Origin of the sequence: Paraburkholderia sediminicola (genome assembly GCF_046026675.1) — a bacterium.
GTDB classification, from domain to species: Bacteria; Pseudomonadota; Gammaproteobacteria; order Burkholderiales; family Burkholderiaceae; genus Paraburkholderia; species Paraburkholderia sediminicola_F.
This window is the reverse complement of sequence record NZ_JAQQEY010000001.1, coordinates 571,233-627,106: the sequence shown is the minus strand read 5'-3', so window position 1 is coordinate 627,106 and position 55,874 is coordinate 571,233. Positions and strand designations below refer to the sequence as shown.

The window sequence follows — 55,874 nt, the reverse complement described above, 5'->3', positions numbered from 1 at the left end:
CTATCAGCGCTACGGCTTCAAGGTGGCGGGGAATCTTTCGAACGCGGGGCAGATTCTGTCGGTGTCGGAAACGGCGCGGCTCGACTTCATCAAGATGGATGCGGCGGTCGCGTTGCGCGACGCAATGGTGAAGCCGCTAGTCGGCTATGCAAGCCGGCTGCGGGTTCCGCTGATCTTCAATCGGGTGATGGATGAGCCGCAATTCCTCGCGCTGCAGCAGTACGACGTGCGCTTCGTGCAAGGGCCGTTATTCACCGCGCATTATCACGATCGGGCGGTGTGAGTATTGCGCTGACGCCGAGCGGCGCAGGCCCGCACTTCAACCGGTATCGCCCAGCCGCCGCGCCAGCGCCTTCAGCCGCGGCGCGACGCTTTCCCGGAACACATCCTCTCCCATCGACGACGCCGGCCCGCTGCAACTGAGCACCAGCCAGCGGCCTTCGCGCGGCTCGCGAAACGGCACTGCAACCGCGTTCACGTCGTCATGCCATGCGCGGAACGAATAGCAGCAGCGTTCCTGGGCGAAGGCTTCGATTTCCTTTCCGGCATCGGCCAGCAACGCAGCGCCCTCTTTGCCCGCTAACTTCTTAAGCTCGGCCAGCAAGGCGGCGCGCACGTCCAATGGCTGCACCGCCAGATACGCACGCCCCATCGAACTGGTCAGCATCGACAGTTTCGAACCGGAGGCGAGTCCGAGCGTCAGCGCGGTTTCACTGCGGATCGTCTCAAGATAAATCATGTCGAGGCCATCACGGCATCCAAGCGACACAGCCGCGCCCACTTCGCGCGCGAAGGTGCGCATGTGCGGACGCGCGAGTTCGAGCGTGTCGGTGCCCGAGAGCAGCGCGAAACCAAGCGACAGCACGCCGGCGTCCAGCGCATATTTACCCAGCGTTTCGTCGAGCCGCAGATAGCCAAGCACGGTCAGCGTGTAGGCCAGACGGTTGACGGTCGCCTTCGGCAACCCCGTGCGTTCGACGAAATCGCGGTTGCCGAGCATCGTTTCGCCCGGCTTGAACGCGCGCAGCAAATCCAGCCCGCGTGCGAGGGCGACGACAAATTTGCGCTCGTCGAGCGGCTCGGAGAGAGTAGATATAGGCGTCATGTGGTGATACACTCGGGCGTGGTTTGCAAAACATTGTTTCGCATAGCGGAACTTAAGTCAAGCTCGAACACGTTTAAGTCAAGCAGCAAATCAGGAGATACGTCATGGCAGAGGCCGCGCAGTTTCACTGGGAAGACCCGTTGCTGCTGGATCAGCAGCTCACCGAAGACGAACGCATGGTGCGCGACGCCGCCGCCGCGTACTCGCAGGACAAGCTGCAGCCGCGGGTGCTTGAAGCGTTCCGTCACGAGAAGACCGACATCGAGATCTTCCGTGAGATGGGCGAGCTCGGCCTGCTCGGCCCGACGATTCCTGAGCAATATGGCGGCCCCGGTCTGAACTACGTGGCATACGGTCTGATCGCGCGTGAAGTGGAGCGCGTGGATTCCGGCTACCGGTCGATGATGTCGGTGCAGTCGTCGCTCGTCATGGTCCCGATCTACGAATTCGGCTCGGAAGCGCAAAAGCAGAAGTACCTGCCGAAGCTCGTCACCGGCGACTGGATCGGCTGCTTCGGCCTGACCGAGCCGAACCACGGCTCCGATCCGGGCAGCATGATTACGCGGGCGAAGAAGGTCGACGGCGGCTATTTGCTGTCGGGCGCGAAGATGTGGATCACCAATTCGCCGATCGCCGACGTGTTCGTCGTATGGGCCAAACTCGAAGAGGACGGCAAGGATTCGATCCGCGGCTTCATCCTCGAGAAGGGGTGGAAGGGGCTGTCCGCGCCGACCATCCACAGCAAAGTGGGTCTGCGTGCGTCGATCACCGGCGAGATTGTTCTCGACGACGTGTTCGTGCCGGAAGAAAACCGCTTCCCCGAAGTCAGTGGCTTGCGCGGTCCGTTCACATGCCTGAACTCGGCGCGCTACGGTATTGCCTGGGGCGCGCTTGGCGCGGCGGAAGCGTGCTGGCACACGGCACGTCAGTACGTGCTGGATCGCAAGCAGTTCGGCCGGCCGCTCGCCGCGAACCAGTTGATCCAGAAAAAGCTCGCCGACATGCAAACCGAAATCACGCTCGGCCTGCAAGGCGTGCTGCGTCTCGGCCGCATGAAAGATGAAGGCACGGCTGCCGTCGAAATTACGTCGATCATGAAACGCAATTCGTGCGGCAAGGCGCTGGACATCGCACGGCTCGCGCGCGACATGCTCGGCGGCAACGGTATCTCAGACGAGTTCGGCATCGCGCGTCATCTGGTCAATCTGGAAGTCGTGAACACATATGAAGGCACGCACGACATTCACGCGCTGATTCTCGGGCGCGCGCAGACGGGGATTCAGGCGTTTTTCTGATGCGCTGAGCGCCTCGATGGCGACGTTTCGTCCTGGCCGCTGAATGGAAAATCGAAAAGTAGAAAAGGAAAGGCCGGTTCTTTTGAACCGGCCTTTTTCGTTGCGGCACCGCGTTGCAGCTAACGGTGCGCTTCGTGGCACATCAGCCGCTTACTTGTTCGGCTGCGGTGTCAGGCGCAGATACGGGCGCAGGGCCTTGTAGCCCTTCGGGAATTTCTGCTTGATGACTTCTTCGTCTTTCAACGACGGCACGATCACCACGTCGTCGCCCTGCTTCCAGTTGCCAGGCGTTGCGACCGAGTGGCTGTCGGTAAGTTGCAACGAGTCGATCACACGCAGCACTTCATCGAAGTTGCGCCCGGTGCTGGCCGGGTATGTAATGGTCAAACGCACCTTCTTCTTCGGGTCGATCACGAACAGCGACCGGACCGTAAAGGTTTCATTGGCGTTCGGGTGAATCATGTCGTACAACTCGGAGACCTTGCGATCGCCGTCGGCGAGAATCGGGAAGCCGACATTGGCGGCTTGCGTCTCGTTGATATCCTTGATCCATTCCTTGTGCGACTCGGCGCTGTCGACCGACAACGCAATCGTCTTCACATTGCGCTTCTCGAATTCGCCGGCCAGCTTCGCCGTCAGACCCAGTTCGGTCGTGCAGACCGGCGTGAAGTCAGCGGGGTGCGAGAACAGCACGCCCCAACTATCGCCCAGCCAGTCGTGGAACTTGATGCGGCCGACACTCGACTCCTGTTCGAAATCCGGTGCGATATCGCCAAGACGTAGACTCATGTTGCAGCTCCTTGATTGTATTCGGACATTCCGCGCGAGCATTCGCCCGCGACGCGCAGCAAAAATACAGCATACGGGAGTGACAGTGAACAACTAACCAACATCGCGTCACTACTTTATGTGTTTTTGTAATTTTCACCGATTTAGTGGAAACTTTGCGGGACAGATCAACTCCATCTTAAGCAAACTTTGCGACCCTGTGCCGCAAGGGTGGAGTTTTTGAGGCTGTGCTTCAACCAGGAACGGTTCGTGCGATTGTTTTCGTGAATCGAGCGCTGCGCTCGCCAGCGGCCGTTTCTTTGGTTACGATTCACGCGTGACGTGAGACGAAGGGAGCTGTCAATGTCGGAAGTCAACAAGGAGAGATTGATGTCGGATATCAAAACCGTCCTCGCGGACGCTGAAGATTTGCTGAAACAGGCCGCGAGCGCTACTGGCGAGCGCGCTTCGGAACTGCGTGAAACGGCGCTTACGCGCCTGAAGCAGGCTAAGGAAAAGGCGGCTGACGTGCAGGTCGTGGTGGTCGAGAAAGGTAAGAAGGCCGCACGCGCCACCGACGATTACGTGCATGAGCATCCGTGGGCATCCATCGGCATCGCCGCGGGCGCCGGCGTACTGCTAGGGCTGTTGATCAACCGCAAGTAACACTGACGCTGCCGGGGCGGATTCGCGTCCGGCACATCAGCGAATCGAGTTGACCGGTGCACGTCTGGCCGGTCCGCTTCTTTTGGCGCGCTCGTTTTCACGCGCCGGTTAGATATTCACGCGCAACGCCCAGAGCCATGACGATCGAAACACAATCGCAGCACGGCGAACATAGTCCGTTGCGCCGTATCATTGGATCCGTGTTTGGCATTTTGCAAACACGGCTTGAACTGGTCGGCATCGAACTCGCCGAAGAAAAAGACCGTCTGCTCGGCGTGCTGTTCCTCGGCCTCGCGGCCATGATGCTCGCTACAATGGCCTTGATCGCCTTGACGGCACTGATCGCCATCGCGTTCTGGGACACCTACCGGTGGCAAGCGCTCGCCGGTATCACGGTGGTTTATGCCATCGCGGGAATAGCCTGTGCACTGAAAGCGCGCAGCGGTTTGCGCAATGCTCCCCTGGTGTTCGAAGCCACCCTTGCCGAGTTCGAAAAAGACCGCGACGTGTTCCGCAAACCGTGACGCAGCTGGCATAACTGGCTCATGGGCGGACCTCAAATGCCCTGCGCCTTCGAAGAGACTTCGCAAACACCTCGAGCGATTTGCAGCACAGTTTTACTGCCCCACCTCCACTGCCGCCGACACGCCATGAGCCAAAGCCATTCCGATACCGCATTCCGCAACAAACGCCACCAGGTCAGAGATCTGAGTGCGCCGCACCTGCGAGCGCTACGCAAGGAACTGCTGCTGGTGCGTGCGGATGTCGAGCGCATGGAACTCGCGCAGGCGACCATCGAATTGCGGCAGGCCGTCACGCACTTCAGCTGGCTCAAATTCATTCTGCCGGGCTTCGGTGGGATGCGCGTGGGCCGCGGATCGAAGGCCGGCTTCCTCAACGCAGGAAGCATCGGCGCGCTTCTCAAACAGTATCCACTCATCAGTTCGATCGCTTCGCTACTGTTGGCGAAGCCGCTGCGCGCGACTATTGCGGCAGGTGCAAAACCCGCACTCAAATGGGGCAGCATTGCGCTTGCCGGCTGGGAAGCGTATCGAATCTGGAAGCAGATAAAGAAAGATTCCACCGCCTCTGCCGACAGCAAGAAAGAGACTGTTGATAGTGGGTACTGAAGCGCGGGGATCGTAGACCGCTCTCTCCGCGTGCGCCTTGCAGCATCAGTTTGTCGCCTGATCCTGAGGCCCTCAGGCACTAGAGCGCCTCGACTCGCCAACTCGCGTTCTGCAGTAAGGGGCCCTAGCTCGTATTCCAGCACTCGCCGCTTGCCGGCGCTGCACCGTTTGCGCCGCTTCTGTTGCCTCGCAACCCCGTCGCATCCAGCGTGAAGGTGCCGCAGGCGTCGTCCCGCATAGGGCCGGTTTCGGTCGGCACGGCCTCTACCGCATAACCACCGTTTGCATCGTCTGCCGGTAGCACTTGCAACCGGTAGATAGGTGTGCCGAACTGCGGAGCCTGATCCAGACCCGGCGCCAATGTCGCGGGGCCATCGCTTGCCGATCCCTCGACGAATTGCGCTGCGCGATAGAGGGCGGACGCAGCGTCGACCCGATGTGTTCGCGCGACATGACTCCGATACGAGGGCACGGCAAACACGACCAGCGTGGCGGCTATTGCCAGCGCTATCATCAGTTCCAGCAGCGTGAATGCGGATGTGCGCGGTCTCGCCATAAACCTCCCGTCAAAATGGGTGTGCGGCAACGCGACGCCAATGGCGCTCGATCTGCTCGCCTGCGATCACGAGTTCCATCTGCAACCACACCTGCGACTCTCCGGTCCGGCCGAAGCCACGCGAAGTCAGTAAATACGCTCGGGCATCGGCGCGAGTGCCCAGACGCCACGCTTCGATAAAACATTGCGGCGCACGCAGCGATCCGGGCCATTGCGCAACGGGCGTGACTGCGCCGGCTTCAAAGGCGGCTTTGTGCGTCCATTGCGTCGGCTCGCCGGTTGGAAGCGACGCCGCTGGTTGCGGCTCGAAAGCAGCCGCTGCGATGACGCTCCGGGCGCATAAGGTCAGCGCCGAATCCGCGGCATGAAATGCCTGCAAATAGTCGCGCACGTTGCTGGCGCCGCGCGACGCTGCAAGCGATGTCTCGAACCAGGCTGCTGAGGTGGTCAACATCATTGCGGAAATCAGCAAAACGATCGGCAGGACGGTGCCGCTATTGCGAACGCGCGAGCGACGACCAGTGCGGATAAGGCGTGTCAAATGTTTCGACGACGTGCAGCGGTGCGCTGGATTGCGAAGCCCTTCTATCACAGGAGCTCCTCCGCGTGATTGCGTATCGCCACGCGCCGCCAGAAAGCCTGCCGCGCCCGCGTGTCGGAGCCTAGGGCGCTCGCGCCATCGCAATCGACGTAGCGCATACGCCTTCCTTGCGGCGCTCCCCGGACGAGCACACAGAGATCGATCGCGACGATCTTTGCCCATTGGCCGTCCGTCACCGCCGATGCATCTATTGCGGCCAGCCCGCCGGCCAGCCAGTACCTGAATCGCACGCGCTCTACGCCTTCGACCAACGGCTGCGCGGACCCTGCCTTGCCATTGCCTTCGCAGTAAAGCTCCGGCTCACCTGTCGACCCGCTGACCCTGGCGAAGTACCGGTTGACCACCGACACGCCCTGCCCGCCGAGTGCCGCGTTGTTGCTCGTTACAGCCTGGCCGAGGCAGTCGGTCGTCTGGCCAGTCGCTGACGGCCACGTCGAAACGGTGTCCCCGACATAACGAACCACGATGCCGTCCGAGCGGCCCGGTAACGCCTCGCAGGCAACGCTGTCGTCCGCGCCGGTCGGGCGGCCACCCGAACAACCGAACAACGGCGGCGGACTATTGAACCTCACGACGTCCGCGGGCACGAAGCCGGCCATTTGAATTTGCTGGCCCATCAGCGTGAGCGCGCTCAGGCCGGCTTCGCGGATCCGCATCGCATCGCCCGCGCGCTCGAACACGTTACGCTGCGTTGTATAAAGCACGACCGCGCCGGCGGTCACCACCAGCCCCAGTGCAATTGCGATCACAAACTCGACGAGCGTATGCCCACGCGCGATAACCATACGCTGAGTCATTTCGCGAACGCCAGTGCAACGCATGAGGATCCCGCGGGGACATCTGCACCGCCGCACGACTCGGGCTTGTCGATGATATCGTCGGCGCGCGGCATGGCACGCAGGGTCGTCCACGTGACACGTGCGGCGGACACACCGCCACTCTCCCCTACCGACGCCTCACCGTGAGGCAACAAGGCCGTTGCACGCGCGCTCCATTGCCTGATCGCAGAATCGCCTGCCGAAGGCTCGCGCATTGCTTCGGCAACAGAATCGGCTATCCATGCTGCGTGCTCGCGCATTGCCATCGCACGGGCTTCGCGCGCAGTCCACAATTGACCGGCGATCAACCCGAGCGCCGTCACTGCCATCAAGGCAACGGCCAGCATCACTTCGATCAGCGAACTACCTCTAAGCCCTATTGAGCGCGTTGCTGCGCAGTTGCGCACCCGTGAATTCGACGAATATCGACTCACGATGCCGCTCCACACGCGCCCTCGACAATCCGCGCGCGCCCGCCCGCCGCGATGCGGATGCAGCGCCGCCACTTGTCGCCTTGCGTCGCTTTCGACGGCGCGCGCGGCGCGATCTCAAAGCTGCGAAAGGTGCCGATCAGCTGCCCCGCCGGTGGCGTAAACGTGAGATTTGTCTGCGTCCCGGTGATGCTGATTGCTGCGAGCAAAGGATGCGCGCGCAGTAGTGAGAGCGTGCCTCCCCGTTCGGCCAATACAGCCCAGCCACACGACCAGTCCGTGACGCCACCGCCACAAGCTTGCCCTGCGGCAAGACAGCGCCGTGCCGCGTCAATCCGGCACACGGTGACGCGGGCACCGCGGCGCAATGCCTCGCTGCGCGCATAGGCGAGCGTTGAGGCAAGCGCTTTCGCACGTGCGTCAACCTGGTCACGCAAGTGCCACGCAACGAACGACGGCGTCGCCATCACCGCAATTATCGCCAGCAGCGCGACAACAGCCAGTGTTTCGATAAGCGTAAAGCCGCGGCGCGGCCGCAAACAGACTGCATCCCATTTCATCTGCATCCCTGATCGTTTCAAAGCATGCAGTCAATCTAGCGATTCACAGGTGGGCCAACAATCGGCCGAATGGCCAGGTGGCACTCAGACGCTATCCCGCGCAAAAATGCACGCGTAACGAACCATAACGGGAGCGGAGATGCAGATGCGCGAACCTACGCAGCGGAAAACAGAACCTGGCGCCCAACTTCAGGCGCGACAGCAATCAGCGCTTGCGGGACGGCTTGGGAGGAGAAGAGGCGCGGCGAAATTCTTCGATCACGTCCTCGAATTCGGAGACGTCTTCGAAGCGCCGGTAGACAGAGGCGAAACGAACATAGGCAATCGTATCGAGCGCACGCAACTCGTTCATCACGAGTTCGCCGAGGCGCTCGCTGCGCACCTCGCGCTCGCCGCTGCCGAGCAGTTGATACTCGATGCGGGCGACTGCCGCGTCGATCGCGTCCGCTGCCACCGGGCGCTTACGCAGCGCCAGTTGCATGCTCGCGACGATCTTGCGGCGATCGAATTCCGTGCGGCTGCCGTCCTTCTTGACGACCGACGGCAGCGCCAGCTCGACCCGCTCATACGTCGTGAAACGTTTGTCGCAGGCCGGGCAGCGGCGGCGCCGGCGAATCGTCGCGCCGTCTTCGGATACGCGGGAATCCACAACTTGCGTATCGGCGTGACGGCAGAAGGGGCAGTGCATGGCGGCTTAGCGGTAAACCGGGAAGCGCTGGGTCAGCTCGGCGACTTGCGCGCGCACACGTTCGATCGTGGCTGCGTCTTCCGGGTTGTCCAGCACGTCGGCGATCAGGTTACCTACCTGCTCCGCTTCCTTGACGCCAAAGCCGCGCGTGGTCATGGCCGGCGAGCCGAGACGCACACCGCTCGTGACGAACGGCTTTTCCGGGTCGTTCGGAATCGCGTTCTTGTTGACCGTGATGTGCGCCGCGCCGAGCGCCGCTTCCGCTGCCTTGCCGGTGATCTTCTTCGCACGCAGGTCGACCAGCATCACGTGGCTTTCGGTGCGACCAGACACGATGCGCAGTCCGCGCTTGACCAGCGTTTCAGCCAGCACGCGCGCGTTCTTGACGACCTGCTGCTGATACGCCTTGAACTCCGGCGACAGTGCTTCCTTGAACGCGACAGCCTTACCGGCGATCACGTGCATCAGCGGACCACCTTGAATGCCCGGGAAAATTGCCGAATTGATCTGCTTTTCGAACTCGGCTTTCATCAGGATCACGCCGCCGCGCGGGCCGCGCAGGCTCTTGTGCGTGGTAGTGGTGACGAAATCGGCGTGCGGCACCGGGTTCGGGTAGACACCTGCGGCGACGAGGCCGGCATAGTGCGCCATGTCGACCATGAAATACGCGCCGACCGACTTGGCGATCTTCGACATCCGTTCGAAGTCGATGCGCAGCGAAAACGCCGACGCGCCGGCCACGATCAGCTTCGGCTTGTGTTCCTGAGCCAGCTTCTCGGCAGCGTCGTAGTCGATGTCTTCGGCTTCGTTCAGGCCATAGCTCACCACGTTGAACCACTTGCCCGACATATTGACCGGCGAGCCGTGCGTGAGGTGACCGCCGTGCGCGAGGCTCATGCCCATGATCGTGTCGCCCGGCTTGAGCATGGCGAAGAACACGCCCTGGTTCGCCTGCGAGCCGGAGTTCGGCTGCACATTGGCGGCTTCGGCGCCGAACAGTTGCTTAACGCGGTCGATCGCCAGCTGCTCGGCGATGTCGACAAATTCGCAACCGCCGTAGTAGCGCTTGCCCGGATACCCTTCGGCGTACTTGTTGGTGAGTTGCGAGCCTTGCGCAGCCATCACGGCCGGGCTCGTGTAGTTTTCCGACGCGATCAGTTCGATGTGCTCTTCCTGACGGCGGTTTTCCTGCTCGATGACCTTCCAGAGTTCAGGATCGACGTTGGCGATGGTGCTTTGGGCTCTATCAAACATACGGATTCCGTTGAGTGTGTGCAGGTTGACCGGATCGTGCGCCGAATCTTGCGTAGAGGGTACGCAGCGCTGCTGGCGGCTGGGCCAGCCCTGACGTGGCGGATGGAGAGTCGCCGCACACGCGAGGCAGGACAGCCACCGTCAGCGCAGATCAATGCGCGCGGATCACGGCTGCCCAGGCGAACGGCAAAACGGCTCCCTGCGCTTCACGGTGGGTTGCTCCACCTTGAACCCGATTGCTCGAATCGGTTCTATCGCCAGTCACGCAGGGATGAGCGCGTTAGTTTATTGGAAGAGGATCGAATAGGCAACCGGCTTCCTGCCGGGCCAGCGGGCGCCCGCGAAGCCGGTCCTGGCGCCGCTGCGAGCGGCGCACAAACGTCTGACGAAAGCGCGCCTGGGACCCGCTCCGCGTCATTGCCCCAGCCGCTCGTACGGCTGGTTCATCCTTGCCGCAGCGCCGCATTGCAAGTAGGCTTGGGACCTTTCTCTCTTACCAACCAGGGAACTGCAATGATCGTGTTCGTCACCGGAGCGTCCGCAGGATTCGGCGCCGCTATCGCTCGTGCTTTCGTCAAAGGCGGCCATCGTGTCGTCGCCACCGCGCGCCGCAAGGACCGCCTGCAGGCACTCGCCGACGAACTCGGCGACGCCCTTCTGCCGTATGAGCTCGACGTGCGCGACCGCGCCGCCGTCGAGGCCGTGCCGGCCTCGCTGCCCGCCGATTTCGCCGCACTCGACGTGCTCGTCAATAACGCCGGCCTCGCGCTCGGCATCGAGCCGGCGCAAAGAGCGAGTCTGGACGAGTGGAACACCATGATCGAGACCAACTGCACGGGCCTTGTGCAGGTCACGCATGCACTCCTGCCCGGCATGGTGGAGCGCAACCGCGGGCACATTTTCAATCTGGGCTCGGCGGCCGGCAACTGGCCTTACGCGGGCGGCAACGTGTACGGCGCAACCAAGGCGTTCGTGCGCCAGTTCAGTCTGAATCTGCGGGCCGATCTGGCCGGCACGGCACTGCGCGTGACCGACATCGAGCCGGGCCTGTGCGGCGGCACCGAGTTCTCGAACGTGCGTTTCCGTGGCAACGACGAAAAAGCGGCAAAGATGTACGAGAACGTACAACCGCTGACACCCGAAGATATCGCCGACTCGATCTACTGGATCGCCACGCGCCCCGCTCACGTCAACATCAACACGATCGAACTGATGCCGGTGGCCCAATCCTTCTCCGCTTTGTCCGTGCATCGCGGCTGAAATCCCGGCTGAGGCCCGCCAGGCGGGGCGCACATCTTGAAACAGACCTCGGGGTGTGCGTTCCGGTAAAATGCGCCGCATGAATATGTCGACCAGCCAGCCCGGCACGGAAATCGGCTTCACGTGGCCAATCCGCGTGTACTACGAAGATACCGACGCCGGCGGCATCGTGTTTTACGCGAATTATCTGAAGTTTTTCGAACGTGCGCGCACCGAATGGCTACGCGCGTGCGGCGTCGACCAGAACCGTCTCGCCGGCGAAGCGGGTGCAATCTTCATCGTGCGCAGCACCGCAGTCGACTATCGGGCACCCGCCCGGCTCGACGATGTCGTCAAAGTGGTGAGCCGAATCGAACGTCTTGGCCGCGCGTCTGTCGATTTTGCGCAGGAAGCGTGGCGGGACGGCACGCTGCTTGCTACCGGTTCCATCCGGGTCGGCTGCGTCGAGCGCATTGCGCTACGGCCCGTCGCGATTCCTCCACCGGTTCTTGCGGCTTTACGACGAGGGCCGGGCGCGAACGACGGTGGCATGTCAACGGACAACGACTGAACCCCGTTGTTACGGGACCAGTGAACTCGTATCGATCAAGCAACACAAAGCATGGTTCGGCTTGCAATATCGCCGATGCTTCCGTTTTGCTCACGGCAAGCTTCGAGTGGCCTTGCAGCCGGACGCCCCCTTCCGGGACGTTAAAACGAACCTTTATGAACACTACACAAGATCTGTCGATCGTTTCTCTCGTACTCAATGCGAGCCTGCTGGCGCAGGCCGTCATGGCGCTGCTGCTTCTGCTGTCGCTGTTGTCGTGGACTTTCATCTTCCGCAAGTGGTTTGCGATCCGCCGGGCGCGCGCGCAAACTGAACGCTTCGAACGCGATTTCTGGTCGGGCGGCGACCTGCAGGCGCTCTATCAGAGCGCCGCGAACAACCGCCACACGATCGGCGCACTGGAACGGATTTTCGAGTCCGGCATGCGCGAATTCCTGAAGGGCAAGGAAAAGCGCCTGAACGATTCGGGCGCGATTCTCGACGGCGCACGCCGTGCCATGCGCGCCGCGTTCCAGCGTGAAATGGACGTGCTCGAGGCAAATCTGGCGTTTCTCGCATCGGTCGGCTCGGTCAGCCCGTATATCGGTCTGTTCGGCACGGTGTGGGGGATCATGAATGCGTTCCGCGGTCTCGCCAACGTGCAGCAGGCTACGCTTGCGAACGTCGCGCCGGGCATTGCCGAAGCGCTGACCGCCACCGCAATCGGCCTGTTCGCGGCGATTCCGGCCGTGGTCGCCTACAACCGCTACGCACACGACATCGACCGTCTGGCGATCCGCTTCGAGACCTTCATCGAAGAGTTCTCGAACATTTTGCAGCGTCAGGCACAGTAAGGAGTCCACGATGGCAGGCTCTTCCTCCAGCATGCGCGGCTCCCGTCAGCGCCGCGCGATGGCCGACATCAATGTCGTGCCGTACATCGACGTGATGCTCGTGCTACTCGTGATCTTCATGGTGACCGCGCCGCTCGTCGCCCCGTCGATCGTCAATCTGCCGACCGTCGGCGGCGCCGCGCCTCAGCAGCAAACCCCGCCGGTGATCGTCAATATTCGCGCAGACGGCAATATGAGCGTCAAATACAAGGACGACGCGGGCGCGCAGCAGCAGGAAGACATGACCAAGGCCGATCTGCACGGCTTTATCGCCGACCGCGCGCAGTCGCACCCTGACCAGCCTGTCGTGATCGCCGCCGACAAAACCGTGAAGTACGAAGTCGTGATGAACGTGATGTCCGAGTTGAAGGCTCAGGGTGTCAAGCGCGTTGGATTGCTCGTCAAATCACAATGATCCGCAAGAATTCCGAATACCCGCTTCAGCCACCGCGTGAACGCGGCACTTGGCGAGCCTTTGTGTTCGCCCTGGTGATGCACGCGCTGCTGGGGTTCTTCCTGTATCACGGCATTCAATGGCAGAACAGCACGCCCGAAGGTGCGGAAGCAGAACTGTGGACCGAGGTGCCGGATTCGGCGATTCCGCGCCCGCCCCCACCGCCGCCTGTGCCGGTTGCCCCTGCCCCGCCGCTGCCGGATGAACAGGCCGATATCGCGCTGCAGGAAAAGAAACGCCAGCAGCAGGAAGCGGCCCGTCAGGCGCAACTGGCCGAGCAACTGCGTCAGCAGAAGCTGCAAGCCCAGCAGGAAGCCGAGGCGAAGCGCCAGCAGCAACTGGCGGCCGATCAGGCTGCGCAAAAAGCAGCGGCGGCCAAGCAGAAACAGTTGCAACAACAGCAACAGCAGCAGGCCGACAAGCTGAAACAACAGCAATTGGCCGATCAGCAAAAGCAGCAGCAGGAACAGCAGAAACAGGCCGACGCTGAGGCGCAGAAGAAGGCTGATGCACAGAAAGCGGCGAAGGCCAAGGCTCAGGCCGATGCAGCGGCGCAAGCCAAGAAGCTGGATGCGGAACGTCGTGCGCGGCTTGCACAGATGCAAGGTTCGGCAGGCGCCCCGGGTTCGACTGGCAATGGGCTCGCGAAGAGCGGCACGGGTAGCGGCTCAGGTGGCACGGCAACATCGCCGGGTTACGCTGATAAGGTACGTCGTGTGGTGCGCCCGAACATCTCGTGGGGCGGCGAAACGGAAGGTCTGGAGACCGTCATCTCCGTGCGCTGCTCGCCGACAGGCACGCTGCTGGACGCGCAGATCGCGCGCAGCAGCGGCAACTCGGCGTGGGACGATGCGGCACTGCGTGCCGTCCAGCGTTCCAATCCGATGCCTCAGGACATCGACGGGAAGACGCCGACCAGCTTCAAGATTACGTTGCGCCCGGCAGGTTGATTGCAATAGTTTGACAGTCAGTTGACAGCAGGCGCCGCGCCCCGCCCAGCGCGGCGCGCCCGGGAACGAATTAGTTGTTTTCGGGTCTCTCTGCTGTCATGAAGTGTTAGTAAAACCGTTTTTGGGGAAACCATTCAGCATGAGTTTGATGACCAAGCTAGGCCTGCGGACACTTGTAGCATCGTGCCTGATCGCCGTCGGCGGCGCCGCCCACGCACAACTCAACGTCCTCGTGACAGGCGTCGGGTCCACGCAGTTTCCGATCGCAACGGCGAATTTCGCCAATGAAGCGAACTCGCCGCAGCAGGTCAGTACGATCGTGCGTCAGGATCTGCAACGCAGCGGTAAATTCACGAATATCGACGCGGGTAGCACGCCGGTCGCGGAAACCGATTCCGTCGACCTCGGCAGCTGGAAGGCCAAGGGCGCCAACGCGTTTGTGTCGGGCAGCGTGAATCGCTTGCCGAACGGCCAGTACGAAGTGCGCTTCAAGCTGTACGACACCGTCAAGGGCGAAAGCCTGGGTGGCCTCGTGCTGGTGAGCCCGGAAAGCGGCTTGCGCATGAGTGCGCACAAAGTCGCGGACTATATCTACGCGAAGCTGATGGGCGGCCGCGGCGTGTTCGCCACGCGCCTCTCGTACGTCATCAAGACCGGTGGCCGTTATCAGTTGCAGATCTCCGATTCGGACGGCCAGGACGCGCACATCGCGCTGTCGAGCCCCGAGCCGATCATCTCGCCGGCATGGTCGCCGGATGGCACCAAGGTCGCTTACGTATCGTTCGAAAAGAAGAAGCCGATCGTCTATATCCACGACCTGCCTACGGGCCGTCGCGTGGTCGTATCGGACCAGAAGGGTAACAATAGCGCGCCGGCGTGGTCGCCGGATGGCCGCACGCTGGCCGTCGCGCTCTCGCGCACCGGCAACACGCAGATTTTCGCCGTCAATGCGGACGGCAGCGGCCTCAGGCGCCTGACGCAAGGCAGCTCGATCGACACTGAACCGTGCTTCTCTCCTGACGGCCAGTCGATCTATTTCACCAGCGACCGTGGCGGTCAACCGCAGATCTACAAGATGTCGGCCCAGGGCGAGAACGCCGGCGCCGCGCAACGCGTGACCTTCACGGGCAGCTACAACACCAGCCCGCGTGTGAGCCCGGACGGCAAACAGCTCGCCTATATCTCGCGCGTCGGCGGCGGCTTCAAGCTGTATATCCAGGACCTGCAAGGCAATACGGCAACGGGCCTGACGGACACCACACATGACGAATCGCCGAGCTTCGCGGCGAACGGTCAGTACATTCTTTACGCCACACAGGTGAACGGCCGTGGCGTGTTGGCCGCAGTATCGACCGACGGTCGCACTCGGCAGGTCCTGTCCGTTCAGGGTGGCAGCGTACGCGAGCCATCCTGGGGCCCGTTTATGCAGTAACGTTGATGCAATAACACAAGGAGAGTAACAAAATGATGTCAAAACTTCGTTTCGCATTTGCCGTATTGATGGTCGGCGCGTTGGCCGCATGTCACTCGGGCGTCAAGCTCGACGAAAACGCTAACAAGGGTGGCGCAGTTTCGACCCAACCGAATCCGACCGATGTCGCTCAGGTCAACGTCGATCCGCTGAACGATCCGAACAGCCCGCTCGCCAAGCGCAGCATCTACTTCGACTTCGACAGCTACTCGGTCAAGGACGACTATCAATCGCTGCTGCAACAACACGCGCAATACCTGAAGAGCCATCCGCAACGTCACGTCCTGATCCAGGGCAACACCGACGAACGCGGCACCAGCGAGTACAACCTGGCACTCGGCCAGAAGCGCGCTGAAGCGGTGCGCCGTTCGCTGTCGCTGATGGGCGTGACGGACTCGCAAATGGAAGCCGTGAGCCTCGGCAAGGAAAAGCCGCAAGCGACCGGTCATGACGAATCGTCGTGGGCACAAAATCGCCGCGCCGACCTCGTGTACCAACAGTAAGTAACAGGTGATGAGCCGAATGACGCATCGTTTCTCCTGGCTGCGGTTTGCCGCAGCGGCCTGCGTCGCGGGCACGGTCTTCGCGGCCGTGCCCGCGCATGCGGGCATCTTCGACGACGATCAGGCCCGACAGGCCATTCTCGATCTGCGTTCGAAGACCGATAGCCTGTCGAGCCAGCTGTCGGCTGCACAACGCACGATCCTCGATCAGTCCAACCGCCTCGATCAGCTGAATCAGCAGGTCGCGACATTGCGTGGGCAGAACGAAGATATGGGCAACCAGCTCACCACACTGCAAAAACAGCAGAAGGACTACTACACCGATCTGGACACGCGGCTGAAGAAATTCGAGCCGCAGCAACAGACGGTGGACGGCGTCCAGGGTGAGGTGCAGCCGGGCGAAACCGATTCGTTCAATGCGGCTTCACAGCTGTTCCGCAACGGCGACTTCAAGAATGCGGCGGCATCGTTCCGCAGCTTCATCTCCAAGTTTCCGAACAGCCCTTACCAGCCGACCGCGCAGTACTGGCTCGGCAACGCGCTGTATGCGCTGCGTGACTACAAGGGCTCGACGGCGACCTGGCAAGGTGTGGTGGCCAAGTATCCGCAGCATCCGCGTGCGCCGGAAGCGCTGCTCGCGATTGCGAACAATCAGCTCGAGCAAGGTCAGAAGGCTGCGGCTAAAAAGACGCTGGAGCAGATCGTCGCGCAGTACAGCGGCTCGGACGTCGCGCAGTCGGCTCAGAGCAAGCTGTCGCAGATCAAGTAGTCGTACAAGGTTTGGCAGTTGACGTAACGCGCAGTGGCCACGCAGTCTTCAAATCAATAGTCACGCGCGCCTCTCGCTGAAAAGCCCGGAGTAGCGATACTTCGGGCTTTTCACTATCTGAAGTGCGGATAACTCGACCAACCGCCATGGGTTGACAGCCCATCGGTCCTATCGATATAATCTCGCTTCTCTTTTGGGTCGTTAGCTCAGCTGGTAGAGCAGCGGACTTTTAATCCGTTGGTCACAGGTTCGAATCCCGTACGGCCTACCAAAAGATTCAAGGGCTTGCACGCGTCAGCGTCGCAAGCCCTTTTCTTTTTGCGGCGCGAATCCGCGCGAGGTCTCGGCGAATCACGCCGTCACCGTTCGCCCGTATCGCCCCAACCGAATGGCGTCGCGAGAAACGCCGATTGAGTGACGAGCGAAATCAGTGAAATCGGAACGATGTCGCCACACTCTTTACACGCGTGTGAAGCATTCTCACAGCGCCAATCGCAAAACCCCACGCAATCACGAGCCCCCTCTTACATCACAACTCTTCGATACGAAACAGATACAACGGACTCCGAACATTAATATTTATTGAGACATAAAGACGTGCAATGATCGCCGCCGATCTGCGAATCACGCTGCAACGCTGCGTGAGCGGACGCTTTGGCAACGCCGCAGCCCCCTGCGCTTTCATTCCGTCAATATGACCAATTTTCTGTTCGGCCTCGTCTCAAACCTCGTTTTGCTCGCTATCGTGCTGAGCACCTGTCATCTATGCAACCGGCTCGTACCCGGCGCCGGGCTCAATGGTGCGCACATTTTCGTCGCGCTGGTTTCGGCTGCCTTACTGCTCGACACCGCGCTGACCTTTCTCGTGTTCGCCGATGCGCAGAGCCGCTATGGCAAATTCAGCACGCCGACCGCGTTCTTCGAACGCGCCAGCGCGTATGTGCTTGCAGCCATTGCCGCATTGGCGTCGCACTACATGGTACGTCGCGCGCGTGCCGCCAAAACTAACCACAACACGCTGGTCATTCGCACGTCCCCGTATTCCGAATCTCATCTGCCGATGTAACCCCACGCGGCCCATTTTCTTCCATTACGCAATCCGCATCATCAACAGGAACGGTCCTTGCGGTTGCACGCGCCGTCGCGTATAACTTTCGAAGATCGAGATTTACCGTTTGTGCCCGTCGCCGGGCATTTGCCGCTGTATTGCACTACCGCCGTTCAATCAGTCGAAGGCAACTCAACCAGCGAGGAACATCTTGGATCTCGAAACCGTACGCGTATTCATCATGACCCGAGGCATTGACCTCGGCACCAAGGTACTCGGCGCAATCGTCTTGTGGATCGTCGGCCGATGGGTCATTGGCCTCATCACCGGCTTGCTTCGCAAACTGCTGTCGAAAAACGGCCGCGTCGATCCAACACTCGCTCATTACCTCGGTTCGATTCTCGGCGCCCTGCTGAACCTGATGCTGATCCTCGCGATCCTGCAGGTGTTCGGCGTCCAGACTACCTCGTTCGCCGCGTTGCTCGCCGGCCTCGGTCTCGCAATCGGCACGGCCTGGGGCGGCTTGCTCGCTCACTTCGCGGCGGGCATCTTCATGCAGGTACTGCGGCCGTTCAAGGTGGGGGATTTCGTCATGGCGGGCGGCGTCACGGGCACGGTCTCGGAACTGGGCCTGTTCGGCACGACCATCGTGACGCCCGACAATGTGGTAACCATCGTCGGCAACAACAAGATCTTTTCGGACACGATCTCGAACTACAGCGCATTGCCGGTGCGGCGCGTCGAGCTGACCGCGAAGATTGCGAACGGCGTCGATCCTACGGATGCGATGGTCCGGTTGAAGGCGGCTGTTACGCAGATTCCCAACGTGGCCGAGAGTCCCGCACCGGATATCGAAGTACTGAGCTTCACGCCGGAGGGACCGTTGCTGTGCGTGCGGCCCTACACGCACACTGACCATTACTGGCAGGTCTACTTCGACACCAATCGCGCGATCATCCAGACCTTCAAGGATGCAGGCTATCCGACACCGGAAACACCGATTGCACCGCGTATCGTCAGTTGAGCACAATCGGGGCTTAGGTCTCGGGATCGAGGAGGCTGACGTCCGCTAAGGTGAAGCGCTTTTTGCTGCCTCAGCGCTTCAGCTGATCGGAAGCCAGACCGCAAAACGAAAACGGCGTCGCGAGATTCGCGACGCCGTTTGTTCGTTCAGCTTCGTACTACGTGAAGCGTTAGCGGCTACCCGACTTGCCCACAGCGTTCTTGCGCGTCACTTTCCACAACGCGCCAAGCACAACCGGCACCACGGCCGCGCCGATACCCACCAGCACGATCAGGTTCAAATACTGCCGGATGAACGGAATGTTGCCAAAGAAGTAACCGAGGAACACCAGCAGCAACACCCAGAGCAACGCACCCAGGACGTTGAAAAGCTGGAACCGGCTAACCGTCATCTCCGACGCGCCCGCCACGAATGGGGCGAAAGTCCGCACCACCGGAATGAAACGCGCCAGCACGATGGTCTTGCCGCCATGCTTCTCGTAGAAGTTATGAGTCTTCTGCAGCGCGCTGCGGTCGAGGAAGCGTTCAAGGAAAGGGATGTGCGAATTGAACACCCGGGGCCCGATGGACCGCCCGACCATGTAGTTAACCGTGTTGCCGACGACCGCAGCGACGAGCAGCAGCACGATCAGCAAACCGAGATTCATTTCGCCGGTCGCACAAAAAGCGCCACCGATGAACAGCAGCGAATCGCCAGGCAGAAACGGCAGGACGACCAGCCCGGTTTCGCAGAACACGATCAGAAACAGCACCGCGTAGACCCAGGCGCCGTACTCGTGAATAAAGACTCCCAGAAACTTGTCGATGTGCAAGACAAGGTTGGCGAACTGTAGCAGCGTGTCCAAAAAGCGTCCTTTATTAAGCGAATGTGTGCGTGGCGGGAGCGGCCGCGTCAGCAGCCTTGCGGGCGATGAGCAGCGAGCGCATGCTCGCCGCCGGAAATTGACCGCGTCATGATACCGAAAGTGCCCGGCTGCGATTAAAAATCTGCCGCGCGCGGGCAATTTCGACGCCGTGCGGCGATTCGGCAGTTCTGCGGTCACCGGCCGCAAGACCGCTGCGATCCAACCCTTCAGCCCGCATCCAGCCTGTTCGCGCCGAATCGCTATAATTTCGCCATGTCAGAATTCTCCGAAACGCCTGCCCGCACCGCCGACGCGGTCGCAGTTTCCGCCGCCGCGCCCGTCCCACGCCCGTTGCGGGCGATCCTGCCCCTGCCCGATCAGTTGATCAGCCAGATTGCCGCCGGCGAAGTGGTGGAGCGGCCGGCCTCGGTGGTCAAGGAATTGCTGGAAAATGCGCTCGACGCGGGTGCGCAGACGCTGCGCATCCTGCTCGACGAAGGCGGCGTCAAACGCATCTCGATCACCGACGACGGCTGCGGCATCCCCGAAAACGAACTCGCGCTTGCGCTGATGCGGCACGCGACCAGCAAGATCCGCTCGCTCGCCGAACTGGAAGCAGTCGCCACGCTGGGGTTTCGCGGTGAGGCGCTGGCGTCGATTGCATCCGTCGCGCAGATGGCCATCACGAGCCGCACTGCTGACGCGCCGCACGCCGTGCGTGTCGACGCGCAGACGGGAGTGCTGAGCCCCGCCGCGGGCACCCAGGGCACCACGATCGAAGTCCGCGAGTTGTACTTCAATACGCCCGCGCGCCGCAAATTCCTGAAAAGCGAGCAGACCGAACTCGGCCATTGTCTCGAACAGATTCGCCGCGCTGCGCTCGCGCGGCCGGATGTGGCGATTTCGGTTCTGCATAACGGTAAGGCGGTCGAACACTGGAACGCCAGCGAGCCGCCAGCGCGGGTCGCGAAGATTCTTGGCGAAACCTTTGCGACGGCTCATTTGCCGCTCGACGAATCCGCTGGACCACTCGCCGTCTACGGCTGCGCCGGCCTGCCGACCGCGAGCCGCGGACGCGCCGATCAACAGTATTTCTTCGTCAATGGCCGGTTCGTGCGCGACAAGCTGCTCACGCACGCCGTGCGCGCCGCCTACGAAGACGTGCTGCACGGCGACCGCTATCCGTCCTACGTACTGTTTCTCGATCTGCCGCCAGAAGCGGTCGATGTGAACGTGCATCCGTCGAAAATCGAGGTGCGGTTTCGCGATTCCCGTTCGATTCACCAGTTCGTATTCCACGCCGTGCAGCGTGCGTTGGCGCGGCACGCGGGCGCGTCGCCGGAAACAACCGCCGGTGGGCATGCAGCGCATCTGGAAGCGTCGCCGGGTGGGCCGGCTTCGTTCGGCGCTACGCCGCTCGGCGGCGCGGGCGCTGGAAGCAGCGGTGGCTTTGGCACCGGTGCAGGCGCAGGCGGTTTTGGTGGCGGATCCGGATCCTCGCAGCCGGGCAATACCTGGATGCGCCAGGCGCGCATGACACAAGGCACGCTGCCGGTTGCTCAACCGTTGGCCTTCTACGACGCCCTTTTCGGCCGTAGAGACACGAACACCGGCACAGCGGAAGGCGCGACGCTCTTCGAAGCGCGCGACTCGGCTACGGAAGCGCAGTCCCCGTACAACACATCAGGGCCATACGCATCGCCTGCGTTCAATGCCTCAGACGAGCAGCCGCTCGGCTTCGCCCTCGGCCAGATTCACGGCATCTACGTGCTCGCGCAGAACGCGCATGGACTCGTGATTGTCGATATGCACGCCGCGCACGAGCGCATCCTGTACGAGCAGTTCAAGAACGCCTTGGCCGATCGCACGATCGCCGTGCAGCCGCTGCTGATCCCGCAGACCATGCAGGCCGATCCGATCGAAATCGGTACGGTCGAAGAAGAGCGCGACACGCTCGACGCACTCGGTTTCGATCTCGCCGTGCTGTCGCCGACCACGCTCGCGATCCGCGCCGTGCCTGCCTTGCTGAAAGACGCCGATCTGCAGGTGTTGGCCCGCGCGGTCCTCTCCGACCTGCATGCGTTCGGCGGTTCGCGCGTGTTGACCGAGCGCCAGCACGAACTGCTCGGCACGCTCGCGTGCCATCACGCGGTGCGCGCGAACCGGCGTCTGACGCTCGACGAAATGAACGCCCTGCTGCGCCAGATGGAGGCGACCGAGCGTGCCGACCAATGCAACCACGGGCGTCCGACGTGGTATCAGTTGACGCTGTCCGATCTCGATCGGCTGTTCATGCGTGGGCAGTGACGGTGCGCCTGATTACGTTGATTTGGCGCGCGCCGTCTTGCCCATGACCTCAAGCACTTCACGCACACCCACGCCGATCCCCTGCCTGCTCGGCCCGACCGCATCCGGTAAAACCGCTGCCGCGCTGGCGCTGGCCGCACGGCGGCCCGTGGAAATCATCAGTGTCGATTCGGCGCTGGTGTATCGCGAGATGAATATCGGCACCGCCAAGCCGACGACGGAAGAACGCGCGGTGGCGCCGCATCATTTGATCGACATCGTCGATCCGGCAGACGCATATTCGGCGGCAGAATTTCGCAGCGACGCGTTGCGCCTGATCGGCGAGATCAGCGCGCGCGGGCGGCTGCCGTTGCTGGTCGGCGGGACGATGCTGTACTACAAGGCGCTCACTCAGGGCCTGAACGATCTGCCGGCCGCCGATGCCGATGTGCGTGCGACGCTCGATGCCGACGCCGCACGCGACGGCTGGCCGGCAATGCATGCGCGGCTTGCCGCTGTCGATCCCGCTGCGGCCGCGCGCCTCGCGCCGAACGATTCGCAGCGAATTCAGCGGGCGCTCGAAGTTTTCATGCTGACTGGGCAAGCGATGTCCGCTTTGCTGGCTGCACCCGCTCGAACGGACGACGCCGCTTTAGCGTGGCGCTTCGTGCCTATTGCGTTGGAGCCTTCCGACCGGAGCGTGCTGCATGCGCGCATCGAAAAGCGCTTCGACGCCATGCTGGCCGACGGCTTTATCAACGAAGTGGTGAAATTGCGCGAACGCGGAGATCTGTTGCCCGAGATGCCGTCCATGCGCTGCGTGGGATATCGGCAGGTCTGGGAATATCTCGACGGGGCGGTCGATTACTCGACCATGCGGGATAAGGGGGTCTTTGCTACCCGGCAATTGTGCAAGCGGCAGCTCACATGGCTGCGCAGCATGACAGAGCGGGTTGTTGTTGATTGCTGCGACCCCAACGCTACCGGGCAGGTCGTGAGCTTGATTGAAGCGTTAATTTGAGGTCTTACCCGCGCGGCGCGTTCTTTCTGTACGCCGCGCAGGCAAACCAGCCTTTAGTCAAGCTGGGCTAGTTAGATGACTACCGTCTGGGCTTCACCGGCTGCGCTTTCGCGAATCACGCCGATCTTCCAGACCTTCTCGCCGGCAGCCGACAAAAGCCCGATCGCCGCATCGGCATCGGCCGCGGAAACCACGACCGCCATCCCGATCCCGCAGTTGAACACGCGGTGCATTTCCGCATCCGCCACGCCGCCGTGCTTTTGCAGCCACGAGAACAGCGGCGGCATCGGCCAGCCACGATGATCCAGCTCAGCCGTCAGACCTTCACGCAAAACGCGCGGAATGTTCTCGACCAGGCCACCGCCGGTGATGTGCGCCATACCCTTCACAGCGATCTGCTGCATCAAGGCCAGCAACGGCTTCACATAAATATGCGTAGGCGCCATCAGCGCATCGGCCAACGAGCGGCCATCAAAATCCGCGTTCAGATCCGGCTGCGCGCGCTCGATGATCTTGCGCACCAGCGAAAAACCATTCGAATGGATACCGCTGGAAGCCAAACCCAGCACCACATCGCCCGGGGCGATCGTGCTGCCGTCGATAATCTTGCTCTTTTCCACCGCGCCGACCGCAAAACCGGCCAGATCGTATTCACCGTCCGGATACATGCCCGGCATTTCAGCCGTCTCGCCACCGATCAGCGCGCAGCCGGACAGTTCGCAACCCTGCGCGATGCCCTTCACGACCGTTGCCGCCGTAGCGACGTCCAGCTTGCCGCAAGCGAAATAATCGAGGAAGAACAACGGCTCGGCGCCCTGAACCAGAATGTCGTTCACGCTCATCGCCACCAGATCCTGGCCGACGGTGTCGTGTTTGTTCAGTTGGAATGCGAGGCGCAGCTTGGTACCGACACCGTCCGTACCCGAAACCAGCACCGGCTCCTTGTATTTCTTCGGCACTTCAAACAGCGCGCCAAACCCGCCGATGCCGCCCAGCACGCCGTCGCGCATCGTCTTTTTGGCAAAGGGCTTGATCGCGTCGACAAGGGCGTCGCCCGCGTCGATGTCCACGCCAGCGTCGCGATACGACAACCCTTGGGCGTCAGGGGCGGATTTCGGTTGATTCATGGGGAAGGGCAAGAAGGTCGGTAAAATGCGATTTTACCCGATGCCGACCAGAGTTGGCGCTTCAGCGCTTACTCTGGTCCCATACAGAGTTGCCGGCCGTCTGGCTGGAATTTGAATCATCCTGAATCTTCCGGTCGGGACGACACCTGGGAAACAACTTTGCAACAGAACCCCTCGATCCTGACGCCCGTGCAGCGCCGCGCCTTCATCTGGCTGGCGATCGCGCTGGGCGTCGGCATTCTGCTCTGGCTCCTGAGCCCGGTCCTCACGCCATTCCTGCTCGGCGCCATTCTCGCGTACATTCTGCAACCGGGCGTCGCGTGGATGGTGCGCCGGCGTGTGCCGCGCGGACTCGCCGCCTTGCTGATGATGCTGCTGTTCTCGTTGCTGATGACGCTGCTCGTACTGCTGGTGCTGGCCGTCATCCAGAAAGAAGGACCGCAGTTGAAGCAACAGGTGCCCGTGCTGTTCGCCCACGTGAGCGCCTGGCTACAACCCAAGCTTGCGCTGCTGGGCCTCGCCGACTCGCTCGATTTCGCCAGCATCCGCGATCTCGTGATGGGCCAACTCGAAGGTAGCGCGCAGCAAGTCGCGCTCTACGTATGGACGTCCGTTCGCACCAGCGGCAACGTGATGATGACAGTGGTCGGCAACCTCGTGATGGTGCCGCTCGTACTGTTTTATCTGCTGTACGACTGGAACCGCATGCTCGCTCGCATGCAGATCGTGGTGCCGCGCCGTTGGCTCGACAAGACGCTGCAACTCGCGCGCGACATGGATCAGATGCTGTCGCAATACCTGCGCGGCCAGTTGCTCGTGATGGCGGTGCTCGCGGTCTACTACGCGATTGCGCTGACCATCGCCGGCTTCGAGATCGCGCTGCCGGTGGGTATTTTCACGGGCCTCGCGGTGTTCATCCCGTACATCGGTTTTGCAACCGGTCTCGCGCTGGCGCTGCTCGCGGCGCTGCTACAGTTCGGCGACTGGTACGGTTTCGGCGCGGTCGCGCTGATTTACGGCGTCGGCCAGATCGTGGAGAGCTTTTATCTCACGCCGCGCCTCGTCGGCGAACGGATCGGCCTGCACCCGCTCGCGGTAATCTTCGCGTTGCTCGCGTTCGGTCAGCTGTTCGGCTTTTTCGGCGTGTTGCTGGCGCTGCCGGTCAGCGCCATTCTGTCGGTAGCCATGCGCGAGTTGCGCCAAAGCTATCTGACGAGCACGCTTTACAACAACTGAGTCACTGACTGCTCTTTGACTGTTTATGGACGTTTTAGGGCCCGCGATTCGGGCCATTTGCGGCCTGAGCCTCATTTTCGGCATTAACCTACTGTGCTTCGTCAACTGACGCTCGATCTCGGCACCCCGCCGCCATCGACATTCGACAATTTCTTCGCCGGCGCCAACGCCGAGCTGGTCACGCGGCTGCGCGAGCTCGACAACGCGCTCGCGGCCGGGCCAGTGGCCGATCGCACCTTCTATGTCTGGGGCGAAGCCGGCAGCGGCCGCACGCATCTGCTGCAGGCGCTGGTCCACGAAGCGCCGCCGGGGCATGCACGTTTTGCCGGTCCGCAGAGCAGCCTCGCCGCTTTCACGTTCGACCCGCGCGTCGCGCTGTATGCGATCGACGATTGCGACGGCCTGTCCGCGGCGCAGCAGATTGCCGTCTTCAACCTGTTCAACGAAGTGCGCGCGCATCCCACCAGCGCGCTCGTCGCCGCCGGCAATGCGCCGCCGATCGGCATGACGGTGCGCGAAGATCTGCGCACGCGCCTCGGCTGGGGGCTCGTGTTTCATCTCGCGCCGCTGCCGGACGAAGGCAAGGCCGCGGTGCTGAAACACGCGGCACGTGAGCGCGGCATCATGCTTGCAGACGACGTGCCCGCTTACCTGCTCACGCATTTTCGCCGCGATATGCCGAGTCTGATGGCGTTGCTCGACGCGCTCGACCGCTTCTCGCTCGAACAGAAACGCGCGGTTACGCTGCCGCTCCTGCGCACCATGCTGGCCTCGCCCGACGCCGACGATCGGCGAACGGTGCCCCCTTCATCCGCCTCATCCGCGTCCCCCGCCGCCGCTTCAAGTAAAATAGGCCCCCATGGCTAACCTCGCACTCTTCGACCTCGACCACACCCTCATTCCCACCGACAGCGACCACGAATGGGGCCGCTTCATGGTGAAACAAGGCATGGTCGACGCTGAAAACTTCGCTCGTGAAAACGACCGCTTTTTTGCCGACTACAAAGCCGGCAAGCTGGACATTCACGCTTATCTGATCGCCATGCTTACGCCGCTCGCGAAATACACGCGCGCGCAGCTTGCCGGGCTTCACGCGCAGTACATGCATGAAGTGATCAAGCCGGCGATCTTTCCGGTCGCGCTGGAACTGGTCAGGGAGCATCGTGAAGCCGGCGATCTCTGCTGCGTGGTCACCGCGACCAACGAATTCATCACCCGTCCGATCGCGCAGGCGTTCGGCGTCGACGCGCTGATTGCCTGCGAAGCGGAAACCGTCGACGGCCAGCCGCATTCGCCGTACACCGGCCGCCCCATCGGCACGCCGAGCTACAAGGAAGGCAAGATCGTCCGTACCGAGGCGTGGCTGGCATCGCTTGGCAAGACCTGGAGCGACTTCGAGCACAGCTATTTCTATAGCGACTCGCACAACGACATCCCCCTGCTCGAAAAGGTCACCGATCCGATCGCGACCAATCCCGACGACACATTGCGCGCCCATGCGCAGGCCAAAGGCTGGCGCATCCTCGAACTCTTTCAACCCTCGTGATCAAAAAACTTATCCGCAAGCTATTCGGCCAGGACTCGGCGCCCGCTGACGACACCCCGCCCGCCGAAGCAGACGAAGCCGGCGAGGCGCCGGCACGCAACGCGTCCAGCGCCACCAAAGCGCGCCGCAAACCGGCGCGCCCTGTCGCCAAAACCGTGCGGGACCCCGACGTGCCGGTCATCATTCCGCACGACGTACATGGCATCGATCAGTCGCTGATCTCGAGGAACGCGATTCGCGTCACCGAGGGTCTGCAGGAAGCGGGACATCGCGCGTTTATCGTCGGCGGTGCGGTGCGCGATCTGCTGCTCGGCATCAAGCCGAAAGACTTCGACGTCGCGACCGACGCCACGCCCGAACAGGTGCAGAAGCTGTTCCGCCGCGCACGCATCATCGGCCGCCGGTTCCAGATCGTGCATGTGCAGTTCGGCCAGGAGATCATCGAAACCTCGACGTTCCGCGCGCTGGTCGATCCGCCCGCGGCCGACGCCGCGCCGCCGCGCCGCCTGAAACGCGACGAGCTCGACCGCCGCACGCATGCAGTGGACGCCAGCGGCCGCGTGCTGCGCGACAACGTCTGGGGCGAGCAACACGAAGACGCCACACGCCGCGACTTCACGATCAACGCGATGTACTACGATCCGGCCACGCAAACCGTGCTGGATTATCACAACGGCATGGCCGACATGCGCGCGCGTCTGCTGCGTATGATCGGCGATCCGGCCACGCGTTATCGCGAGGATCCGGTGCGCATGCTGCGTGTGGTGCGTTTTGCCGCCAAGCTCGAGTTCGAGATCGAAGACACAACCCGCGCGCCGATCGCCAAAATGGCCGATCTGATCAACAACGTGCCGGCTGCTCGTCTGTTCGACGAGATGCTCAAGCTGATGCTGTCGGGCCACGCGCTCGCCTGTTTGAAGCGTCTGCGCCAGGAAGGCCTGCATCACGGTTTGTTGCCGCTGCTTGACGTGGTGCTGGAACAGCCGATCGGCGAGAAATTCATCACACTCGCGCTGACCAATACGGACGCCCGCGTGCGCGCCGGCAAGCCGGTTTCGCCAGGCTTCCTGTTCGCCACGCTGCTGTGGCACGACGTGCAGACGCGCTGGCAGCAATTTGAAGCGAACGGTGAGTATCCGGTGCCGGCCCTGCATCGCGCGATGGACGAAGTCCTCGACATGCAAACCGAGAAACTCGCGATCCACAAGCGCTTTTCGTCGGATATGCGCGAGATCTGGGGGCTGCAGCTGCGCCTCGAGAAACGCTCGGGAAGAAGCGCGCTGAAGTTGCTGGAACACCAAAGATTTAGAGCGGGGTATGATTTCCTCCTGTTGCGCTGCGAATCGGGCGAACTCGAAGAGTCGGTCGGTGGGTGGTGGACGGAGTTCATCGAAGGAGACGTCGCTGCGCGTGAGACTTTGCTCACGCAAGGCGGGAAGGACCGAAGCCCCAGAAAACGACGGCGGCGCAGCAGTGGCGCCAGGAGCCGCAAACCGGGCGACGGAATGGAGGGCGGCACGCAAGCCGAACGCACAGCCAGCGATGCGGGTCATGACGGCCCGCACGAAGACTGACACAGCGTTGGCTGTTGCCGTCGAACGATAGTTGCAGGAAGTTATGCCATGACGGTTGCCTATCTCGGCCTCGGCGCGAATCTCGGGGACGCGCGCCAGACCCTGAAAGACGCGGTGGTGTGCCTGGCACAACAGCACACCATCTCCGTGCTCGCCAAGTCGAGCCTGTATCGCACTGCCCCGATCGACGCGGGCGGTGACGACTATTTCAACTGTGTCGTGAAGGTCGACGCGACGCTCCCCGTGCGGCATCTGCTAGCGCTATGCCACAAAATCGAGCATCAGTTCGGCCGTGAACGGCCGTTTCGCAACGCCCCTCGCACGCTTGATCTGGACATCCTGCTATACGGCGATCAATCGATCGACGAAGCCGATCTGATCGTGCCGCATCCACGTTTGATCGAACGCGCCTTTGCACTCGTGCCGCTCGTCGAGATCGACCCAACGCTGATCATCCCGCAGCACGGCCGTGCCGAGGCGCTGCTTGGTGGCGTGAGCGATCAACGCATCGAAAAGGTGAAGGGGCCGTGCCAGTGTCCGATGCTCAATGCATTGACCGCCGACGCCCCTGTTAGGGACAAGGGCCGTTGCGAATGAATTCGCCACCACTCACCGTCACCGCGCCGCAACTGCGGCCGCCCTTCGGCTATCTCGCGATCGAAGGGCCGATCGGCGTCGGCAAGACCTCACTCGCGCGGCGACTCGCCCAGCGCTGGTCGATGCAGGAACTGTTCGAGCGGCCGCAGGACAATCCCTTTCTCGAACGCTTTTATCGCGACACCACGCGTTATGCCTTGTCCACGCAATTGCACTTCGCCTTGCAACGCGCGCAGCAGGCCCAGGACGTGGTGGCAGCACACGTGGCGGGCACACCGCTGATCGCCGATTTCATGACGCAGAAGAACGACATCTTCGCGCGTCTGACACTGCAGGAAGACGAGTGGCAGCTTTATCGCGCCCTCGCCGCGCGAATCGACGTGAGCGCACCGGCGCCGGATTTCGTGGTCTACCTGCAAGCCAGTCCTGAGGTGCTGTTCGCACGCATCCAGAAACGCGCGGTGCCAATGGAGCTGCAGATTTCCGATGCATATCTGCACGCGCTCTGCGACGCCTACAACGAGTTTTTCTATCACTACGACCGCACACCCGTGCTGACGGTCAACGCTGAACACCTGAATCCGCTCGACTCGGACGCGGACCTTGCGCTACTCGCCGAACGCATCGAAACCATGCGCGGCCGCAAGGAATTCTTTGTCAAAGGCACGTCGCTTTAAGCGGCGCGCCGCTCTTCTTTCCAACGGATTTCCCCATGACCTATTTGCAGGAAGCGAGCCGTAACGCCATCACCGTGCCGAAACTGCAGGCGATGCGCGACGCGGGCGAAAAGATCGCCATGCTGACCTGTTACGACGCGAGCTTCGCCGCGCTACTGGATCGCTCAGGCGTCGACGTGCTGTTGATCGGCGACTCGCTCGGCAACGTGCTGCAAGGCCAGACGACCACGCTGCCGGTCACGCTCAACGAAATCGCCTATCACACGGCGAGCGTCGCGCGGGCGCGGCCCTCGGCGCTGGTGGTTGCCGACCTGCCGTTCGGCACGTACGGCACGCCGGAAGACGCCTTCAGGAGCTCCGTGGAACTCATGCGCGCCGGCGCGCAGATGGTGAAACTCGAGGGCGGTGAGTGGCTCGCGGACACGGTGCGCTTTCTGGTCGAGCGGTCGATTCCGGTGTGCGCGCACGTCGGCCTGACGCCGCAGTCGGTGCACGCGTTTGGCGGCTTCAAGGTGCAGGGCAAGACCGACGCCGGCGCGAGCCAGGTGCTGCGCGATTCCCTCGCCGTGCAGAATGCGGGTGCCCAACTGATCGTGATAGAAGCGATTCCCACGCTGCTCGGCAGCGAAGTCACCAAGCAATTGCGGATTCCGACGATCGGCATCGGCGCGGGTCTGGATTGCTCGGGTCAGGTGCTGGTGCTGCACGACATGCTGGGAATTTTCCCAGGCAAGCGGCCCCGCTTTGTGAAAGATTTCATGCAGGGGCAGCCCAACATCCAGGCCGCCGTGGAAGCGTATGTGCGTGCCGTGAAGGACAGCGCGTTTCCAGGGCCGGAGCATACGTTCTGACCATGCGGTCCGTTCGCGGACTACATTGATCGGGCGCGGCTGCGCCTGTTTGAGACCCGTCTGATATAGCCTGAAAACGTGGTCGTCTATCTTCGTCTACCCAATAACGCGGCGCTGCCGCGAGCCGAAGAGAGATGACCATGAGTCCCTTTTGCCTGATCGACGTAGCGGGAATCCGCAACCACGCCACCGCGCCGCATGACGTGCAGGAATCGACTTGGCGCGCACGCCTGTCCGGATGGGTGATCCGCGTACTGCACGTTCGCCACAGTTAAGCTGACGCAGGGGCTCGCGGCGCTCAAAGGTGGCGGCGCGACTGGCCTTATGCCTCTGCCCTGCCCTTAAGTGGCTCCCTCCTTAGTCCAGCACGCGCGCCCTTACCGCGCCTCGCAGTGCGTTGCACACCAGAAGCGCTTCGGCGTTCTGCACATCGACTCGAGTCAGCACGCATTCAGCAGCGCGAAGGGCGGTATCCTCCAGCAGCACCTCTCGCATGATCCCGGGCAGCACGCCTGACTCCAACGGCGATGTCCACCACCGCCCCGCCAGCTTCACAAACACGTTCGACCGGCCGCCTTCGGTCAACTCGCCGCGCTCGTTGAAGAACAACGTGTCGAAAGCACCCTTCGCTTCGGCTTCGCGCCAGCCGCGATCGTATTCGGCGCGGCGCGTGGTTTTGTGGCGCAGCAGCGGATCATTGGCGTCCGTCGTGGGGAAATCGTGATCCGGCCCGAGCAGCACGCCGACCGTCGAGTCGGCCAGCGGCGTCAGCACTGCCGTAGTTATTTGTGCCGCGCCGTTCTTGCTCAGCGCGAGGCGCATACGGTGCGGAGTTTGAGTTGGCAACACCGCACATTTCTCCGCGATTTGCTCGCGAATTTCGTTTTCGTCGTCGAGTTTGAAACCCAGCGTTGCGGCGCTTGCCGAAAGTCTCGCGAGATGGCGCGACAGGTGCCGCACGCCGTCTTCCCGCGTCGCGTACATCGTTTCGAAGAGGTCGAAACCCGGCTCGGCGCCGGTTAGAAAGCTGGCCTTCAATTGGCACTCCGCATATTCGTCGGCTGCGACGCTGTCGAGCACGATGCCTGCGCCGACACCCATCTTGCCTTGCAGTTCGCCCGGATGTGCGGTCGGGGTTAAGGTCAGCGTGCGGATCGCGACGGATAGGCAGAAGTTGCCGCAAGTGATGTCGCTTGTGGTGGCATCGAGCCAGCCGATCGCGCCGGTGTAGAGGCCACGCGGCGTGCTTTCCAGCTCCTCGATCAACTGCATCGTGCGATGCTTCGGCGCACCGGTGATCGAGCCGCATGGAAACAGCGCGCGCATGATCTCGGCGAAAGACGTGCCGGCGCGCAACGTCGCATACACCGTCGACGTCATCTGCCAAACCGACGCATACGGCTCGACCGAAAAAAGCGCCGGCACATTGACCGAGCCCGTCTGCGCCACGCGCGACAGATCGTTGCGCAACAGGTCGACGATCATCACGTTTTCGGCGCGATTCTTCGGATCGTTCGCAAGGAAATCGGCGGCGCCGCGGTCCACGACAGGATCTTCCGACCGCGGCGCCGTACCTTTCATCGGACGGGCGCGCAACATGGCGTCTTCCTTCTCGATGAACAACTCCGGCGAGCACGACAGCACCCACTCGTCGCCCGGCAACGCGATCAACGCGCCGTATGGAACCGGCTGACGCACTCGCAGTCGCCGATAAAGCGCGGTCGGCGAGCCGAATACGTCGAATCCAAGCCGATACGTGTAGTTAACCTGATAAGAATCACCCGCGCGAAGGGCGGCATGGATCGCATCGATCGCTTCGTTAAATTGCTTTGGATCGACGCTCGCACACACGTTTGCGGTACCTGCGACCGACGCATCGACAGTCCCGCCGTCGCGCGCCATGAGCCACGCGTCGACCTCGCCGCGCGACAGCTTCTCGCACCGTTCGAACAATAAAAAACGCAGCGTGGCATCGCCACGCTGCGTTTTTTTCAATGCCTGGTGAGAAAGGCCGCCGTCCAGAAGATGCCGGCCAAACTCATAGTCGGCGAGCACGACGGCATGCAAACCACGCCGTGTGTCCGCGGCCACGGTCTCGCACACGACTTCGAGTTGCGCGGCGTCCGCGCAAACCCGTTCATGTACAAAATCCGTGTACAGACGACTCGAACGGCGCGCCGCCGTCGCGTCGCAATCGTCGAGCAACGCGAACACTGCGTCGCGCTCATCTGCCGTCATGCTTACCGCCACATCAAACCGCAGTTAATCGAAGAAGCTCTTCACCCGATCGAACCAGCTCTTGCTCTGCGGGCTATGCCGCGCGCCGCCTTCCACGAGTGCCTTCTCGAATTGCTGAAGCAACTCGCGCTGCGGTTCGGTGAGCTTGACCGGTGTTTCGACTTGCACGTGCACGTAGAGATCGCCGGCAATGCTCGAACGCAGCCCCTTGATCCCCTTGCCACGCAGACGGAACGTCTTGCCCGACTGCGTGCCTTCCGGCACCGTGAAGCTCGCGCGGCCCGCGAGGGTCGGCACTTCGATTTCGCCGCCGAGCGCCGCCGTGGTAAACGGAATCGGCATCTGGCAATGCAGGTCGTCGCCGTCACGCTCGAACACCGAGTGCTGCTTGATGTGAATCTCGACGTACAGATCGCCCGACGGACCACCGTTGATACCCGGCTCACCGTTGCCGGCCGAGCGGATGCGCATGCCATCGTCGATACCCGCCGGGATCTTCACTTCCAGCGTCTTGGTTTCCTTCACCTTGCCCGCGCCATGGCAATGGCCGCACGGGTCAGGGATATAGGTGCCGGTGCCGTGGCACTTCGGGCAGGTCTGCTGGATGCTGAAGAAGCCCTGCGACATCCGCACTGAACCCGAGCCGCTACAGGTCGGGCAGGTTTCCGGCTTGGTGCCGGGCTTCGCGCCCGAGCCGTGACAGATTTCGCACGACACCCAGCTCGGCACGCGAATCTGCGTGTCGTAGCCATGCGCAGCCTGTTCCAGCGTAATTTCCATGCTGTAGCGCAGGTCGGCGCCGCGATATACCTGCGGACCGGCGCGGCCGCCACCACCACCACGTGCGGCACCGCCGGCCGCCTGGCCGAAGATGTCGCCGAAAATATCGCCGAACGCATCGGCAAAACCGCCGAAGCCTTGCGCACCAGCTCCGCCCATGTTCGGATCGACGCCCGCGTGGCCGTACTGATCGTACGCGGCACGCTTTTGCGAATCCGACAGCATTTCATAGGCTTCTTTCACCTCTTTGAAATGCTCTTCCGCATCCTTGTTGCCGGGATTGCGGTCGGGGTGGTGCTTCATCGCAAGCTTGCGATAAGCCTTCTTGATTTCGTCGTCGCTCGCGTTCTTTGCGACGCCCAGAACCTCGTAGTAATCCCGTTTCGCCATATCGGTTCAACGCCACTCGCGCAATGCGACGCGGTGGCTCCTCTTGAATGCTGGAGTCTTGCGACTCGTCCGGCCGCCGTTCACGCCGCTTTTGCGCGGCTCAAACAACGCCCTCCATAAAACAAATGTGCCCGGAGAGCCCAAAAAAGGCTCACCAGGCGCGATAACCGCTTTGCAGGTTCATGCACCCGGACGGGAGCAAACCGTTTTGCAGCCAGGCCGCACACATCGCTGTGTGCGGCTTTACGGTCAGATTGCGACCCGGCTTTAGTCTTTCTTCACTTCCTTGAACTCGGCGTCGACCACGTCGTCCTGCTGCTGGTGGCTCGCGCCACCAGCCGATGCGCCCGCACCTGCCGCACCCGCTGCCGCAGCTTCGGCACCTTGCGCAGCCTGCATGTCGGCGTACATCTTTTCGCCCATCTTCTGCGAGGCGGTGGCCACCACTTCGATCTTGGCTTCGATCGCGGCCTTGTCGCTCGAACCGCTCTTCAGCGTTTCTTCGAGGTCCTTCAGCGCGGTTTCGATTGCTTCCTTCTCAGCGGCTTCCAGCTTGTCGCCGTATTCGGTGAGCGCCTTCTTCGTGCTGTGGACCAGCGCGTCGCCCTGGTTGCGGGCATCGGCCAACTCACGCAGCTTGTGATCTTCTTCCGCGTTCGCTTCAGCGTCCTTCACCATCTTCTCGATTTCGGCTTCGGACAGACCCGAGTTCGCCTTGATCGTGATGCGGTTTTCCTTGCCGGTCGCCTTGTCTTTCGCGCCGACGTGCAGAATACCGTTCGCGTCGATGTCGAAGCTCACTTCGATCTGCGGCGTGCCGCGCGGTGCCGGCGGAATGCCTTCGAGGTTGAACTCGCCCAGCAGCTTGTTGCCCGCTGCCATTTCGCGTTCGCCCTGGAACACCTTGATCGTCACGGCACCCTGATTGTCATCAGCCGTCGAGTAGACCTGTGCGTGCTTGGTCGGGATCGTGGTGTTCTTGTTGATCATCTTCGTCATCACGCCGCCGAGCGTTTCGATGCCGAGCGACAACGGGGTCACGTCGAGCAGCAGAACGTCCGTGCGGTCGCCCGACAGAACCTGGCCTTGAATCGCGGCGCCAACGGCCACCGCTTCGTCCGGGTTCACGTCACGGCGCGGTTCCTTGCCGAAGAATTCCTTAACCTTGTCCTGCACCTTCGGCATGCGGGTCATACCGCCGACCAGAATCACGTCGTCGATTTCGCCAACCTTCACGCCTGCGTCCTTGATCGCCGTGCGGCACGGTTCGATCGTGCGTTCGATCAGCTCTTCAACCAGTGCTTCCAGCTTGGCGCGCGTGATTTTCAGGTTCAAGTGCTTCGGACCCGACGCGTCGGCCGTGATGTACGGCAGGTTGATTTCGGTTTGCTGGCTCGACGACAGTTCGATCTTCGCCTTTTCAGCCGATTCCTTCAGGCGTTGCAACGCGAGCACGTCTTTCGACAGGTCGACGCCCTGTTCTTTCTTGAACTCGCCGATGATGTAATCGATGATGCGTTGGTCGAAGTCTTCACCGCCGAGGAACGTGTCGCCGTTCGTGGACAGCACTTCGAACTGCATTTCGCCGTCAACGTCGGCGATTTCGATGATCGACACGTCGAACGTACCGCCGCCCAGGTCATACACCGCGATCTTGCGGTCGCCCTTTTCGGCCTTGTCCAGACCGAATGCCAGCGCGGCTGCGGTCGGTTCGTTGATGATCCGCTTCACTTCCAGACCGGCGATGCGGCCTGCATCTTTGGTTGCCTGACGCTGGCTGTCGTTGAAGTACGCAGGAACCGTAATCACAGCTTCGGTGACCGGCTCGCCGAGGTAATCTTCAGCGGTCTTCTTCATCTTGCGCAGCACTTCCGCCGAGATTTGCGGCGGAGCCAGCTTGTCGTCGCGCACCTGGACCCATGCGTCGCCGTTGTCGGCCTTCATGATCTTGTACGGCATCAGACCGATGTCTTTCTGCACTTCTTTTTCTTCGAAGCGGCGGCCGATCAGGCGCTTGACGGCGTATAGCGTATTACGCGGGTTCGTGACCGACTGACGCTTAGCCGGCGCGCCGACGAGGATCTCGCCGTCTTCCATGTAAGCGATGATTGACGGCGTGGTGCGCGCGCCTTCCGAGTTCTCGATCACCTTGACCGAATTGCCTTCCATGATCGCCACGCACGAGTTGGTCGTGCCGAGGTCGATACCGATGATTTTGCCCATTTTTACTAATCTCCTGACTTTGATCGCTGCGGGAACCGCCGTTTTTGCCTATCTGGCGGTACGGCGATCCGCTCTGAATTCCTACCTGCACTCAACATAAGTGCGTCCGCATCGTTTTCAAGACCTCTTTTACGATGCGGTCTTTAATTTTTTTCAATCGGTCGAACTTTTGCCGCTTTTTTCACCATTTGCCGTACTGCCGACCACATTGCCCGCACGGATCTTGTCCCGCGCGACCGCGACCGCTGCCTCGAACTGCCCAAGGCCGTGCCAGCCGGTTGCCCGGCCGAACGGCTTGCCTCGGTAAAAGAAGCACCATGTGGGCACGCTGAGAAGAAGCATGACCGCAGTGGCGTCGACGGGAATGTTGGCCATGACGGCGCCTGTCAGGTGGACCGACTGATAAACGGCTTCTGCTGCGGCCCGTGCCGCGGCGCGGGCTGCTTACTTCGGCGCCGCGACAGTCACGAGGGCCGGACGCAGCACGCGGTCGGCGATCACGAAGCCTTTTTGCAGCACAGCAACGACGGTGTTCGGTTCCTGGTCGGCCGGCACCATCGAAATAGCCTGATGACGGTGCGGGTCGAATTTCTCGCCAACCGGATTCAGGGCGACGACGCGGCCTTTCTCCAGCGCGCCGGAGAGCTGGCGCAGCGTGAGTTCGACGCCTTCACGGACCTTTTGCAGGTCGTCGGACGAGTGGGCAACTGCTGCTTCGAGGCTGTCGACCACCGGCAGCAAATGCTCAGCGAAGCTTTCGATCGCGAACTTGTGGGCCTTGGCGACATCTTCCTGGGCGCGGCGGCGCACGTTCTCAGTCTCCGCCTTCGCCCGCAGGAAGCTTTCCTGCATCTCGGCAAGCTTCGCCTCGGCTTCCGCCAATGCGGCTTCCGCGCCGGTTGCCGGCGCTTCGGGCGCTGCGTTTACAGCCGCGTCCTGCTGGGATGCCGCAGCCTCGGCGGCCTGGCGCGTGGTTTCGTCGGCGGGCGTGGGATTCTGGCTCGTCGGGTTTTCTTGCGTGTTTTCCATGTCGCTGAAAGTCGTTAAAAAGTTAAAGCTATCGGTGGCGGCAACGCGCCAAAAGCTGCCGCAATTTGTGCGTTGCAAAATTGCGACAGACAACTTGGTACGTTAACGCGTATCGAAACGTCAGATGGGGCCGGAAAGACCCAATTCAAGCGCCTCTCCCGGAGCTTTTCACACCGCGGACGTGCGGCAGAAATGCCCGGTTACAACCATTATTGCGTCGCAATCAGATTGAGATTGAGTGCGCCCGACAAGTGGCCTATGCTCCAATAAAGCATCGGAAAAGACACGTTAACCCTAATCTAACGTAAGCCTTACCGATAATTTTCAATTCCACCTGATTCGCCTGTTTCCATCCTGAATCTTCCCAAGGGGAGTACCGTGAAACTGACCTTTGCAATATCGGTGGTCGCATTGGTACTGATCGCGGGCACCACGACCATCTGCATGTCCGGGGCCGTCAACGATCACACCACCGAGTACGGCGGTGTGCACGCGACGATGGAACAACTGTTCAATCCCCACCTGAAAGTTTGTCGATAGTGCGCCGGTCGCGCTTGGTCGGCCTGCCGTGCAAAGCGGCGGCCGGTTCGCGGTATGTCTTGCGCCGCTCCTGCTCGACCTGCCGCTTCACCTTGCTCTCTTCCGTTTCCGCATAAAGCGTCTGCGCGACGCTGGCCGGGCCGCGCACGTCGCACACGCCCTGCACTTCCACCTGCCAGACAATCCGCTCGATTTCTATCTCGACCAGGTCGCCTACGCGCACGTCCTTGGCCGGTTTGACACTCGCGCCGCCGATGCGCACATGTCCTTTTTCGACGGCATCCGCCGCGAGCGAGCGGGTCTTGAAGAAGCGCGCCGCCCAAAGCCATTTGTCGATGCGCAGCTTCGCGCCCGGTTCGGTTGAAATCCTGTAATTCATGAGCCTGCTTAAGCTCCGGTCGTGTGCGGCACCGGCACCGCTTGCACGGGCCAGCCCTGCAGATTTTGCGCGACGATTTCGCCGAGCGCTGCGATCCACGGCTGCGAGGCGTTCAGACAGGGAATCCGATGAAATTCCTTGCCGCCCGCGTGCAGGAACTCATCGCGTACTTCCATGCCGATTTCCTCAATCGTTTCAAGGCAGTCGGCGGTAAAACCCGGACAGAACACATCGGCACGCCGCACGCCCGCCGAGCCCAATTCCTTCAGCGTAGGTGCGGTGTACGGCTGCAGCCACTCGGCCTTGCCGAAGCGCGACTGAAACGTGACGCGGCATTCGACCTGTGTCAATCCCAGCGCCTGCGTCAACAACGCGCCGGTCTGCTGGCATTGCTCGTGGTACGGATCGCCGAGATCCATTGTGCGCTTGGGCACGCCGTGAAAACTCAGCACCAGCTTGTCGCCTGCCGCAAAATCCGGCCGGCCGTGCAGATGCCAGTAGTGGTGCACCTGAGCGGCGAGCGCGGCGATATACGCCGGATGATCGGCGTACTGCCGCACCGTGCGGATTTCCGGCTGATTGCGCATGCGCTTGAGCGCCGAAAAGGCGTCGTCGAAAGCCGTGGCCGTGGTCGACGACGAGTATTGCGGATACATAGGCATCAGCAACACGCGCTCGGCGCCCGCCAGCTTGAGCTGGTTCAGCATGGCCGGAATGCCGGGCGTGCCATAGCGCATCGCGTAGTCGACCAGCACCGTGTAGTCATTCAATTGCAGCAGATGGCGCAAACCCTCCACCTGCTTCTCCGTGAAGACACGCAGCGGCGAGCCTTCCGGCATCCACACGGCCGCGTACTTCTTCGCTGACACGGGGCTCCGGAACGGCAAAATCAACACGCGCAGGATCACCTGCCAGAGCAGCGCCGGAATTTCGACCACGCGAGGATCGGACAGGAACTGCGCAAGATAGCGCCGAACCGCACGCGGCGTCGGCGCATCCGGCGTGCCGAGATTGATCAGCAACACGGCGACACGGTGTGACGTGGCGTTCTGCGATGGCCGCTCGAGGTCGAAGCGCATAGGCAGCTGGGATAACCGCTTTGGGCGGAGAGTCGGTTCAAGTGGAATTCATTATAGCGGCGCGGTCCATTGCGAGGTCCGCCAGGGCCCCCTGGCCATTCGGCCAATTGGCAAGCCGCGCGCCGTCGCGCATCATTTGCAGCATGAGGTGTGCCGCAGCCAACGGTGACCGCAGGTTACTGTTGGCTAAGCGTCAGGGAAAGCAGCCGCGCGGTGATATCCACGATTGGGATCACGCGGTTGTAAGCCATGCGTGTCGGCCCGATCACGCCGAGCGTGCCGACGATCTTGCCGTTCACCTCATAAGGCGCGGTGACGACGCTCATTTGCTCGATCGGCACGAGATTCGACTCGCCGCCAATGAAAATCTGCACGCCCGCGGCGTGACTCGACACGTCGAGCAACTGAAGGAGACTGGTCTTTTGGTCGAATACATCGAACAGCTTGCGCAAGCGCGCCATGTCCGACGACAGGTCGGCGACTTCGAGCAGGTTGCGCTCGCCGGAAATCAGCACGGTCTCGCCGGTGTCGGACTCATCCGTGCTGGCCGTGACCGCGGCATGCATCAGCGTAGTCATGTCGCCGCGCAACTCGTCGATTTCTTCGCGCAGGCGGCGGCGCACATCGTCGAACGAGAGGCCCGCGAAGTGAGCGTTGATGTAGTTGGAGGCTTCCACCAGCTGCGACGGCGAAAAGTCGCGCTGGGTTGCCATGATGCGATTCTGCACGTCGCCCTCGGGCGTCACGATGATCAGCAGGATGCGCTTGTCCGACAGGCGCATGAATTCGATCTGCTTGAACACGTGGCTGCGGCGCGGCGTGAGCACCACACCGGCGAACTGCGACAGATTGGACAGCACGCTGGCCGCCGCGGCGACGACTTTCTGCGGTTCGCCCGCCTGCAGCGTAGTCTTGACGATACGCATCACCGCTTCTTCGTCCGCGGCGGATTCCACTGTCAGCATGGTATCGACGAACAGCCGGTAGCCGCGCGGCGTCGGGATCCGGCCCGCCGACGTATGTGGACTGATTACGAGCCCCAGGTCCTCGAGATCGGACATCACGTTGCGGATCGTTGCCGGGCTCAGTTCGAGGCCGGAATAGCGTGACAACGTGCGCGAGCCGACCGGCTGACCTTCGGCGATGTAGCGCTCGATCAGCGTTTTGAGGAGGGTTTGTGCGCGGGGATCTAGCATGACGGAAAATTTTAGCTCAATGACACGGCTACAGCGAGCGCTAACGGCGCCAACCCCTGACTATCGCGCCACCGGTTGGCGGGGCGGCGCCTGTCATCAATGTTTCACCATTCTAACGATAATCCTCCAATGCGCTGGCAGCCCGTTTGCGCAGGCCCGTCACCGGGTCTGTCTGCGGTTCTTTTCAGGCCCTACCTATGGTGTAATGCCGGCATGCAAGTGACCAGCCAGTTCAAGACCGTCGCGCTCGTCGGGCGCAACAATACGCCGGGCATCGGCGAGCCGCTGACCGCGCTCGCCTCGTGCATCGCGAAGCGCGGCTTCGAGGTCGTATTCGAAGCCGACACCGCCGCCGAAATCGGCGTCACCGACTATCCGGCGCTGCGTCCCGCCGAGATCGGCGCGCGCGCCGACGTTGCCGTGGTGCTAGGCGGCGACGGCACGATGCTAGGCATTGGCCGCCAGCTTGCGCCTTACCGCACGCCGCTGATCGGCATCAACCACGGCAGGCTCGGCTTCATTACCGACATTCCGATCTCCGACATGCGCGAGATCGTGCCGCAAATGCTCTCAGGCAACTTCGAGCGCGAAGAACGCATGCTGCTCGAAGCGCGCATCATGCGCGACGGCGCCCCGATCTATCACGCACTTGCCTTCAACGACGTGGTAGTCAACCGTAGCGGTTTCTCGGGGATGGCGGAACTGCATGTCTCGGTAGACGGGCGCTTCATGTACAACCAGCGCTCGGACGGCCTGATCGTCGCCACGCCAACGGGTTCGACCGCCTACGCGCTGTCCTCGCAGGGGCCGATCCTGCATCCGCAATTACAAGGCATCGTGCTGGTGCCAATCGCGCCGCATGCGTTGTCGAACCGGCCAATCGTGCTGCCGGACGACTCGAAGGTGAGCATCCAGATCGTCTCGGGCCGCGAAGTGAACGTCAATTTCGACATGCAGTCGTTCACTTCGCTGGAATTGGGCGACACGATCGAAGTGCGCCGTTCGCGTCATACGGTGCCGATGCTGCACCCGGTCGGCTACAGCCATTTCGCGACGCTGCGCAAGAAACTGCACTGGAACGAATATCCGTCGCACGAAGAAGATCCCAAGCCCTGAGCGGCCCGGAATGCCCGAACGCCGGAATGCCGGAATGCCGGAACACGAACGCCGCCGCTGCCGAACCCTGAATCTCAAGCTCACCAGACGACCTCCATGCTTCGCCACCTCTCGATACGCGACTTCGTCATCGTCGCCGCGCTCGACCTCGAATTCGACAGCGGCTTTACCGTTTTCTCAGGCGAAACAGGCGCCGGCAAGTCGATCCTGATCGACGCACTGGCCCTTGCGCTCGGCGCCCGCGCCGATGCGAGCGTGGTGCGCACCGGCGAGAGCCGTGCCGACATCACCGCGGAATTCGAGACGCATGCGCAAGTCGAGCAATGGCTCGACGAGCAGGCGCTCGGCACGACCGCCGACGACGGTCATCACGACGGCACCGTCATGCTGCGTCGCGTGGTGGACGCGAACGGCCGCTCGCGGGCGTTCATCAACGGCACGGCGGCGACGCTCGCGCAGTTGCGCGAAGTCGGCGAGATGCTGGTGGATATTCACGGGCAGCATGCGCACCAGTTGCTGATGCGTCCTGACGCGCAGCGCGAACTGTTCGACACCCACGCTGGCCTCACGGAAACCGCGGTAGCCGTCACGCGTGCATGGCGGTCGTGGCGCGACAAGGTTCAGGCCGTCGAGCATGCGCAAACGCGTGACCGCGAGCTGCAACTGGAGCGCGAGCGGCTCGCGTGGCAGCTCACCGAACTGGACAAACTTTCGCCGCAACCGGGCGAATGGGAAGAGGTCAACGCCGAACACCGGCGCCTGTCGCACTCGGCCAATCTGATCGACGGCGTGCAAGGGGCACTCGGCGCGCTGTCCGAATCTGATGAGGCGATGATCACGCATCTCGCCTCGATCGTGTCGAAGGTGCGAGACCTCGCCGAGATCGACCCGGCGCTGAACGACGTGCTGGCGGCACTGGAACCGGCCGAGATCCAGTTGCAGGAAGCGGCCTATTCACTCAGCCACTACGCGCAGAAGCTCGAACTGGATCCCGACCGGCTTGCCCAGGTCGAAAAGCGTCTCGACGCGCTGCACTCGGCCGCACGCAAATTCCGCCTGCGACCCGAGACGCTGCCTGAAGAACATGAAGCGCGTCGCGCGCAACTGGCCGCGCTCGACGCCGCCGCCGATCTCGACAGTCTGCACGCGGCCGAAGCCAAAGCCCGAGAAGCCTTCCTCGCCGAAGCGAAAAAACTGTCGAAGGCGCGCGCCAAGGCCGGCAAGGCCCTGGGCGCAGCCGTGACCACCGGCATGCAGGAACTGTCGATGAAAGGCGGTAGCTTCGAAGTCGCGCTGTTGCCGTTGCCGGAAGGTGGCGCGCATGGACTCGAGCAGGTCGAATTCCGCGTCGCCGGTCATGCCGGCGTGCCGCTGCGGCCGCTCGCGAAGGTCGCCTCAGGCGGGGAACTGGCGCGGATCAGCCTCGCCCTGGCGGTCATTGCCAGCGCCGCGAGTCCGACCCCCACCCTGATCTTCGACGAAGTGGATACGGGCATCGGCGGCGGCGTCGCCGAAGTGGTTGGGCGGTTGTTGCATCAACTGGGGCAAGCACGTCAGGTGCTGTGCGTGACGCACTTGCCGCAAGTCGCCGCGCGCGGCGACCATCATTTCCAGGTAGCAAAGTCGGGCAACGGAAAAGGCGGCACGGTCAGCAGCGTGACCTCGCTCGACCGCGCGAGCCGCGTCGAAGAAGTCGCACGGATGCTCGGCGGACTGGAGATCACCGCCACCACCCGCAAGCACGCGAAGGAAATGCTGGCGGCCTAGGAATGCGGGCTGGAAATCATCGCGAAGCCTCAGCCAAACACCCGCTTCCACAGCCTCAGCACCGCTTCACGCTCAGTCACCACTAGCGCCGGATCGACCCGCGCCTTCTCCATCCCGTCCAGCCGCAACTGGTGCTGCAACTTCCGGTAGGTCCGATAAGCCGCCCCGACCGTCTCCGCTTCCGCCTCGCTCATCAAGCCGAAGCGCGACACTTCGCGTAGCAACGCGATGTTGCCGGTATTGCGGATCAGCTCGGGATCGCTCGCCGCATGCAGCAGCACCCAGTACTGCACGGTGAACTCGATATCGACCATGCCGCCGCGATCGTGCTTCAGGTCGAACAGCGCCGTATGGTTCGGGTGCCCCGCCTCGACGCGCTCGCGCATCTCGACGATTTCCTTCGCAAGCGACGCGGCCTCGCGCGGTGTGGTCAGCACCTGCTCGCGGATCTGCTCGAATTTCGCGCCGATTTCGGCGTCGCCCGCGCAGTAGCGCGCGCGGCTCAACGCCTGATGCTCCCACACCCACGCCGTATTGGCGGCATCGCCTTCGCGCAGTTGATAACGGCGGAATGCGTCCAGATCGGTGACGAGCAGGCCCGACTCGCCGTTCGGCCGCAGCCGCAAGTCGACATCGAACAAAGTGCCCGCGCCGGTCGCCGTCGTCAGCCAGGTGATGAGGCGGCGGGTGTAGGTGGAGTAGACGTCGGCGGCGGCATCGTCCGGATCGTCATAGAGGAAGATGACGTCGAGGTCGGATGCGTAGCCGAGTTCCTTGCCGCCCAGCTTGCCGTATGCGATCACCGCAAACTTCGGCACCTCGCGGTGGCGTTTGGCCAGTTGCTTCCAGACCGCGTCGAGCGTGACGTCGAGCACGGCGTCGGCGAGCTCGGACAGGCGGTCGCTCACATGTTCGACACTCAGCCTGCCGGCCAGATCGATCAGCAGGATGCGGAACACCTCGGCCTGGTGCGCGTGGCGCAGCAGGTCCATCTGTTGCTCGATGCCATCCGCCGCGGCCAGACGCAAGCGCAGCGTGCGTTTGAATTCTGGCCAGTCGAACGGACTGTCCATCGCCTCGTCGTCGAGGAGTTCGTCAAGCAATTGCGGGTGGCGGATCAGATAGCCGGCGGCCCAGCGCGAACCACCCAGCACCGACAGCACCCGATGCAGCGCCTGCGGATATTCCGTCAACAGCGCAAGGTACGCGCCGCGCCGGCTCACGGCTTCCAACAGGTCGAAGAAACGCGCCACCGTATCGCCGCGCCGTTCGAGCGGCTCCAGGGTACGCGCGGCTTCCAGCGCACGCTGCGCGACGATATCGAAGCGCTGGCGGCTACGCTCAGCGAGCCCCGCATAACGCGATGACTGCCACACCGCGCGCAACCGCGCCAGCAGCTCGTCCGGCTCGGGCACACCCAGTTCGATCAGGCGCGCGCGAAGCGCTTCCTCAGCGCTGTCGTCGGCGAGCGCGCTGCTCCAGACCCACGCCGCCGCGCCGTCTTCCGGTGCGCCGCAGCCATCGCGACCGCTCACCTTGTCGGCGAAAATCTGGTCGAACTGCTGTTCGACGAACTCGCGGTGCGCGTCGAGCTTGAGCATCAGCGCGGCATAGTCGTCGCAACCCATTGCTCGCGCGAGCGCCACACGCTCCTCAGGATCGACCGGCATCGCGTGAGTTTGCGCGTCGTTGCGGTATTGCAGGCGGTGCTCGAGCTCGCGCAGGAAGCGGTACGCCTGTGAAAGCTTCACGCAGACCGAGGTATCGAGCAGCCCGTGCGTGGCCGCGTGCCGCAAGACGGCGAGCGTCGGTCGCACCCGGAAGCCGGCATCCTGGCCGCCGCGGATCAGCTGAAAGACCTGAGCGCTGAATTCGATTTCGCGGATGCCGCCGCGGCCCAGCTTGATGTCGTCGGCCTTGTCGGGGCGCATCGAGGCGCGCCGCTGTGCTTCCTGGCGAATCTGCAAATGCAGCGCACGAATCGCGCTGATCACGCCGAAGTCCAGATAACGTCGATAGATGAACGGCGTGACGATTGCGTCGAGCTGCTTCTGCAGCCGCCGCGCTGCGTCGCTCGCGCCTTCGGACACGAGCCGGCCCTTGATCCACGCATAGCGCTCCCACTCGCGGCCCTGCACATAGAAATACTCTTCGAGCATGCCGAGGCTGCACACGAGTGGCCCGGAATCGCCGTTCGGCCGCAAGCGCATATCGACCCGGAACACGTAACCGTCGGCGGTCACCTCGGCCAATGCGCCGATCAGGCGCTTACCCAGACGCGTAAAAAAGTCCTGCGTCGCGATCGGCGAACGCTGACCACCCGCGGTCTCACCGTCCTCTTCATAAATGAAGATCAGATCGATATCCGACGACACATTCAGCTCACGCCCGCCCAGCTTGCCCATCCCGACCACGCCGAGCGCGAGCCGCTCGCCCTGCGGTCCGCGCGGTTCGCCATAAAGCGTTTCGAGCTCGGCGGACACGACCGCGAGCGCACGCTGAATCGTCGTCTCCGCCAGATCGGTCATCGCGCCGGTGACTTCGGCGACATCCGCCTCGCCTGCCAGGTCACGCTCCATCACGGCGCAAAATACCTCAGTGCGCAATTGGCGCAAGGCCCGTTTGAGTGCATGCTCGCTCAACGGACCCTCGCCCGCGCCGGCCGCCTCGGCACACAGCGCATCAAAGCGCGCGTCGATCCGTTCGCGCGTGAGGGGTGCGGACGCGAGCGCCACCACCTGCGCCACGATTTGCGGACGGGCCGCCGCGGCACGCGCCGCGTAATGTGAATAGCTGGAACTCAGGAGTGTTGCGTCAGTCATCAAAGGTCTGGCTCGCTCGTTGCTTTATCAGCGTTGTTCAGTTCGCCGCAGCACACGGCTCCATGCGGGGTCCGGCAGCCTCGCGCAGGTCGCGAGACGGCATGGAGAAAGGGTTTGCCGGAGGTCCGCCGACGCTTTCCCGTGTGTTACATTTCGTCGTTAATTCGCAAAACTACCATACGCCCACCCGCCGCAGCATGTCCGAGCGAAACGAATCCGCCGACCCGCACGAAACCAGGCAGGTCCGGCCTGCGAGCGGAAGCGCCCACATGGTGCTGCATCGGACGTCCCATGTAGTGCTGGCGCTCGCGCTCGCCTTCTACTTTATCGCGGCGGGTCTGTTTCTCGGTTTGCGTTATGTACTGCTGCCGCGCGTCGACTCGTTCCGTCCGCGCATCGAAGCCACGGTCTCCGGGAAGCTGCACACGCAGTTCACCATCGGCAAGCTGGCGCCGCATTGGAGTGGCTTTCAGCCGGGCCTTGACGTCACCGATATTGTCATCCGCGACCCGGAAGGCAAAGCGGCGCTGACCATTCCGCACGCCACCGCCACCCTGTCGTGGAAGTCGCTCTGGCAGTTCCATCCCGCCCTTTCCAGCCTGATCGTCGATCAGCCGGACGTGTTGGTATCCCGCAGCAGCGACGGCGTGATCTCTGTGGCGGGCGTGCCGGTGCCCACCCGTCACAGCGGCAACGACACCCTGTCCACGTGGCTCTTGCGCCAGCAGGCGATCGTGGTGCGCGGCGGCGTGCTGCGCTGGCGCGATGCCGAGCATGACGCGCCGGAACTTGCCCTGCGCGACATCCGGATTGCGATTCTCAACGACGGTTACGATCACCGCCTCGCGTTGCAGGCGCCCGCCGACGGCCATGTCCTGCACGGGCCGATCGACTTCCGCACGCATTTCAAACACGCCCGCCTCTCCGCGATCGGCAAGCCGGTCAACTGGGCCGGCCAGGTCTATATGTCGACCGGGCCGGTCGATCTGCCGACCCTCGCGCGCTACATCAATTTCCCGATCGAGATGTTCGCCGGCCGCATCGACAATGCGATCTGGGCCGACTTCGCCGACGGCCGCATGAAGTCGGCGAGCGGGCAATTGGCCGGCACGGATGTCTCGATGCGGGTCCGCCCGACCCAGCCCAAGCTGGTGGTGCCGATCGCCAATTTCTCCTGGGGTCTCGACGTCAACCAGGGCGACTACACGCTGCAACTGAACCACTTGCACGCCGAGCTAGGCCAACCGCCGCTCGACGACGGTACGCCGCTCACCCGCACCCTCGCGCTAACCACGCTGCACGGCCGCTACCGGACCGCCTCGCTGCAGCATGGACAACTCGTCAGCGTCAGTGGCGATCGCGTCGACCTGGGCATCCTCGCCGAATTCAGCCGCGCGCTGCCGTTGCCGCGCCCGTTGCTGAACAATCTGGTGCGCTTCAATCCACGCGGCATGGTGTCGAACTATGTGATCGAAGTCGAACGCGGCAAACCGGAATCGGGCGAAGCGGGCAGCGACCACCGGCCAAGCGGCACCGAGCCGATCGAGCGTTATCGTTTCAAGGGCGACCTGCAGGGCATCAGCGTCGCCGCGCAGGAACCGCCGCCGGGGCTCACCCCGCTGAACCACCCGCGCGCGGGCATTCCCGGCATCGAAAACGTGTGGGGCAGCGTCGACGCCGACGAAAACCACGGCACCGCGACGCTCAACACCTCCAACGTCGCGATCACGCTGCCGGGCGTGTTCGACGACCCGCGCCTGACGCTCGACCGCCTGCATGGCCGGGCAGACTGGACCATCACGCCGAAGGCGCCGGGCGAGAATCACCCGGCCTTCACCGTCAAGCTGGCCGACTTCGGCATCTCGAACGCGGACGCTGACGCCACCGCCACCGTCGATTACCGCAACCCTGGCCATGGGCGCGGCTCGCTCGACCTGAAGGCCGACTTTCAGCGCGCGCAAGTCACGCGCATCGTCCGCTATTTGCCGACCAGCATCAGCGAAAAGCTGCGCATCTACCTGGGCCACGGACTGCAAGCCGGCATTTCGCGCGGCGCGACGATCGAAATACACGGCGATCTGACTAAATTCCCCTACTCACGCGCCCCGGAGGCCGGGGTCTTCCATATCGTCGCGCCGTTCAAGGGCGGCAAGTTCGACCCATCGCCATTCCCGCCGCGCAAGATGAAGAACGGCACGCCGAACGTGTGGCCGCCGCTGGATGGCATTGACGGCGTGTTCGAGCTCAAAGAGAACCTGCTGCGCTTCGATATCGACCGCGCCCGTTACAAGCGGGTCGCTTTAAACAAGGTGAACGGCAAGATCGACGACCTCGGCACCAAGGCGTCCGACCTCGTCATCACTGGCAACGGCCGTGGGCCGCTTGCCGACATGCTCGATTACGTCAACGAAAGCTCGCTCGGCATCATGACCAAACATGAGACTGAGAAAGTGCGCGCCGAGGGGCCCGCGTCGCTGGCGCTCAAACTGACCGTGCCGCGCACGCCGAAGCCGCATATCGGCGTGGAAGGCGCAGTCGGTTTCCAGAACAATCGTTTGACGGTCGATAACGTGCCGCCGTTGTCGCAACTGAATGGCAAGGTGCACTTTACCGAACATACGGCAAAGCTCGACCGGCTCTCCGGCCAGTTCATGGGCGGCGACGTACACGCCAATGGAGGCCTGAAGCAGGACGGCACGTATGCACTCGACCTCGGCGGCCATATTGCCGTCGATGCCGCGCGCGGCCTGAATCTGCACGGTCCGGCCGCGCAGGTGCTGACGCGTATGAGCGGCAGCGCGCCCTACGCGTTCAACGTGCGCGGCGCCAAGGGCCGGTTGCCGGAAGTCACGGCGAACTCCGATCTGACCGGCCTCGCGCTCGACTTCCCCGCGCCGTTCAACAAGCCGGTCGGCACGCCGATGCCGCTGCACTTCGCGCTCAACCCCTCAGCCGGCGCAAGCGAAGCCGGTCTGGAACGGGCCGACCTCACCTTCGGCCCGATCGCCGCCACCTATCTGATGCGTTATCAGCCGAAAACGCCGCCGACGGTCGTGAGCGGCGTGATCGGCGTCAACAAGCCGGCCGACCTGCCGTCCGAGGGCGTGATCGCCGCCGTCGACGTGGAAGCGTTCGATGCCGATGCCTGGCGCGCGCTCGTCACGCAGATGCGCAACAAGGACGCGCCGACCCCCGCGCCGGCCACGCCGAATCCGACCGTCGCGCAATTCTTGCCGAGCCGCTTCGCGGTGCACGTCGGCACGCTGACACTGCTCAAGCGGCACTGGGACAGCGTGATCGTCGGCGCGTCGCATGCGGACGGCAAATGGCAGGCCAACATCGCGTCGAACCAGGTGTCGGGCCACGTTTCCTGGCTGCCGGGCGCCAATAAGGAATCGCCGGGCACGCTGCAGGCGCGCTTTGCCCGTGTGGTGATCCCCTCGGCCACAGATAAAGACCTGCTTGGCCAGGCTATTTCGGCGCCGGCGCAGAACATGCCGTCGATCGATCTTGTGGTCAATGAGTTGATCGTGCGCGATCGCGACATAGGCCGGCTCGAAGTCGACGCGCACAACTTCGAAGAAGACGGTGTGCCGGTCTGGCAGCTCGACAAGCTGGACATCACCAACCCCGCCGCCACGCTGACCGCAACCGCGAACTGGCGCACGTCGACGGGCCTCGGCAACACCGCCGACGAAGCGACGCCGCGCCGCACCGTGTTCGATTTCAAACTCGACATTAAGGACGCCGGCGGGCTGCTGGAGCGCTTCGGCCAGCCGCACACGCTCAAGGCCGGCAACGGCACGCTGTCGGGCAAGGTCGTGTGGCGCGGCGGGCCGACCACCATCGACTATCCGACACTCAACGGCAATCTGGCCGTCGATCTTCGCCATGGGCAGATTCTCAAGGTCGACCCGGGCGTCGCAAAACTGCTGGGTGTGCTCAGCCTGCAAAGCCTCGCGCGCTTTGCCACGCTCAATTTCCGCGACGTGATCGGCGAAGGGCTGCCTTTCGAGCACGTCACCGGCACGGGCGAGATTCATAATGGCATTGGCCGCACCGAGAACTTCGAGATGGTGACGGCGCCGGCTCGTGCCGAGATGAAGGGCTCGGTGGATCTGGCGCAGGAAACCCAGGATCTGCACGTACAGATCGTGCCGACCGTCAGCGCCGGCGCTGCCGTGATCGCCGCGACCGTAATCAATCCGCTGCTCGGGCTGGGTGCGCTCGTGGCCGATCTGGCGTTCAGCAAATCGGTCTCCACGGCGTTCGCACGCGAGTACGCGATCACCGGTCCGTGGTCGAAACCTCACATCGAGCGGGTGAAGGGCGATCGCGGTAAGATGGACGCTCCGGCTTCGACCGTGGAAGCGCACTGAGCCCGATCCGATCCTGTGTTTGACCGGAAGAGCGCCGTGCCTCGCCCCAGTCCCCAGCCAGCCTTGAACGACGTACGCGGCGCCGACGGTTCGCGCCGCCGCCTTGCCGGGAGTTTTTCGAAACGCTCATGAGCGAAACACACGTCTCTTCATCCTCGTCCACCGCTTCGTCCACTGCCTCGCCCAGCGCGGCGTCCAGCGGGTCTTTCGAAAGCGTGTTCCGCGTGGCCGCGCTGCAAATGGTGAGCATGCCGGATCGCGAGCGCAATCTGGCCGAAGCGGAACGCCTGATCGCCGAAGCCGCCGCCGACGGCGCGCAACTTGTCCTGTTGCCCGAATACTTCTGCTTCATGGGTTTCAAGGACACTGACAAGCTCGCCGTGCGCGAGCCCTACCAGGACGGCCCGATCCAGCACTTTCTCGCCGATGCCGCGCGCCGCCACAAGGTGTGGGTGATCGGCGGCACGTTGCCGTTGATGTCGCAGGAACCGGCGCGCGTGCTGAACACCACGCTGGTGTTCGATCCGCAAGGCAACGAAGCCGCGCGCTACGACAAGATCCATCTGTTCAACTTTGAAAAGGGCGAAGAATCGTTCGACGAGGCACGCACCATCTGCCCCGGCGGCGAAGTCCGCACCTTCGAGGCGCCGTTCGGCCGGGTCGGCCTGTCGGTCTGCTACGATTTGCGCTTTCCGGAGCTGTATCGGCGCATGGGCGACTGCGCGCTGATCGTGGTGCCGTCGGCGTTCACTTACACCACCGGCCGCGCGCACTGGGAGATGCTGCTGCGCGCCCGGGCGGTCGAAAACCAGTGTTACGTGCTGGCCGCCGCGCAAGGCGGCAAACATGAAAACGGCCGCCGGACATGGGGCCACAGCATGCTGATCGACCCGTGGGGCGAAATCGTCGCGGTACGCGACGAAGGCGCCGGCGTGGTGGCCGGTAACCTCGAGCGTGCGCGCATCGACGAAGTGCGGCAGAGCCTGCCCGCCTGGCGTCACCGCGTGCTGAGCTGCTGACGTATTACCTGACATTGAAAGTGCGGCGCCCGTCACTCATATAGTGGTGATAGAAGCGCTAACCGAATCCTTCGTATCGAGCAGAACATACTTCGCATGAACATCATCGAACCCGGTATCCGTAATCTCGCCACCGCCAAGGACATTCTCCTGACGCCCTACGGTCTCGACGAATCCCTGCTCACTCGCACGCTCGCCGAAATCTTCACGCACAAGATCGATTACGCTGATCTGTACTTCCAGTACACGCGCAGCGAAGCATGGAGTCTCGAAGAAGGCATCGTGAAGTCGGGGAGCTTCAGCATCGACCAGGGTGTCGGCGTGCGCGCCGTGGCGGGCGATCGCACTGCCTTCGCGTATTCGGACGATCTGTCGCCCGAGGCTATCCGTCAGGCAGCGCTCGCCACCCGTTCGATTGCCAAGGCAGGCGGCGGCAAACAGAAGATCAAGGTGGCCTCGTCGCTGACCGGCATTGCCGGTCGCGATCTGTACCTGCCGTCCGATCCGCTGCACTCGCTTGATGCGACCGCCAAGGTCAAGCTGCTCGAGCGCATCGAAAAGATGGCGCGCGGCCGCGATCCACGCATCCAGCAAGTGATGGCAGGCCTCGCCGGTGAATACGACGTGGTGCTGGTCGCGCGCAGCGACGGCGGCTTTGCGGCCGATATCCGTCCGCTCGTGCGCGTGTCGGTCACGGTGATCGCCGAACAGAACGGCCGCCGCGAAATCGGCAGTGGCGGCGGCGGTGGCCGCTTCGACTACGGCTATTTCACTGACGAAGTGCTGTCGGGTTATGTCGACGACGCCGTGCATGCCGCACTCGTGAATCTCGACGCCCGCCCGGCTCCGGCCGGCGCGATGACTGTCGTGCTCGGACCGGGCTGGCCCGGCGTGTTGCTGCACGAAGCGATCGGCCACGGCCTCGAAGGCGACTTCAACCGTAAGGGATCGTCGGCGTTCGCAGGTCGAATCGGTGAGCAGGTTGCGGCCAAGGGCGTGACCGTGGTCGACGACGGCACGCTGCCGAACCGCCGCGGCTCACTGAATATCGACGACGAAGGCAACCCGACCCAGTGCACGACGCTGATCGAAGACGGCATCCTGAAGGGCTACATCCAGGACACGCTGAATGCACGCCTGATGAAGATGCCGGTTACCGGCAATGCGCGCCGCGAATCGTATGCCGCGCTGCCTATGCCGCGCATGACCAACACATACATGCTCAACGGCGACAAAGACCCGCAGGAAATCATCGCGTCCGTGAAGAACGGTTTGTACGCGGTGAACTTCGGCGGCGGCCAGGTCGACATCACCAACGGCAAGTTCGTGTTCTCGGCCTCCGAGGCGTACATGATCGAAAATGGCAAGGTCACCTACCCGGTCAAAGGCGCGACGCTGATCGGCAGCGGGCCGGAATCGCTCAAATTCGTCAGCATGATCGGCAACGACATGAAGCTCGATTCGGGCGTCGGCGTGTGCGGCAAGGAAGGCCAGAGCGTGCCGGTGGGCGTCGGTCAGCCGACGTTGCGTATCGACAAGATGACGGTCGGCGGTACGGCCTGATTTTGATGTAGACGCATACTTCGTGCACATAATGCTCAAAGTATGCGGGTTTACCGCATTTTTGCACCCTGCGGCTTGCCAGCCAAGCCTGCAGGGGTTATAAAGTCACTCACCCTTTTTGACCAGCGACCCAATTTCGCCATGTCCGCCAAGTTTTACTTTTACTTTTTTTGGCATCTCAGACCGCTGGCGGATCGAGAGGGGTGTTAGTGCACGCAAGACACCCAGAATTCACGAAAACCGCCAGCTAGCCTGGCGGTTTTTTTTCGCCTCACGCCTTTGAAATTTTTGCCGTTGAAATCTTTTTGATTGTTGTTCGCCGTGGCATCGCTGCCTGATTGCCGTCTGATCGCAGCCTTCATTGCCCGCGCGAACACGCTACGACCGATTCAGGAGAACAAGCATGCCCCCGCACAACACCGACGATGTCCGCATCCGCGAATTGAAAGAACTCACGCCGCCCGCTCACCTGATCCGCGAATTCGCTTGCGACGAAACGGTGTCCGACGTGATCTACAACTCGCGCAATGCGATGCATCGCATCCTGCACGGCATGGAAGACCGTCTGATCGTCATCATCGGACCGTGTTCGATTCACGATACGAAAGCGGCGATGGAATACGCCGGGCGTCTCGTCGAACAGCGCAAGCGCTTCGCCGGTGAACTCGAAATCGTGATGCGGGTGTACTTCGAAAAGCCGCGTACGACGGTGGGCTGGAAGGGTCTCATCAACGACCCGCACATGGACAACAGCTTCAAGATCAACGACGGCCTGCGCACCGCGCGCGAATTGCTGCTGCGTATCAACGAACTCGGCCTGCCGGCCGGCACCGAATACCTCGACATGATCAGCCCACAGTACATCGCCGATCTGATCTCGTGGGGTGCAATCGGCGCGCGCACGACCGAATCGCAAGTGCACCGTGAGCTGGCATCGGGACTGTCGTGCCCGGTCGGCTTCAAGAACGGCACAGACGGCAACGTCAAGATCGCCGTCGACGCAATCAAGGCCGCCTCGCAGCCGCACCATTTCCTGTCGGTCACCAAGGGCGGCCACTCGGCGATCGTCTCGACCGCCGGCAATGAGGACTGCCACATCATTCTGCGCGGCGGCAAAACGCCGAACTACGATGCGGACAGCGTCAATGCGGCATGCGCCGACATCGGCAAGGCGGGTCTCGCGGCACGCTTGATGATCGACGCGAGCCATGCGAACAGCTCGAAAAAGCACGAGAACCAGATTCCGGTTTGCGCGGACATCGGCCGTCAAATTGCTTCGGGTGACGAACGGATTGTCGGCGTGATGGTGGAATCGCATCTGATCGCCGGCCGCCAGGATCTGCAGGAAGGCTGCGCGCTGACATACGGCCAGAGCATCACGGATGCCTGCATCGGCTGGGATGAAAGCGTCGCCGTGCTGGAAGGTCTCGCCGAAGCGGTCAAGCAACGGCGTGTGGCGCGCGGCAGCGGCAACTAGAAAGTCTCTACGCGCCTCTGCGCGATCGCTGTAGTTGACTCAACGAAAACCCGCCCGTTCCGGCGGGTTTTATTAGCCGAACGGACGAATGGTGCTCCGTGCGCCGCCTCTGTACCGTAACAATTCGTTGCCGGGTCGGATACGACTTGACCAGGCTGGGTGTTGCGTATAATATTTTGTACATGAAAGGTGGCTATGGAGCAGGAAAAAGAAATTCGCTGGATGGGCTCCAGCTATCGCGATTTACTCGCCTTTCCCGAAGAGCCACGTCGGCGGGCCGGATTTCAGCTTGGCAAGATTCAGGCAGGTCTCGACCCAGATGACTGGGAGCCGTTTGATTCGCTCGGCGCTGGAACACGCGAGATTCGCATCAAGGAGGCTGACGGTATTTACCGCGTGATGTATGTCACCAAGTTCGTTGAAGCGTTGTATGTACTGCATTGCTTCCAGAAGAAAACGCAGAAGCTAGGGCCGCAGGATAGAAAGATTGCCGAGATGCGGTACCGCGCCATCATCAATGATAGGAAAACTTAACAAATGACGATCGACACGAAAATCCGTCACGTAACAAAACCCGGCGCAAATCTGTTCCTCGAACTCGGCTTTTCCGCCGAAGAAGCGAAGCGCTTGCACGCCGCTTCGCAAAAACAGATCAACGACACGCGGCTGCTCAAGGAACAGCTGATGACCGAGCTGTCCAGCTGGATCGAGCAACATCATCTGAAGCAGGCCGAGGCGGCCGAGATTCTGATGGTATCGCGTCCGCGCGTGTCAGACGTGGTCAACAAGAAGACCACCAAATTCACTATCGATACCCTGGTCGAAATGATGAGCCGGATCGGCAAGCCGGTCACACTGGCGGTTGGATAAGGTGCACGGCACGTCCGCGCGTGCTTTCACACGTCGCTTGCCGTGCGCCCTTGTTTCACTGCACCACGCCTGAACCGAACACTTCGGTGTGAATCCGCGCCGAATCCACACCGAGCGAGGCCAACGCCTCGCATTGCGCGCGCATGAACGGCACCGGCCCGCAGATGTAGTAATCCGCATCGGGAACGATCACCTTGCCGGCGATTTTCGTGAGGTCGAGGCGGCCCTCGAAGTCGTAGTCGATACCAGCGCGATCGCACGCTTCAATGGCTTCGTAGAACACCGCACGCGTGACGTTGGGATGCGCCGCTACCGTATCGTTCAGCCATTGCCGGAACGCATGCACGCGGCCATTGCGGCAGGCATGCACGAAGGTCACGCTGCGCCCACTCTGGTCGGCGAGTAACGTGGAGAACATCGAGATCATCGGGGTTACGCCCACGCCGCCGCTGATCAGCACCACGGGCGTCGTCTT

General features: G+C 62.4%; 55 protein-coding genes, 1 tRNA gene, 1 pseudogene and 1 riboswitch (2 of these 58 cut by a window edge). Of the genes and pseudogenes, 35 read left to right on the top strand and 22 right to left on the bottom strand.

What is annotated here, in order from left to right; all coding sequences use genetic code 11:
* On the top strand, window positions 1–283 hold the 3' end of the coding sequence (locus tag PQQ86_RS02790) for a diguanylate phosphodiesterase (RefSeq protein WP_408270030.1). 551 nt of this gene lie to the left of the window's left edge; 283 of the gene's 834 nt are visible here — the last part of the coding sequence; the start codon falls outside the window, past its left edge; it ends in the stop codon at window positions 281–283.
* A gap of 36 nt (window positions 284–319) precedes the next feature.
* Here PQQ86_RS02790 and PQQ86_RS02785 read toward each other — a convergent pair whose 3' ends face one another.
* Window positions 320–1,105: an IclR family transcriptional regulator gene (locus PQQ86_RS02785; RefSeq protein WP_408264760.1), complete on the bottom strand. Its 786-nt coding sequence runs from the start codon at window positions 1,103–1,105 to the stop codon at window positions 320–322.
* Between the two features lie 104 nt (window positions 1,106–1,209).
* Between PQQ86_RS02785 and PQQ86_RS02780 the strand changes: the two genes are divergently transcribed.
* Entirely contained in the window at window positions 1,210–2,400 is a 1,191-nt protein-coding gene (locus tag PQQ86_RS02780; RefSeq protein WP_408264758.1) for an acyl-CoA dehydrogenase, read from the top strand.
* Between the two features lie 150 nt (window positions 2,401–2,550).
* On the opposite strand, the gene PQQ86_RS02775 is transcribed toward PQQ86_RS02780, so the two are convergent.
* Window positions 2,551–3,189, bottom strand: coding sequence for a peroxiredoxin (locus PQQ86_RS02775; RefSeq protein ID WP_408264756.1), 639 nt, complete (start codon window positions 3,187–3,189; stop codon window positions 2,551–2,553).
* Between the two features lie 342 nt (window positions 3,190–3,531).
* On the opposite strand from PQQ86_RS02775, the gene PQQ86_RS02770 reads away from it, so the two are divergent.
* From PQQ86_RS02770 to PQQ86_RS02760, 3 genes are all read left to right on the top strand, one after another.
* Window positions 3,532–3,834, top strand: coding sequence for an ElaB/YgaM/YqjD family protein (locus PQQ86_RS02770; RefSeq protein ID WP_028198798.1), 303 nt, complete (start codon window positions 3,532–3,534; stop codon window positions 3,832–3,834).
* A 137-nt stretch (window positions 3,835–3,971) separates the two neighbouring features.
* Window positions 3,972–4,358 carry a phage holin family protein gene (locus tag PQQ86_RS02765; protein ID WP_408264754.1) on the top strand — a complete coding sequence of 129 codons (387 nt, stop codon included), beginning with the start codon at window positions 3,972–3,974 and terminating at the stop codon, window positions 4,356–4,358.
* Window positions 4,359–4,484: 126 nt separating this feature from the next.
* On the top strand, window positions 4,485–4,964 hold the full coding sequence (locus PQQ86_RS02760) for a DUF3318 domain-containing protein (RefSeq protein WP_408264752.1): 480 nt from the start codon (window positions 4,485–4,487) through the stop codon (window positions 4,962–4,964).
* Between the two features lie 124 nt (window positions 4,965–5,088).
* Here PQQ86_RS02760 and PQQ86_RS02755 read toward each other — a convergent pair whose 3' ends face one another.
* The 7 genes from PQQ86_RS02755 to glyA all read right to left on the bottom strand — a co-directional run bounded on the left by PQQ86_RS02755 (window position 5,089) and on the right by glyA (window position 9,872).
* On the bottom strand, window positions 5,089–5,520 hold the full coding sequence (locus PQQ86_RS02755; protein WP_408264750.1) for a type IV pilin protein: 432 nt from the start codon (window positions 5,518–5,520) through the stop codon (window positions 5,089–5,091).
* Between the two features lie 10 nt (window positions 5,521–5,530).
* Window positions 5,531–5,977: a pilus assembly PilX family protein gene (locus PQQ86_RS02750; RefSeq protein ID WP_408264748.1), complete on the bottom strand. Its 447-nt coding sequence runs from the start codon at window positions 5,975–5,977 to the stop codon at window positions 5,531–5,533.
* 131 nt (window positions 5,978–6,108) lie between these two features.
* Window positions 6,109–6,918 (bottom strand): PilW family protein, encoded by an 810-nt coding sequence (locus PQQ86_RS02745; protein WP_408264746.1) that lies wholly within the window; start codon window positions 6,916–6,918, stop codon window positions 6,109–6,111.
* A complete protein-coding gene (locus PQQ86_RS02740; protein WP_408270027.1) occupies window positions 6,915–7,346 on the bottom strand; it encodes a type IV pilus modification PilV family protein in 432 nt (143 codons plus the stop codon). Before PQQ86_RS02740 ends, PQQ86_RS02745 begins: the two co-directional genes overlap by 4 nt.
* A 23-nt stretch (window positions 7,347–7,369) precedes the next feature.
* Window positions 7,370–7,936 (bottom strand): GspH/FimT family pseudopilin, encoded by a 567-nt coding sequence (locus PQQ86_RS02735; RefSeq protein WP_408264744.1) that lies wholly within the window; start codon window positions 7,934–7,936, stop codon window positions 7,370–7,372.
* A gap of 199 nt (window positions 7,937–8,135) precedes the next feature.
* On the bottom strand, window positions 8,136–8,618 hold the full coding sequence (gene nrdR, locus PQQ86_RS02730) for a transcriptional regulator NrdR (RefSeq protein ID WP_027799387.1): 483 nt from the start codon (window positions 8,616–8,618) through the stop codon (window positions 8,136–8,138).
* 6 nt (window positions 8,619–8,624) lie between these two features.
* Window positions 8,625–9,872 (bottom strand): serine hydroxymethyltransferase, encoded by a 1,248-nt coding sequence (gene glyA, locus PQQ86_RS02725; RefSeq protein ID WP_408264741.1) that lies wholly within the window; start codon window positions 9,870–9,872, stop codon window positions 8,625–8,627.
* A 166-nt stretch (window positions 9,873–10,038) separates the two neighbouring features.
* Window positions 10,039–10,147: riboswitch (ZMP/ZTP riboswitch) on the bottom strand.
* A 238-nt stretch (window positions 10,148–10,385) separates the two neighbouring features.
* On the opposite strand from glyA, the gene ydfG reads away from it, so the two are divergent.
* The 11 genes from ydfG to PQQ86_RS02670 all read left to right on the top strand — a co-directional run bounded on the left by ydfG (window position 10,386) and on the right by PQQ86_RS02670 (window position 18,773).
* Window positions 10,386–11,132: a bifunctional NADP-dependent 3-hydroxy acid dehydrogenase/3-hydroxypropionate dehydrogenase YdfG gene (ydfG, locus tag PQQ86_RS02720; RefSeq protein WP_408264739.1), complete on the top strand. Its 747-nt coding sequence runs from the start codon at window positions 10,386–10,388 to the stop codon at window positions 11,130–11,132.
* Window positions 11,133–11,202: 70 nt separating this feature from the next.
* On the top strand, window positions 11,203–11,682 hold the full coding sequence (gene ybgC / locus PQQ86_RS02715; RefSeq protein WP_408264737.1) for a tol-pal system-associated acyl-CoA thioesterase: 480 nt from the start codon (window positions 11,203–11,205) through the stop codon (window positions 11,680–11,682).
* Between the two features lie 155 nt (window positions 11,683–11,837).
* Entirely contained in the window at window positions 11,838–12,515 is a 678-nt protein-coding gene (gene tolQ, locus PQQ86_RS02710) for a protein TolQ (protein ID WP_012431821.1), read from the top strand.
* Window positions 12,516–12,525: 10 nt separating this feature from the next.
* Window positions 12,526–12,969 carry a protein TolR gene (gene tolR, locus PQQ86_RS02705; protein ID WP_175052153.1) on the top strand — a complete coding sequence of 148 codons (444 nt, stop codon included), beginning with the start codon at window positions 12,526–12,528 and terminating at the stop codon, window positions 12,967–12,969.
* On the top strand, window positions 12,966–13,958 hold the full coding sequence (gene tolA, locus PQQ86_RS02700) for a cell envelope integrity protein TolA (protein WP_408264735.1): 993 nt from the start codon (window positions 12,966–12,968) through the stop codon (window positions 13,956–13,958). The genes tolR and tolA overlap by 4 nt, the downstream gene beginning before the upstream one ends.
* A gap of 139 nt (window positions 13,959–14,097) precedes the next feature.
* Window positions 14,098–15,390, top strand: a complete 1,293-nt coding sequence (gene tolB / locus PQQ86_RS02695) for a Tol-Pal system beta propeller repeat protein TolB (protein WP_012431818.1) — start codon at window positions 14,098–14,100, stop codon at window positions 15,388–15,390.
* 32 nt (window positions 15,391–15,422) lie between these two features.
* Window positions 15,423–15,932, top strand: coding sequence for a peptidoglycan-associated lipoprotein Pal (gene pal, locus PQQ86_RS02690; RefSeq protein ID WP_035552920.1), 510 nt, complete (start codon window positions 15,423–15,425; stop codon window positions 15,930–15,932).
* 19 nt (window positions 15,933–15,951) lie between these two features.
* Entirely contained in the window at window positions 15,952–16,701 is a 750-nt protein-coding gene (ybgF, locus tag PQQ86_RS02685) for a tol-pal system protein YbgF (protein WP_408264732.1), read from the top strand.
* Window positions 16,702–16,896: 195 nt separating this feature from the next.
* A tRNA-Lys gene (locus tag PQQ86_RS02680) sits at window positions 16,897–16,972 on the top strand.
* Between the two features lie 423 nt (window positions 16,973–17,395).
* Entirely contained in the window at window positions 17,396–17,767 is a 372-nt protein-coding gene (locus PQQ86_RS02675; RefSeq protein WP_408264730.1) for a hypothetical protein, read from the top strand.
* A gap of 193 nt (window positions 17,768–17,960) precedes the next feature.
* Window positions 17,961–18,773 (top strand): mechanosensitive ion channel family protein, encoded by an 813-nt coding sequence (locus PQQ86_RS02670; protein ID WP_408201062.1) that lies wholly within the window; start codon window positions 17,961–17,963, stop codon window positions 18,771–18,773.
* Between the two features lie 169 nt (window positions 18,774–18,942).
* Here PQQ86_RS02670 and PQQ86_RS02665 read toward each other — a convergent pair whose 3' ends face one another.
* Window positions 18,943–19,617: a DedA family protein gene (locus PQQ86_RS02665; RefSeq protein WP_408264728.1), complete on the bottom strand. Its 675-nt coding sequence runs from the start codon at window positions 19,615–19,617 to the stop codon at window positions 18,943–18,945.
* A gap of 273 nt (window positions 19,618–19,890) precedes the next feature.
* Between PQQ86_RS02665 and mutL the strand changes: the two genes are divergently transcribed.
* Together mutL and miaA are read left to right on the top strand one after the other, a co-directional pair.
* Complete coding sequence (gene mutL / locus PQQ86_RS02660) at window positions 19,891–21,924, top strand: DNA mismatch repair endonuclease MutL (RefSeq protein WP_408264726.1); 2,034 nt, start codon at window positions 19,891–19,893, stop codon at window positions 21,922–21,924.
* Window positions 21,925–21,967: 43 nt separating this feature from the next.
* Window positions 21,968–22,924: a tRNA (adenosine(37)-N6)-dimethylallyltransferase MiaA gene (miaA, locus tag PQQ86_RS02655; protein ID WP_408264724.1), complete on the top strand. Its 957-nt coding sequence runs from the start codon at window positions 21,968–21,970 to the stop codon at window positions 22,922–22,924.
* 71 nt (window positions 22,925–22,995) lie between these two features.
* Here the strand turns inward: miaA and purM are convergent, their stop codons facing one another.
* Window positions 22,996–24,051 (bottom strand): phosphoribosylformylglycinamidine cyclo-ligase, encoded by a 1,056-nt coding sequence (purM, locus tag PQQ86_RS02650; protein ID WP_408264722.1) that lies wholly within the window; start codon window positions 24,049–24,051, stop codon window positions 22,996–22,998.
* 159 nt (window positions 24,052–24,210) lie between these two features.
* On the opposite strand from purM, the gene PQQ86_RS02645 reads away from it, so the two are divergent.
* From PQQ86_RS02645 to PQQ86_RS02610, 8 genes are all read left to right on the top strand, one after another.
* A complete protein-coding gene (locus tag PQQ86_RS02645) occupies window positions 24,211–25,287 on the top strand; it encodes an AI-2E family transporter (RefSeq protein WP_408264720.1) in 1,077 nt (358 codons plus the stop codon).
* Between the two features lie 93 nt (window positions 25,288–25,380).
* A complete protein-coding gene (gene hda, locus PQQ86_RS02640) occupies window positions 25,381–26,154 on the top strand; it encodes a DnaA regulatory inactivator Hda (RefSeq protein ID WP_408264718.1) in 774 nt (257 codons plus the stop codon).
* On the top strand, window positions 26,147–26,833 hold the full coding sequence (locus PQQ86_RS02635; protein ID WP_408264716.1) for a histidinol-phosphatase: 687 nt from the start codon (window positions 26,147–26,149) through the stop codon (window positions 26,831–26,833). Before hda ends, PQQ86_RS02635 begins: the two co-directional genes overlap by 8 nt.
* Entirely contained in the window at window positions 26,830–28,407 is a 1,578-nt protein-coding gene (gene pcnB / locus PQQ86_RS02630; RefSeq protein WP_408264714.1) for a polynucleotide adenylyltransferase PcnB, read from the top strand. The genes PQQ86_RS02635 and pcnB overlap by 4 nt, the downstream gene beginning before the upstream one ends.
* Before the next feature lie 48 nt (window positions 28,408–28,455).
* Entirely contained in the window at window positions 28,456–29,004 is a 549-nt protein-coding gene (gene folK / locus PQQ86_RS02625) for a 2-amino-4-hydroxy-6-hydroxymethyldihydropteridine diphosphokinase (protein ID WP_408264712.1), read from the top strand.
* Window positions 29,001–29,681: a deoxynucleoside kinase gene (locus PQQ86_RS02620; RefSeq protein WP_408264710.1), complete on the top strand. Its 681-nt coding sequence runs from the start codon at window positions 29,001–29,003 to the stop codon at window positions 29,679–29,681. Before folK ends, PQQ86_RS02620 begins: the two co-directional genes overlap by 4 nt.
* Before the next feature lie 35 nt (window positions 29,682–29,716).
* Window positions 29,717–30,532 (top strand): 3-methyl-2-oxobutanoate hydroxymethyltransferase, encoded by an 816-nt coding sequence (gene panB / locus PQQ86_RS02615; protein WP_408264708.1) that lies wholly within the window; start codon window positions 29,717–29,719, stop codon window positions 30,530–30,532.
* Between the two features lie 140 nt (window positions 30,533–30,672).
* Window positions 30,673–30,807 (top strand): hypothetical protein, encoded by a 135-nt coding sequence (locus PQQ86_RS02610; protein ID WP_408264706.1) that lies wholly within the window; start codon window positions 30,673–30,675, stop codon window positions 30,805–30,807.
* 82 nt (window positions 30,808–30,889) lie between these two features.
* On the opposite strand, the gene pabB is transcribed toward PQQ86_RS02610, so the two are convergent.
* The 5 genes and pseudogenes from pabB to grpE form a co-directional block, all read right to left on the bottom strand.
* Complete coding sequence (pabB, locus tag PQQ86_RS02605; RefSeq protein ID WP_408264704.1) at window positions 30,890–32,770, bottom strand: aminodeoxychorismate synthase component I; 1,881 nt, start codon at window positions 32,768–32,770, stop codon at window positions 30,890–30,892.
* A 24-nt stretch (window positions 32,771–32,794) separates the two neighbouring features.
* Window positions 32,795–33,940, bottom strand: a complete 1,146-nt coding sequence (gene dnaJ, locus PQQ86_RS02600) for a molecular chaperone DnaJ (protein ID WP_408264702.1) — start codon at window positions 33,938–33,940, stop codon at window positions 32,795–32,797.
* A gap of 267 nt (window positions 33,941–34,207) precedes the next feature.
* Entirely contained in the window at window positions 34,208–36,163 is a 1,956-nt protein-coding gene (dnaK, locus tag PQQ86_RS02595) for a molecular chaperone DnaK (RefSeq protein ID WP_408264700.1), read from the bottom strand.
* 153 nt (window positions 36,164–36,316) lie between these two features.
* A pseudogene (locus PQQ86_RS02590) lies at window positions 36,317–36,502 on the bottom strand (thioredoxin family protein); the annotation flags it as partial.
* A 105-nt stretch (window positions 36,503–36,607) separates the two neighbouring features.
* Complete coding sequence (grpE, locus tag PQQ86_RS02585) at window positions 36,608–37,192, bottom strand: nucleotide exchange factor GrpE (protein ID WP_408264698.1); 585 nt, start codon at window positions 37,190–37,192, stop codon at window positions 36,608–36,610.
* Between the two features lie 378 nt (window positions 37,193–37,570).
* Between grpE and PQQ86_RS02580 the strand changes: the two genes are divergently transcribed.
* Window positions 37,571–37,732 carry a hypothetical protein gene (locus PQQ86_RS02580; RefSeq protein ID WP_012431795.1) on the top strand — a complete coding sequence of 54 codons (162 nt, stop codon included), beginning with the start codon at window positions 37,571–37,573 and terminating at the stop codon, window positions 37,730–37,732.
* Here PQQ86_RS02580 and PQQ86_RS02575 read toward each other — a convergent pair.
* The 3 genes from PQQ86_RS02575 to hrcA form a co-directional block, all read right to left on the bottom strand.
* The gene (locus PQQ86_RS02575; RefSeq protein ID WP_408264696.1) at window positions 37,704–38,111 is read right to left on the bottom strand and encodes an RNA-binding S4 domain-containing protein; all 408 of its coding nucleotides are present in this window, start codon (window positions 38,109–38,111) and stop codon (window positions 37,704–37,706) included. The genes PQQ86_RS02580 and PQQ86_RS02575 overlap by 29 nt on opposite strands.
* A gap of 8 nt (window positions 38,112–38,119) precedes the next feature.
* The gene (hemH, locus tag PQQ86_RS02570) at window positions 38,120–39,190 is read right to left on the bottom strand and encodes a ferrochelatase (protein WP_408264694.1); all 1,071 of its coding nucleotides are present in this window, start codon (window positions 39,188–39,190) and stop codon (window positions 38,120–38,122) included.
* Window positions 39,191–39,366: 176 nt separating this feature from the next.
* Window positions 39,367–40,386 carry a heat-inducible transcriptional repressor HrcA gene (gene hrcA, locus PQQ86_RS02565; RefSeq protein WP_408264692.1) on the bottom strand — a complete coding sequence of 340 codons (1,020 nt, stop codon included), beginning with the start codon at window positions 40,384–40,386 and terminating at the stop codon, window positions 39,367–39,369.
* 213 nt (window positions 40,387–40,599) lie between these two features.
* Here hrcA and PQQ86_RS02560 point away from each other — a divergent pair, with 213 nt between their 5' ends.
* Together PQQ86_RS02560 and recN are read left to right on the top strand one after the other, a co-directional pair.
* Window positions 40,600–41,502, top strand: coding sequence for an NAD kinase (locus tag PQQ86_RS02560; RefSeq protein ID WP_408264690.1), 903 nt, complete (start codon window positions 40,600–40,602; stop codon window positions 41,500–41,502).
* A gap of 96 nt (window positions 41,503–41,598) precedes the next feature.
* Entirely contained in the window at window positions 41,599–43,269 is a 1,671-nt protein-coding gene (recN, locus tag PQQ86_RS02555; protein ID WP_408264688.1) for a DNA repair protein RecN, read from the top strand.
* Between the two features lie 29 nt (window positions 43,270–43,298).
* Here the strand turns inward: recN and glnE are convergent, their stop codons facing one another.
* Window positions 43,299–46,091, bottom strand: coding sequence for a bifunctional [glutamate--ammonia ligase]-adenylyl-L-tyrosine phosphorylase/[glutamate--ammonia-ligase] adenylyltransferase (gene glnE / locus PQQ86_RS02550; protein WP_408264686.1), 2,793 nt, complete (start codon window positions 46,089–46,091; stop codon window positions 43,299–43,301).
* Between the two features lie 197 nt (window positions 46,092–46,288).
* Here glnE and PQQ86_RS02545 point away from each other — a divergent pair, with 197 nt between their 5' ends.
* From PQQ86_RS02545 to tldD, 3 genes are all read left to right on the top strand, one after another.
* Window positions 46,289–50,470 (top strand): YhdP family protein, encoded by a 4,182-nt coding sequence (locus tag PQQ86_RS02545; protein ID WP_408264685.1) that lies wholly within the window; start codon window positions 46,289–46,291, stop codon window positions 50,468–50,470.
* A 128-nt stretch (window positions 50,471–50,598) separates the two neighbouring features.
* Window positions 50,599–51,489: a carbon-nitrogen hydrolase family protein gene (locus PQQ86_RS02540; RefSeq protein WP_408264683.1), complete on the top strand. Its 891-nt coding sequence runs from the start codon at window positions 50,599–50,601 to the stop codon at window positions 51,487–51,489.
* Window positions 51,490–51,585: 96 nt separating this feature from the next.
* Window positions 51,586–53,052: a metalloprotease TldD gene (tldD, locus tag PQQ86_RS02535; protein ID WP_408264681.1), complete on the top strand. Its 1,467-nt coding sequence runs from the start codon at window positions 51,586–51,588 to the stop codon at window positions 53,050–53,052.
* Window positions 53,053–53,258: 206 nt separating this feature from the next.
* On the opposite strand, the gene PQQ86_RS02530 is transcribed toward tldD, so the two are convergent.
* Window positions 53,259–53,414, bottom strand: coding sequence for a hypothetical protein (locus tag PQQ86_RS02530; protein ID WP_408264679.1), 156 nt, complete (start codon window positions 53,412–53,414; stop codon window positions 53,259–53,261).
* A gap of 41 nt (window positions 53,415–53,455) precedes the next feature.
* Between PQQ86_RS02530 and aroG the strand changes: the two genes are divergently transcribed.
* From aroG to PQQ86_RS02515, 3 genes are all read left to right on the top strand, one after another.
* Complete coding sequence (gene aroG / locus PQQ86_RS02525; protein WP_172175315.1) at window positions 53,456–54,529, top strand: 3-deoxy-7-phosphoheptulonate synthase AroG; 1,074 nt, start codon at window positions 53,456–53,458, stop codon at window positions 54,527–54,529.
* Between the two features lie 195 nt (window positions 54,530–54,724).
* A complete protein-coding gene (locus PQQ86_RS02520; RefSeq protein ID WP_408264677.1) occupies window positions 54,725–55,063 on the top strand; it encodes a type II toxin-antitoxin system RelE/ParE family toxin in 339 nt (112 codons plus the stop codon).
* Window positions 55,064–55,066: 3 nt separating this feature from the next.
* A complete protein-coding gene (locus PQQ86_RS02515; RefSeq protein WP_063494819.1) occupies window positions 55,067–55,399 on the top strand; it encodes a helix-turn-helix domain-containing protein in 333 nt (110 codons plus the stop codon).
* Window positions 55,400–55,454: 55 nt separating this feature from the next.
* On the opposite strand, the gene hmpA is transcribed toward PQQ86_RS02515, so the two are convergent.
* Window positions 55,455–55,874: the end of an NO-inducible flavohemoprotein gene (hmpA, locus tag PQQ86_RS02510; protein WP_408264675.1), read on the bottom strand. Its footprint extends 786 nt past the window's final position; the window shows 420 of its 1,206 coding nt (coding positions 787–1,206); its start codon lies off the right edge, out of view; the stop codon is at window positions 55,455–55,457.

What these genes read in the sequence shown, in the direction of transcription:
- pabB (WP_408264704.1), bottom strand. Translation starts at nt 32,770, where the DNA reads ATGACGGCAGATGAGCGCGACGCAGTGTTCGCGTTGCTCGACGATTGC.
- tolR (WP_175052153.1), top strand. Translation starts at nt 12,526, where the DNA reads ATGGCAGGCTCTTCCTCCAGCATGCGCGGCTCCCGTCAGCGCCGCGCG.
- tolA (WP_408264735.1), top strand. Translation starts at nt 12,966, where the DNA reads ATGATCCGCAAGAATTCCGAATACCCGCTTCAGCCACCGCGTGAACGC.
- aroG (WP_172175315.1), top strand. Translation starts at nt 53,456, where the DNA reads ATGCCCCCGCACAACACCGACGATGTCCGCATCCGCGAATTGAAAGAA.
- mutL (WP_408264726.1), top strand. Translation starts at nt 19,891, where the DNA reads ATGTCAGAATTCTCCGAAACGCCTGCCCGCACCGCCGACGCGGTCGCA.
- miaA (WP_408264724.1), top strand. Translation starts at nt 21,968, where the DNA reads ATGACCTCAAGCACTTCACGCACACCCACGCCGATCCCCTGCCTGCTC.
- glyA (WP_408264741.1), bottom strand. Translation starts at nt 9,872, where the DNA reads ATGTTTGATAGAGCCCAAAGCACCATCGCCAACGTCGATCCTGAACTC.
- ydfG (WP_408264739.1), top strand. Translation starts at nt 10,386, where the DNA reads ATGATCGTGTTCGTCACCGGAGCGTCCGCAGGATTCGGCGCCGCTATC.
- PQQ86_RS02575 (WP_408264696.1), bottom strand. Translation starts at nt 38,111, where the DNA reads ATGAATTACAGGATTTCAACCGAACCGGGCGCGAAGCTGCGCATCGAC.
- PQQ86_RS02735 (WP_408264744.1), bottom strand. Translation starts at nt 7,936, where the DNA reads ATGCAGATGAAATGGGATGCAGTCTGTTTGCGGCCGCGCCGCGGCTTT.
- PQQ86_RS02750 (WP_408264748.1), bottom strand. Translation starts at nt 5,977, where the DNA reads ATGATGTTGACCACCTCAGCAGCCTGGTTCGAGACATCGCTTGCAGCG.
- recN (WP_408264688.1), top strand. Translation starts at nt 41,599, where the DNA reads ATGCTTCGCCACCTCTCGATACGCGACTTCGTCATCGTCGCCGCGCTC.
- PQQ86_RS02610 (WP_408264706.1), top strand. Translation starts at nt 30,673, where the DNA reads ATGAGTCCCTTTTGCCTGATCGACGTAGCGGGAATCCGCAACCACGCC.
- PQQ86_RS02560 (WP_408264690.1), top strand. Translation starts at nt 40,600, where the DNA reads ATGCAAGTGACCAGCCAGTTCAAGACCGTCGCGCTCGTCGGGCGCAAC.
- PQQ86_RS02675 (WP_408264730.1), top strand. Translation starts at nt 17,396, where the DNA reads ATGACCAATTTTCTGTTCGGCCTCGTCTCAAACCTCGTTTTGCTCGCT.
- pal (WP_035552920.1), top strand. Translation starts at nt 15,423, where the DNA reads ATGATGTCAAAACTTCGTTTCGCATTTGCCGTATTGATGGTCGGCGCG.
- PQQ86_RS02780 (WP_408264758.1), top strand. Translation starts at nt 1,210, where the DNA reads ATGGCAGAGGCCGCGCAGTTTCACTGGGAAGACCCGTTGCTGCTGGAT.
- PQQ86_RS02760 (WP_408264752.1), top strand. Translation starts at nt 4,485, where the DNA reads ATGAGCCAAAGCCATTCCGATACCGCATTCCGCAACAAACGCCACCAG.
- panB (WP_408264708.1), top strand. Translation starts at nt 29,717, where the DNA reads ATGACCTATTTGCAGGAAGCGAGCCGTAACGCCATCACCGTGCCGAAA.
- dnaK (WP_408264700.1), bottom strand. Translation starts at nt 36,163, where the DNA reads ATGGGCAAAATCATCGGTATCGACCTCGGCACGACCAACTCGTGCGTG.
- PQQ86_RS02520 (WP_408264677.1), top strand. Translation starts at nt 54,725, where the DNA reads ATGGAGCAGGAAAAAGAAATTCGCTGGATGGGCTCCAGCTATCGCGAT.
- hemH (WP_408264694.1), bottom strand. Translation starts at nt 39,190, where the DNA reads ATGCGCTTCGACCTCGAGCGGCCATCGCAGAACGCCACGTCACACCGT.
- PQQ86_RS02620 (WP_408264710.1), top strand. Translation starts at nt 29,001, where the DNA reads ATGAATTCGCCACCACTCACCGTCACCGCGCCGCAACTGCGGCCGCCC.
- nrdR (WP_027799387.1), bottom strand. Translation starts at nt 8,618, where the DNA reads ATGCACTGCCCCTTCTGCCGTCACGCCGATACGCAAGTTGTGGATTCC.
- tldD (WP_408264681.1), top strand. Translation starts at nt 51,586, where the DNA reads ATGAACATCATCGAACCCGGTATCCGTAATCTCGCCACCGCCAAGGAC.
- glnE (WP_408264686.1), bottom strand. Translation starts at nt 46,091, where the DNA reads ATGACTGACGCAACACTCCTGAGTTCCAGCTATTCACATTACGCGGCG.
- PQQ86_RS02515 (WP_063494819.1), top strand. Translation starts at nt 55,067, where the DNA reads ATGACGATCGACACGAAAATCCGTCACGTAACAAAACCCGGCGCAAAT.
- PQQ86_RS02540 (WP_408264683.1), top strand. Translation starts at nt 50,599, where the DNA reads ATGAGCGAAACACACGTCTCTTCATCCTCGTCCACCGCTTCGTCCACT.
- PQQ86_RS02530 (WP_408264679.1), bottom strand. Translation starts at nt 53,414, where the DNA reads ATGAAGGCTGCGATCAGACGGCAATCAGGCAGCGATGCCACGGCGAAC.
- tolQ (WP_012431821.1), top strand. Translation starts at nt 11,838, where the DNA reads ATGAACACTACACAAGATCTGTCGATCGTTTCTCTCGTACTCAATGCG.
- purM (WP_408264722.1), bottom strand. Translation starts at nt 24,051, where the DNA reads ATGAATCAACCGAAATCCGCCCCTGACGCCCAAGGGTTGTCGTATCGC.
- PQQ86_RS02545 (WP_408264685.1), top strand. Translation starts at nt 46,289, where the DNA reads ATGTCCGAGCGAAACGAATCCGCCGACCCGCACGAAACCAGGCAGGTC.
- dnaJ (WP_408264702.1), bottom strand. Translation starts at nt 33,940, where the DNA reads ATGGCGAAACGGGATTACTACGAGGTTCTGGGCGTCGCAAAGAACGCG.
- PQQ86_RS02775 (WP_408264756.1), bottom strand. Translation starts at nt 3,189, where the DNA reads ATGAGTCTACGTCTTGGCGATATCGCACCGGATTTCGAACAGGAGTCG.
- PQQ86_RS02770 (WP_028198798.1), top strand. Translation starts at nt 3,532, where the DNA reads ATGTCGGAAGTCAACAAGGAGAGATTGATGTCGGATATCAAAACCGTC.
- PQQ86_RS02635 (WP_408264716.1), top strand. Translation starts at nt 26,147, where the DNA reads ATGGCTAACCTCGCACTCTTCGACCTCGACCACACCCTCATTCCCACC.
- hrcA (WP_408264692.1), bottom strand. Translation starts at nt 40,386, where the DNA reads ATGCTAGATCCCCGCGCACAAACCCTCCTCAAAACGCTGATCGAGCGC.
- PQQ86_RS02765 (WP_408264754.1), top strand. Translation starts at nt 3,972, where the DNA reads ATGACGATCGAAACACAATCGCAGCACGGCGAACATAGTCCGTTGCGC.
- folK (WP_408264712.1), top strand. Translation starts at nt 28,456, where the DNA reads ATGACGGTTGCCTATCTCGGCCTCGGCGCGAATCTCGGGGACGCGCGC.
- grpE (WP_408264698.1), bottom strand. Translation starts at nt 37,192, where the DNA reads ATGGAAAACACGCAAGAAAACCCGACGAGCCAGAATCCCACGCCCGCC.
- tolB (WP_012431818.1), top strand. Translation starts at nt 14,098, where the DNA reads ATGAGTTTGATGACCAAGCTAGGCCTGCGGACACTTGTAGCATCGTGC.
- PQQ86_RS02785 (WP_408264760.1), bottom strand. Translation starts at nt 1,105, where the DNA reads ATGACGCCTATATCTACTCTCTCCGAGCCGCTCGACGAGCGCAAATTT.
- ybgC (WP_408264737.1), top strand. Translation starts at nt 11,203, where the DNA reads ATGCGCCGCATGAATATGTCGACCAGCCAGCCCGGCACGGAAATCGGC.
- PQQ86_RS02745 (WP_408264746.1), bottom strand. Translation starts at nt 6,918, where the DNA reads ATGACTCAGCGTATGGTTATCGCGCGTGGGCATACGCTCGTCGAGTTT.
- ybgF (WP_408264732.1), top strand. Translation starts at nt 15,952, where the DNA reads ATGACGCATCGTTTCTCCTGGCTGCGGTTTGCCGCAGCGGCCTGCGTC.
- PQQ86_RS02755 (WP_408264750.1), bottom strand. Translation starts at nt 5,520, where the DNA reads ATGGCGAGACCGCGCACATCCGCATTCACGCTGCTGGAACTGATGATA.